General features: G+C 36.8%; 63 protein-coding genes, 1 pseudogene and 1 other annotated feature (2 of these 65 only partly in view). Of the genes and pseudogenes, 25 read left to right on the forward strand and 39 right to left on the reverse strand.

Going from position 1 to position 57,014, the window contains the following annotated elements; translation table 11 throughout:
* Positions 1-721, reverse strand: the 5' portion of a protein-coding gene (locus QUF93_RS24840; protein ID WP_001031515.1) for a M42 family metallopeptidase. It extends 353 nt beyond the left edge of the window; the window shows 721 of its 1,074 coding nt (coding positions 1-721); the start codon lies at positions 719-721; the stop codon falls past the left edge of the window.
* Between the two features lie 148 nt (positions 722-869).
* Between QUF93_RS24840 and QUF93_RS24845 the strand changes: the two genes are divergently transcribed.
* Positions 870-1,181: a PepSY domain-containing protein gene (locus QUF93_RS24845; protein ID WP_000118541.1), complete on the forward strand. Its 312-nt coding sequence runs from the start codon at positions 870-872 to the stop codon at positions 1,179-1,181.
* A 108-nt stretch (positions 1,182-1,289) separates the two neighbouring features.
* On the opposite strand, the gene QUF93_RS24850 is transcribed toward QUF93_RS24845, so the two are convergent.
* Together QUF93_RS24850 and trmB are read right to left on the reverse strand one after the other, a co-directional pair.
* Positions 1,290-2,144 (reverse strand): YtnP family quorum-quenching lactonase, encoded by an 855-nt coding sequence (locus QUF93_RS24850; RefSeq protein WP_289360512.1) that lies wholly within the window; start codon positions 2,142-2,144, stop codon positions 1,290-1,292.
* A 71-nt stretch (positions 2,145-2,215) separates the two neighbouring features.
* Positions 2,216-2,869: a tRNA (guanosine(46)-N7)-methyltransferase TrmB gene (trmB, locus tag QUF93_RS24855; protein ID WP_002123137.1), complete on the reverse strand. Its 654-nt coding sequence runs from the start codon at positions 2,867-2,869 to the stop codon at positions 2,216-2,218.
* Between the two features lie 232 nt (positions 2,870-3,101).
* Here trmB and QUF93_RS24860 point away from each other — a divergent pair, with 232 nt between their 5' ends.
* A complete protein-coding gene (locus QUF93_RS24860) occupies positions 3,102-3,380 on the forward strand; it encodes a YtzH-like family protein (RefSeq protein ID WP_001122237.1) in 279 nt (92 codons plus the stop codon).
* A gap of 3 nt (positions 3,381-3,383) precedes the next feature.
* Here the strand turns inward: QUF93_RS24860 and QUF93_RS24865 are convergent, their stop codons facing one another.
* The 4 genes from QUF93_RS24865 to pepV form a co-directional block, all read right to left on the reverse strand.
* Positions 3,384-4,181 (reverse strand): phosphotransferase family protein, encoded by a 798-nt coding sequence (locus QUF93_RS24865; RefSeq protein WP_002123138.1) that lies wholly within the window; start codon positions 4,179-4,181, stop codon positions 3,384-3,386.
* Positions 4,182-4,426: 245 nt separating this feature from the next.
* A complete protein-coding gene (pulA, locus tag QUF93_RS24870) occupies positions 4,427-6,568 on the reverse strand; it encodes a type I pullulanase (protein WP_289360513.1) in 2,142 nt (713 codons plus the stop codon).
* Positions 6,569-6,705: 137 nt separating this feature from the next.
* Complete coding sequence (gene thpR / locus QUF93_RS24875; RefSeq protein ID WP_289360514.1) at positions 6,706-7,251, reverse strand: RNA 2',3'-cyclic phosphodiesterase; 546 nt, start codon at positions 7,249-7,251, stop codon at positions 6,706-6,708.
* Positions 7,252-7,496: 245 nt separating this feature from the next.
* A complete protein-coding gene (pepV, locus tag QUF93_RS24880; protein WP_289360515.1) occupies positions 7,497-8,903 on the reverse strand; it encodes a dipeptidase PepV in 1,407 nt (468 codons plus the stop codon).
* Between the two features lie 357 nt (positions 8,904-9,260).
* Between pepV and QUF93_RS24885 the strand changes: the two genes are divergently transcribed.
* Positions 9,261-9,482 (forward strand): DeoR family transcriptional regulator, encoded by a 222-nt coding sequence (locus QUF93_RS24885; RefSeq protein ID WP_000805512.1) that lies wholly within the window; start codon positions 9,261-9,263, stop codon positions 9,480-9,482.
* An 83-nt stretch (positions 9,483-9,565) separates the two neighbouring features.
* Here QUF93_RS24885 and QUF93_RS24890 read toward each other — a convergent pair whose 3' ends face one another.
* Complete coding sequence (locus QUF93_RS24890; RefSeq protein WP_002123145.1) at positions 9,566-10,294, reverse strand: pseudouridine synthase; 729 nt, start codon at positions 10,292-10,294, stop codon at positions 9,566-9,568.
* A gap of 41 nt (positions 10,295-10,335) precedes the next feature.
* The gene (locus QUF93_RS24895; protein ID WP_289360516.1) at positions 10,336-11,988 is read right to left on the reverse strand and encodes a putative polysaccharide biosynthesis protein; all 1,653 of its coding nucleotides are present in this window, start codon (positions 11,986-11,988) and stop codon (positions 10,336-10,338) included.
* A gap of 447 nt (positions 11,989-12,435) precedes the next feature.
* On the opposite strand from QUF93_RS24895, the gene QUF93_RS24900 reads away from it, so the two are divergent.
* Both QUF93_RS24900 and QUF93_RS24905 read left to right on the forward strand, forming a co-directional pair.
* Positions 12,436-13,707: a BaiN/RdsA family NAD(P)/FAD-dependent oxidoreductase gene (locus tag QUF93_RS24900; RefSeq protein WP_289360517.1), complete on the forward strand. Its 1,272-nt coding sequence runs from the start codon at positions 12,436-12,438 to the stop codon at positions 13,705-13,707.
* 212 nt (positions 13,708-13,919) lie between these two features.
* On the forward strand, positions 13,920-15,362 hold the full coding sequence (locus QUF93_RS24905; RefSeq protein ID WP_289360518.1) for an MDR family MFS transporter: 1,443 nt from the start codon (positions 13,920-13,922) through the stop codon (positions 15,360-15,362).
* Between the two features lie 40 nt (positions 15,363-15,402).
* On the opposite strand, the gene QUF93_RS24910 is transcribed toward QUF93_RS24905, so the two are convergent.
* Both QUF93_RS24910 and QUF93_RS24915 read right to left on the reverse strand, forming a co-directional pair.
* Positions 15,403-15,726, reverse strand: a complete 324-nt coding sequence (locus QUF93_RS24910; RefSeq protein WP_000098845.1) for an ArsR/SmtB family transcription factor — start codon at positions 15,724-15,726, stop codon at positions 15,403-15,405.
* Complete coding sequence (locus tag QUF93_RS24915) at positions 15,727-16,158, reverse strand: SRPBCC family protein (protein ID WP_289360519.1); 432 nt, start codon at positions 16,156-16,158, stop codon at positions 15,727-15,729.
* 1,088 nt (positions 16,159-17,246) lie between these two features.
* On the opposite strand from QUF93_RS24915, the gene QUF93_RS24920 reads away from it, so the two are divergent.
* Both QUF93_RS24920 and QUF93_RS24925 read left to right on the forward strand, forming a co-directional pair.
* A complete protein-coding gene (locus QUF93_RS24920) occupies positions 17,247-18,377 on the forward strand; it encodes an RNA-guided endonuclease InsQ/TnpB family protein (protein ID WP_289360520.1) in 1,131 nt (376 codons plus the stop codon).
* Positions 18,378-18,530: 153 nt separating this feature from the next.
* Positions 18,531-18,758: a DUF3973 domain-containing protein gene (locus QUF93_RS24925; protein WP_289360521.1), complete on the forward strand. Its 228-nt coding sequence runs from the start codon at positions 18,531-18,533 to the stop codon at positions 18,756-18,758.
* A gap of 33 nt (positions 18,759-18,791) precedes the next feature.
* Here the strand turns inward: QUF93_RS24925 and QUF93_RS24930 are convergent, their stop codons facing one another.
* Complete coding sequence (locus tag QUF93_RS24930) at positions 18,792-18,974, reverse strand: sporulation protein Cse60 (RefSeq protein WP_000621746.1); 183 nt, start codon at positions 18,972-18,974, stop codon at positions 18,792-18,794.
* Position 18,975: 1 nt separating this feature from the next.
* Positions 18,976-19,212, reverse strand: a complete 237-nt coding sequence (locus QUF93_RS24935) for a DUF2553 family protein (protein WP_289360522.1) — start codon at positions 19,210-19,212, stop codon at positions 18,976-18,978.
* A 264-nt stretch (positions 19,213-19,476) separates the two neighbouring features.
* Here QUF93_RS24935 and QUF93_RS24940 point away from each other — a divergent pair, with 264 nt between their 5' ends.
* Positions 19,477-19,971, forward strand: a complete 495-nt coding sequence (locus QUF93_RS24940) for a CarD family transcriptional regulator (protein WP_087946831.1) — start codon at positions 19,477-19,479, stop codon at positions 19,969-19,971.
* A gap of 228 nt (positions 19,972-20,199) precedes the next feature.
* On the opposite strand, the gene QUF93_RS24945 is transcribed toward QUF93_RS24940, so the two are convergent.
* The 5 genes from QUF93_RS24945 to QUF93_RS24965 all read right to left on the reverse strand — a co-directional run bounded on the left by QUF93_RS24945 (position 20,200) and on the right by QUF93_RS24965 (position 23,191).
* On the reverse strand, positions 20,200-20,619 hold the full coding sequence (locus QUF93_RS24945) for a DUF3888 domain-containing protein (RefSeq protein ID WP_289360523.1): 420 nt from the start codon (positions 20,617-20,619) through the stop codon (positions 20,200-20,202).
* A 100-nt stretch (positions 20,620-20,719) separates the two neighbouring features.
* Positions 20,720-20,953, reverse strand: coding sequence for a molybdopterin converting factor subunit 1 (gene moaD / locus QUF93_RS24950; protein WP_002067685.1), 234 nt, complete (start codon positions 20,951-20,953; stop codon positions 20,720-20,722).
* Between the two features lie 2 nt (positions 20,954-20,955).
* Complete coding sequence (gene moaE / locus QUF93_RS24955) at positions 20,956-21,420, reverse strand: molybdopterin synthase catalytic subunit MoaE (RefSeq protein ID WP_289360524.1); 465 nt, start codon at positions 21,418-21,420, stop codon at positions 20,956-20,958.
* Positions 21,417-21,938, reverse strand: a complete 522-nt coding sequence (mobB, locus tag QUF93_RS24960; RefSeq protein WP_289360525.1) for a molybdopterin-guanine dinucleotide biosynthesis protein B — start codon at positions 21,936-21,938, stop codon at positions 21,417-21,419. Before mobB ends, moaE begins: the two co-directional genes overlap by 4 nt.
* A complete protein-coding gene (locus tag QUF93_RS24965; RefSeq protein ID WP_289360526.1) occupies positions 21,902-23,191 on the reverse strand; it encodes a molybdopterin molybdotransferase MoeA in 1,290 nt (429 codons plus the stop codon). Before QUF93_RS24965 ends, mobB begins: the two co-directional genes overlap by 37 nt.
* Positions 23,192-23,274: 83 nt before the next feature.
* On the opposite strand from QUF93_RS24965, the gene moaC reads away from it, so the two are divergent.
* The gene (gene moaC, locus QUF93_RS24970; RefSeq protein WP_002123168.1) at positions 23,275-23,760 is read left to right on the forward strand and encodes a cyclic pyranopterin monophosphate synthase MoaC; all 486 of its coding nucleotides are present in this window, start codon (positions 23,275-23,277) and stop codon (positions 23,758-23,760) included.
* Between the two features lie 42 nt (positions 23,761-23,802).
* Here moaC and QUF93_RS24975 read toward each other — a convergent pair whose 3' ends face one another.
* From QUF93_RS24975 to QUF93_RS24995, 5 genes are all read right to left on the reverse strand, one after another.
* Positions 23,803-24,816 (reverse strand): molybdopterin-synthase adenylyltransferase MoeB, encoded by a 1,014-nt coding sequence (locus tag QUF93_RS24975; RefSeq protein WP_002067678.1) that lies wholly within the window; start codon positions 24,814-24,816, stop codon positions 23,803-23,805.
* A 16-nt stretch (positions 24,817-24,832) separates the two neighbouring features.
* Positions 24,833-25,846 (reverse strand): GTP 3',8-cyclase MoaA, encoded by a 1,014-nt coding sequence (gene moaA / locus QUF93_RS24980; protein ID WP_289360527.1) that lies wholly within the window; start codon positions 25,844-25,846, stop codon positions 24,833-24,835.
* 167 nt (positions 25,847-26,013) lie between these two features.
* Positions 26,014-26,337 carry a hypothetical protein gene (locus QUF93_RS24985; RefSeq protein WP_289360528.1) on the reverse strand — a complete coding sequence of 108 codons (324 nt, stop codon included), beginning with the start codon at positions 26,335-26,337 and terminating at the stop codon, positions 26,014-26,016.
* Between the two features lie 20 nt (positions 26,338-26,357).
* Positions 26,358-26,582 (reverse strand): spore germination protein, encoded by a 225-nt coding sequence (locus QUF93_RS24990; protein ID WP_002123172.1) that lies wholly within the window; start codon positions 26,580-26,582, stop codon positions 26,358-26,360.
* 77 nt (positions 26,583-26,659) lie between these two features.
* A complete protein-coding gene (locus QUF93_RS24995; protein WP_289360529.1) occupies positions 26,660-26,965 on the reverse strand; it encodes a rhodanese-like domain-containing protein in 306 nt (101 codons plus the stop codon).
* 199 nt (positions 26,966-27,164) lie between these two features.
* Between QUF93_RS24995 and QUF93_RS25000 the strand changes: the two genes are divergently transcribed.
* On the forward strand, positions 27,165-27,347 hold the full coding sequence (locus QUF93_RS25000; RefSeq protein WP_002123174.1) for a hypothetical protein: 183 nt from the start codon (positions 27,165-27,167) through the stop codon (positions 27,345-27,347).
* 49 nt (positions 27,348-27,396) lie between these two features.
* On the opposite strand, the gene QUF93_RS25005 is transcribed toward QUF93_RS25000, so the two are convergent.
* Positions 27,397-28,521: a homoserine O-acetyltransferase family protein gene (locus tag QUF93_RS25005; RefSeq protein ID WP_289360530.1), complete on the reverse strand. Its 1,125-nt coding sequence runs from the start codon at positions 28,519-28,521 to the stop codon at positions 27,397-27,399.
* A 152-nt stretch (positions 28,522-28,673) separates the two neighbouring features.
* Here QUF93_RS25005 and QUF93_RS25010 point away from each other — a divergent pair, with 152 nt between their 5' ends.
* The 5 genes from QUF93_RS25010 (at position 28,674) to QUF93_RS25030 (ending at position 33,773) form a co-directional block, all read left to right on the forward strand.
* Positions 28,674-30,797: a spore germination protein gene (locus tag QUF93_RS25010; protein ID WP_289375852.1), complete on the forward strand. Its 2,124-nt coding sequence runs from the start codon at positions 28,674-28,676 to the stop codon at positions 30,795-30,797.
* Positions 30,798-30,813: 16 nt separating this feature from the next.
* Positions 30,814-31,914: a spore germination protein gene (locus QUF93_RS25015; RefSeq protein ID WP_289360532.1), complete on the forward strand. Its 1,101-nt coding sequence runs from the start codon at positions 30,814-30,816 to the stop codon at positions 31,912-31,914.
* Positions 31,884-32,969: a Ger(x)C family spore germination protein gene (locus QUF93_RS25020; protein WP_289360533.1), complete on the forward strand. Its 1,086-nt coding sequence runs from the start codon at positions 31,884-31,886 to the stop codon at positions 32,967-32,969. The genes QUF93_RS25015 and QUF93_RS25020 overlap by 31 nt, the downstream gene beginning before the upstream one ends.
* A gap of 92 nt (positions 32,970-33,061) precedes the next feature.
* Positions 33,062-33,247, forward strand: coding sequence for a hypothetical protein (locus QUF93_RS25025; RefSeq protein ID WP_000038783.1), 186 nt, complete (start codon positions 33,062-33,064; stop codon positions 33,245-33,247).
* 97 nt (positions 33,248-33,344) lie between these two features.
* Positions 33,345-33,773, forward strand: coding sequence for a pyrophosphohydrolase domain-containing protein (locus QUF93_RS25030; RefSeq protein WP_289360534.1), 429 nt, complete (start codon positions 33,345-33,347; stop codon positions 33,771-33,773).
* 164 nt (positions 33,774-33,937) lie between these two features.
* Here QUF93_RS25030 and QUF93_RS25035 read toward each other — a convergent pair whose 3' ends face one another.
* Positions 33,938-34,825 (reverse strand): VrrB protein, encoded by an 888-nt coding sequence (locus QUF93_RS25035; protein ID WP_289360535.1) that lies wholly within the window; start codon positions 34,823-34,825, stop codon positions 33,938-33,940.
* Between the two features lie 165 nt (positions 34,826-34,990).
* On the opposite strand from QUF93_RS25035, the gene QUF93_RS25040 reads away from it, so the two are divergent.
* Positions 34,991-35,419, forward strand: a complete 429-nt coding sequence (locus QUF93_RS25040; protein WP_289360536.1) for a GNAT family N-acetyltransferase — start codon at positions 34,991-34,993, stop codon at positions 35,417-35,419.
* A 27-nt stretch (positions 35,420-35,446) separates the two neighbouring features.
* Here the strand turns inward: QUF93_RS25040 and leuS are convergent, their stop codons facing one another.
* From leuS to QUF93_RS25095, 11 genes and pseudogenes are all read right to left on the reverse strand, one after another.
* Positions 35,447-37,855: a leucine--tRNA ligase gene (gene leuS / locus QUF93_RS25045; RefSeq protein WP_289360537.1), complete on the reverse strand. Its 2,409-nt coding sequence runs from the start codon at positions 37,853-37,855 to the stop codon at positions 35,447-35,449.
* A 65-nt stretch (positions 37,856-37,920) separates the two neighbouring features.
* Positions 37,921-38,140 (reverse strand) — a binding site (T-box leader).
* 51 nt (positions 38,141-38,191) lie between these two features.
* On the reverse strand, positions 38,192-39,385 hold the full coding sequence (locus QUF93_RS25050; protein ID WP_289360538.1) for an MDR family MFS transporter: 1,194 nt from the start codon (positions 39,383-39,385) through the stop codon (positions 38,192-38,194).
* A gap of 294 nt (positions 39,386-39,679) precedes the next feature.
* Positions 39,680-40,903 carry a cation:proton antiporter gene (locus QUF93_RS25055; protein WP_088060192.1) on the reverse strand — a complete coding sequence of 408 codons (1,224 nt, stop codon included), beginning with the start codon at positions 40,901-40,903 and terminating at the stop codon, positions 39,680-39,682.
* A 3-nt stretch (positions 40,904-40,906) separates the two neighbouring features.
* Positions 40,907-41,405, reverse strand: a pseudogene (locus tag QUF93_RS25060) (cation:proton antiporter regulatory subunit).
* Positions 41,406-41,445: 40 nt separating this feature from the next.
* Positions 41,446-42,012, reverse strand: a complete 567-nt coding sequence (locus QUF93_RS25065) for a tyrosine-type recombinase/integrase (protein WP_289360539.1) — start codon at positions 42,010-42,012, stop codon at positions 41,446-41,448.
* A gap of 112 nt (positions 42,013-42,124) precedes the next feature.
* A complete protein-coding gene (locus tag QUF93_RS25070; RefSeq protein WP_289360540.1) occupies positions 42,125-42,313 on the reverse strand; it encodes a hypothetical protein in 189 nt (62 codons plus the stop codon).
* 155 nt (positions 42,314-42,468) lie between these two features.
* Entirely contained in the window at positions 42,469-44,328 is a 1,860-nt protein-coding gene (locus QUF93_RS25075) for an FtsX-like permease family protein (protein ID WP_289375853.1), read from the reverse strand.
* Positions 44,329-44,344: 16 nt separating this feature from the next.
* Positions 44,345-45,106 carry an ABC transporter ATP-binding protein gene (locus tag QUF93_RS25080; protein ID WP_048374437.1) on the reverse strand — a complete coding sequence of 254 codons (762 nt, stop codon included), beginning with the start codon at positions 45,104-45,106 and terminating at the stop codon, positions 44,345-44,347.
* 306 nt (positions 45,107-45,412) lie between these two features.
* Positions 45,413-46,435, reverse strand: a complete 1,023-nt coding sequence (locus tag QUF93_RS25085) for a DUF418 domain-containing protein (protein WP_289360542.1) — start codon at positions 46,433-46,435, stop codon at positions 45,413-45,415.
* Between the two features lie 262 nt (positions 46,436-46,697).
* A complete protein-coding gene (locus QUF93_RS25090) occupies positions 46,698-46,847 on the reverse strand; it encodes a hypothetical protein (RefSeq protein ID WP_001129345.1) in 150 nt (49 codons plus the stop codon).
* Between the two features lie 15 nt (positions 46,848-46,862).
* Complete coding sequence (locus QUF93_RS25095) at positions 46,863-47,126, reverse strand: YtzC family protein (RefSeq protein ID WP_000840869.1); 264 nt, start codon at positions 47,124-47,126, stop codon at positions 46,863-46,865.
* Between the two features lie 111 nt (positions 47,127-47,237).
* Between QUF93_RS25095 and mnmL the strand changes: the two genes are divergently transcribed.
* The 6 genes from mnmL (at position 47,238) to QUF93_RS25125 (ending at position 52,606) form a co-directional block, all read left to right on the forward strand.
* Positions 47,238-48,197, forward strand: coding sequence for a tRNA modification radical SAM protein MnmL/YtqA (mnmL, locus tag QUF93_RS25100; RefSeq protein ID WP_289360543.1), 960 nt, complete (start codon positions 47,238-47,240; stop codon positions 48,195-48,197).
* Positions 48,194-48,766 (forward strand): tRNA 5-(aminomethyl)-2-thiouridylate-methyltransferase MnmM, encoded by a 573-nt coding sequence (gene mnmM / locus QUF93_RS25105; RefSeq protein WP_289360544.1) that lies wholly within the window; start codon positions 48,194-48,196, stop codon positions 48,764-48,766. The genes mnmL and mnmM overlap by 4 nt, the downstream gene beginning before the upstream one ends.
* Before the next feature lie 185 nt (positions 48,767-48,951).
* Entirely contained in the window at positions 48,952-49,785 is an 834-nt protein-coding gene (locus QUF93_RS25110) for an ABC transporter ATP-binding protein (RefSeq protein WP_289360545.1), read from the forward strand.
* An 18-nt stretch (positions 49,786-49,803) separates the two neighbouring features.
* Positions 49,804-50,484 carry an ABC transporter permease gene (locus QUF93_RS25115; protein WP_289360546.1) on the forward strand — a complete coding sequence of 227 codons (681 nt, stop codon included), beginning with the start codon at positions 49,804-49,806 and terminating at the stop codon, positions 50,482-50,484.
* 24 nt (positions 50,485-50,508) lie between these two features.
* Positions 50,509-51,183: an aspartate/glutamate racemase family protein gene (locus QUF93_RS25120; protein WP_289360547.1), complete on the forward strand. Its 675-nt coding sequence runs from the start codon at positions 50,509-50,511 to the stop codon at positions 51,181-51,183.
* 121 nt (positions 51,184-51,304) lie between these two features.
* A complete protein-coding gene (locus QUF93_RS25125; protein WP_289360548.1) occupies positions 51,305-52,606 on the forward strand; it encodes a PepSY-associated TM helix domain-containing protein in 1,302 nt (433 codons plus the stop codon).
* 37 nt (positions 52,607-52,643) lie between these two features.
* On the opposite strand, the gene QUF93_RS25130 is transcribed toward QUF93_RS25125, so the two are convergent.
* From QUF93_RS25130 to QUF93_RS25140, 3 genes are read right to left on the reverse strand one after another with little or no spacing between them, the layout of a single operon-like run.
* The gene (locus tag QUF93_RS25130) at positions 52,644-52,877 is read right to left on the reverse strand and encodes a hypothetical protein (RefSeq protein ID WP_289361014.1); all 234 of its coding nucleotides are present in this window, start codon (positions 52,875-52,877) and stop codon (positions 52,644-52,646) included.
* A gap of 41 nt (positions 52,878-52,918) precedes the next feature.
* Positions 52,919-53,983 carry a tetraprenyl-beta-curcumene synthase gene (locus QUF93_RS25135; protein ID WP_289360549.1) on the reverse strand — a complete coding sequence of 355 codons (1,065 nt, stop codon included), beginning with the start codon at positions 53,981-53,983 and terminating at the stop codon, positions 52,919-52,921.
* Positions 53,984-54,020: 37 nt separating this feature from the next.
* Complete coding sequence (locus tag QUF93_RS25140) at positions 54,021-54,824, reverse strand: alpha/beta hydrolase (RefSeq protein ID WP_289360550.1); 804 nt, start codon at positions 54,822-54,824, stop codon at positions 54,021-54,023.
* Between the two features lie 74 nt (positions 54,825-54,898).
* On the opposite strand from QUF93_RS25140, the gene QUF93_RS25145 reads away from it, so the two are divergent.
* The 3 genes from QUF93_RS25145 to QUF93_RS25155 all read left to right on the forward strand — a co-directional run.
* Positions 54,899-55,411 carry a gamma carbonic anhydrase gene (locus QUF93_RS25145; RefSeq protein ID WP_128282953.1) on the forward strand — a complete coding sequence of 171 codons (513 nt, stop codon included), beginning with the start codon at positions 54,899-54,901 and terminating at the stop codon, positions 55,409-55,411.
* Positions 55,412-55,556: 145 nt separating this feature from the next.
* Positions 55,557-56,090, forward strand: a complete 534-nt coding sequence (locus QUF93_RS25150; protein ID WP_289360551.1) for a phosphatase PAP2 family protein — start codon at positions 55,557-55,559, stop codon at positions 56,088-56,090.
* 12 nt (positions 56,091-56,102) lie between these two features.
* On the forward strand, positions 56,103-57,014 hold the 5' portion of the coding sequence (locus tag QUF93_RS25155; protein WP_289360552.1) for a glycosyltransferase family 4 protein. The gene runs 231 nt beyond the window's last position; the window shows 912 of its 1,143 coding nt (coding positions 1-912); its start codon is at positions 56,103-56,105; the stop codon falls past the right edge of the window.

The following is a 57,014-nucleotide window of genomic DNA, read 5'->3' on the forward strand; positions in this document are numbered from 1 at the left end:
CGTTTGCTGGACTTGCATCAAGCGCGTAGAAAATGTCTGGTTGAATCATATTTGCAGCAGTTTGTGCCCCGCGAAGACCTACTTCTTCTTGTACAGTCGCACCAGAGTATAATGTGTTTGGTAATGTTTCATCTTTTAATTCTTTTAGCAATTCGATAGCAAGGCCACATCCATAGCGGTTGTCCCAAGCTTTCGCCATAATTTTCTTTTCATTTGCCATCGGTGTAAACGGGCAGATTGGAACGATTTGTTGTCCTGGTTTCACACCAATTTCAATCGCATCTTCATAACTATCTGCACCTATGTCAATTAACATATTTTTTATATCCATCGGTTTTGCACGCTGCGCATCACTTAATAAATGAGGAGGAATAGAACCAACAACCCCAATAACAGGACCATTCTTCGTCATAACTTGTACACGCTGAGCCAATAGTACTTGGCTCCACCAGCCACCTAACGTTTGAAAACGAAGCATCCCATTTTTCGTAATTTGCGTAACCATGAAACCTACTTCATCCATATGACCTGCTACAAGAACACGTGGGCCAGTTTCGTCCCCTTTTTTCAGACCAAATACGCTACCTAAACCGTCTTGTACAATTTCATCAGCATATTTGCTTAATTCTTGCTTCATAAAACGGCGTACATCATGTTCGAAACCTGATGCACCTTGTAATTCTGTTAACGTACGAAATAATTGTAATGTCTCTTTATTCACGAAGTCCCCTTCTTTCAAACCTTAGTAGAATACCTCTTTTATTGTAACGAAATTTTCGAAATGTTTCTAGTTTCTTCTTTTTTAGCTGTATTTGCTTTATAATTATTATTGGTACACTATTTTTATTTTACAGAATTGAGGTGAATATATGAGCTGGAAAGGTTTAGTAGCAGGTCTTGGCGTTGGGTTCGCAGCTGGTTATCTTGTTGCAAACAAAGTACAAGAACAATCCCATATTTCTTCAGAAAAAGCATTGAAAATGGTGAAACAAGCATTAAGTCATAAAGGTGAAATTACTGGCTCTTGGGTACATATGGTTCCAGAGACATTTGAAAAATATGATGTCGCATACGAAGTTTATCGCGGCGGTCTTACAACGATGTTAGATGATATACAAGAACGATTTGAATTTTTAGTTGATGCTAAAACAGGTACTGTTTTAGAGGTTATAGCAGCATAAAAAGAGGTTTCCCATTAGGTGAACCTCTTTTTTTGAGAATTGCCGACAAAAGCCGACAATAATAAGAGGAGGCTGTTCCAACAGACAACTTTGGACAACCTCCTCTTATTATGCTTCTACACTCGCTTTTCTCTCTAACTTTTCCACTATATGTCCTTCCTCATCCCATTTCACCGCACGGTAAAATGCATCATGATAAAACGTAAACCAAGCATCTTTTTCAGCACCATATTTCATCCACTTTTGCTTATTTTCAATCGATGTCATCGGATAATCATCGTATGCCATTACCCATAGTACATTTTGATGTGCATGCGTCGGCAATAGGTCTGCTAAATGAAGCATCGTTTCCCCTTGGCTTTCCAAAGCAATAACTGCATGTCCATCACTATGACCGCCTGTATGCGCCATTTTTATTTCATCTGTAATTTCTATTTCTTGCTGAAACGTAACAACTTGATCTACAATCGGCTCCCAATTTTCCTTCCAATATGTATTGCGTGATCTAATATTTGGGTTCCTCATTTCATTCCATTCTGTTTCACTAACATAAACTTTTGCATTCGGAAACTCTGGTACAAGGTGATCCCCTTCCCATTTCGTTAAACCAGATGCATGATCAAAATGAAGGTGCGTCATTAAGACATAGTGAATATCTTCAGGTTTTAATCCTAGTTTTTCTAATGATTCATAAACCGAGGATTCTTCTGTTACCCCTTGATTTCGCTTCATCTTCTCATTTAATTTACCGTTTCCTATTCCGGAATCAATGAGCATATTACCGTCTTTCGTTTGTAAAAGTAACGGATCTGTTCGTAAATAAATATGATTTGTATCATTATGTTTATATTTGCGTGACCAAAGTACTTTTGGCACAACGCCAAACATCGCGCCTCCATCTAAATGTGTATTCCCACCTTTTAGCCACGTCACTTTTATATTTCCAATTTGTAACTGTTCCATATCCCATCCCCCTTTTCTATTTGATTTTAACATAATATTCCGATTATTTTTCATGTTAAAAAACCTACGCATTACTGCATAGGCTCCGTACGATATTTTGCTTCAACTCGGTAAATACGATGACCTTTACTAGAGAATTTCTCTTCGTATTCTGTCATAATGTTTCCTTCATAATCACTATTATGAAGATCTAGGCTAAGGTAAGTTAATAACATACCATACTCAGCCATACTCATAAGAGAATATTCAAATAAGCCTTGGTTATCAGTTTTGAAATGAATTTCTCCGCCATCTACTAACACTTCTTCATAATTGCGTAAAAATGTTTTATATGTTAAACGACGCTTCGTATGACGATTCTTCGGCCATGGATCTGAGAAGTTTAAATAAACGCGGTCAATTTCACCTTTCGCAAAGAAAACTGTTAAATCTTCAGCATCTTTATTAATTAACTTTAAGTTCGGTACTTCTTCTTCAATTAATTTATCAAGTGCATCTACAACAACACTTGTGAATTTTTCAATTCCAATATAATTAATATGTGGATTCGCTTTTGCCATATCATACATAAAACGGCCACGTCCTGTACCTACTTCAATATGAATTGGCTGTTCATTCCCAAATACTTCTTTCCAGTTGCCAGCGCGCTCCTCTGGGTTTCCGATTACGATATGTGAATATTCATTAATTCGATCCATTGCATAAGGCTTATGTCTTAAACGCATAGATGTCTCCCTCTCTTTACAAAACTATTTTAAAGGAAAAATTCCTTCTTTCTGTTTTAATCAATCTATCAAACAAAAAACCAAGTACGTACGAGCACTCGGTCCGTTTCTTTCAAGTATAAGATGTACCATTTTGATAAAAACTACATAAAGCATTAAACATTCCATGACGAAACAGTTTTTTCTCTTACATTTCCAGAGAGAGAAAAACACTCGAAAGGATGATCCGTTCATGCCAATTAATCAACAGCATCAATTAGAAGTGTTAAAAGATATTTTAGTCAATCATCAAAGTGATTGCTGCGGGACAGTTTCTGAATGCGAGCAATTAGAGCGCCTCATTCAGTCGTTACTCGCAAACGATAGTATAAGTAGTGACGCTAAAACAATGCTAAACGATGTATATTCTTATAGTCAATCGGGTAAATCTTCCTCTAATTTGGACAACCATATTTCCAATAATCAAGAACAACTTACTCAGTGGATTGCTGGAATGGACAATTTTTCTTAAATATTATTCTGAAGCAAGTAGTTGCTGTAAATATTGGTGCCAATATTTAGCTTCTGCTTGCTGCTTTTTTGTTGTGTGCCATTGAATAGATAAAATCGTTTGTGCTATAACATACCATCTCATACGCCTAAGCAATGATTCATCTAGTTCAATTTCATAATATCCGAGCCACTCACTCCATTCATGGCGCGGAACATACCAATATAATAACATACCAAGATCTAGAGCTGGATCAGCAATAACTGCTCCATCCCAATCAATTAAAAACAATTCATCTTCATCCGACAATATCCAATTGTTATGGTTTACATCACAATGGCATACAACGAATTCATTGTACTCAATATCTTTTAATGACTCAGTTAAATATTGAAGACCTTGCTGAATTGTTTCATCAACTCTTATATCTCCTCTTAAAACGAGCTGTAATTGTTGTAATAACTCTTGCGCATGAAGTGGCTGCTTTCCTAGCCTTTGAATCATCTGCACAAGTGCTTTAGAGGAGTGTATTTTCTTCAAAAGTTTCGCAACACGTTCTAGTTTCATATCCTCTGGCTCTAACTTCTGTCCCGGAAGCCATTTTTGAGCAGAAATTACATCACCGTTCGTTACCCTTCTTGTCCAAAGTAATTTTGGAACAATTCCTTCTGCTGACAATACCGCTAAAAAGGGCGATGTATTCCGCTTTAAAAATAACTTTTGTTGTCCGTTTTGCGCAATATATGCATCGCCCGTTACTCCACCAGCCGGTATAAGACTCCACTCTTTTCCTAATAATTGTTCCAACCATTCCATATTCATTACCCGTTAACAAATCCTTATCTTTTATAGTTATGAAAAGAAAAACCGCAACATTTCTACACATGTTGTGGATTCATATATTTTACTGTATTTGAATGAAAAAACTTGGCATAAGCCGAAAACAGGATAAATCACCTGTTCTTCTAGTTTATTTTACAAAATCACTCATAGAATGACAACTTATCAAAGTCGTCACCTTTATCAATTCTACATTTATTACATTCTCATCGTCAAGTAGCGATTTGTCACATTATCGTCAATATATACGTGCTAGTTGGAGCCATTCGAAGTTCCTTTCCTCTAAATGAAGAAATTGGCTGTGTTTTTGCTTGCTTTTCGTTTACTAATACATGCCACGTTTCTTCTTTTGGGAGCTGAACTATTTCATTTTGCAAACCGCTATTGAATAGCACCACAATCTCTTTCCATGGTCCAAAAGATTCTACATTTCGCAAATGGTATGCAAGTGCTTCTTTTGATGTTTGCAAAAAAGTCATATGCTTTTTTATAAGGTCCGCGCTTTTTAATCGGAATGCCCCATGCTCCTTCCGAATCGCAATTAAACCTTTTATATAGTTAACTGTCTCCATCTCTTTTTCTTTTTGATCCCAATCTAATCGATTGATTTCATCATTTGCATTATAACTATTTTCATTTCCTTGCTTCGTACGATAAAACTCTTGCCCCGCATGTAAGAAAGGAATCCCTTGTGAAAGAATAACCATTGCAGTTGCTAAACGATGACGCCTTTTTAAAATTTCTTCTGATTCTGGATTACTTTGCACTAGTTTATCCCACATCGTCATATTGTCATGACATTCTACATAGTTGATGCTTTGTACTGGCTCTAGGAACAATCCTGTTTCTTTCATACTTAAAAGGCTACCAGCTACTATATACTGCAAATGATTACAGTCTACATGCCCACCAAATGCAAAGCCACGTTTATTTATATTAAAAGTACTTCCTTTTATTCCATCACGAAATTGATCGTTAAACTGTGCGATACATGGCATTTTATTCGCATTATTTAACGTCGCTTTCTCTTCAAGAGGAAGCGGTGTTTGTAAATCCCACCCTTCACCTAATAACAGCGCATCCTGCTTTATTTTTCGGACTTCTTTTTCTAACGCATTCATCGTTTCAACATCTAAAATTCCCATTAAATCAAATCGGAATCCATCAACATTGTATTCAGTAAGCCAATATAAAACAGATTCTATAATAAATTTCCTCATCATTTTCCGTTCAGATGCTATATCATTTCCAACTCCCGTCCCATTAGAAGGCATACCATCTTCCCCATGACGAAAATAATATCCTGGGACAAGCTTCTCAAATGATGATAATTCTCTTTCATAAACATGATTATATACAACATCTATAATCACTCGAATGCCGTGATCATGAAATGTTTCAATTAGTTTTTTACACTCTACTATCCTGTTATACGGATCAGAAAGGTTTGTAACATAAAATCCTGTTGGTATATTGTAATATAACGGATTATAACCCCAATTATATGCGGAAGCAGGATTCACTTCATCTATACCACCAAAACAATGTAAAGGTAATAGTTCAACATGTGTAACGCCTAAATCTTTTATATGAGACAATCCTGTTAATGTCCCATTTTGTCCTACTGTCCCCTCTTCACTTAGCCCTTTATATGTTCCTTTCTTATTCACTCCACTGTTCGGATGAATAGTAGCGTCACGAATATGCAGTTCATACAATATAGCATCTGTCATTGACTGTAATGGTGATAGTTCTACTCGTTTTGTCACATTCGTTTTTTCCAAATCGATAACAACGCCGTGTTTTCCATTTATCGTCGCAGACTTTGCATAAGGGTCAACCGCTTCGTTCCATATTAAATTAATACAAACAAGGAATGTATATCGTGCTCCATCATGATCACCTTGTAATGTATGAGTCCACACTCCGTTTTCTTCTCTATACATTTCATAATCAATATATTCTTTATCACTTTTATAAATCCGTACTTTCGCAAGCCTTGCAGTCGGAGCCCATACTTTAAATATTGTTTCTTCTTTTTTATACACAGCACCTAAGTCGGTACCTTCGTAATAATATTTTTCATCGAAAATTACTGTTCGAATCACAGCGCCTATTTGTAAATCTGTCTCTTCATTCCGTTCATCCCGTACTGTATAATACTTCCCCACATCTAGCGGCTCTTCTATAAAACATTCATACTTCGTTGCATCTGGAAGAGCAATAGTATGAACAATCGGTAACTCTTTCACATTGCTTCCTTCTTGTAAACGAAATGTCCGGCTTGTTCCATACGCATGCGGGAGCAAAATTGTAATTTTATTCATTTCATCTAAATAGGCATCAAATGGACGTTTTACTTTCAACATAAAAAATCACCATCATTCTCAAAATTAAAATGAAACGAGCTGCAAATGATAAGGCTTTTCTTATCAGCGAAGCTCTATACAGTAACACATTATTCCCTATAGTATATTCACCTGTATAAAAAACGTTTTCATACATTCTATTTTTGTAATTTTATTTCGGCAACTGGTCTATACTTTGGCGTTTCCTTAACGTGAGATTCATACAAAGTAATCGTATCTGCTTGAAATGATGTTACAGGTAAATCTTTTACATTTGTCAGATCAAATGCTTTTTCTCCTACCCATTTTCGCGCAACAGTAATATGTGGATGATAAGGACGTGTCTCTAGAGAGAAGCCATTTTCTTCACAAATTGTATGCACTTGTTTTTGTAAAGTAAACAAATCTTGATTATCACTTATCCCCGACCAAAATATACGCGGCTGGTCCACCTGTCCGAACGTAGAAAACCCTTGTAACGTGAACGATAGTTCCTTTTTTTCTGTAAGTGTTTGTAATCCATTCTTTATTCCTTCTAATTGTTCCTCTGTCGCACTTCCTAAAAAGGAAAGGGTAATATGATAGTCTTCTTCATGTACCCACGAGCGGAATGGTAATTCATCCTTCATTTCCTCTTTGTAATTAGAAAGAATTTCTTTTATATGACATGGTAAAGTTACTGCGACAAAATAATGCGGCACCATCTACATCGTCCCCTTTATGTTATTGTTGCTTTTCTTTCTTATCTCATTCAGCTAAAAAGAAGCGAACCATCCAAAAAGTCTAACCTTTGAATAAATTTATTTTCTTCTTAGTTAAGATCGCAATAGTAAATGGAATTATATCGACGCAAAATCAAATATATCGACTTAACAATAAAATACGACAATAAAAGCAACCTATTCCTAACAGAAAACCGTCCCAAAAAACCTTTTAGGACGGCCTCTCATTATTTCGCTAATTCATGAATTGCTTGCGCATAAATCGCTGTTGCTTTTAATAAATCTTCAATTTCAATGTATTCGTCTTTTTGATGAGCAAGTTCTTCTTTTCCTGGGAATAACGGACCAAATGCAACGCCAGCCTTTAATGAACGAGCATAAGTACCACCGCCGATTGCTAACAATTCAGCTTTTTCACCTGTTTGTTCTTCATATACGCGTTGCAAAGTACGAATTAACGTATGATCTTTATCAACATGATGCGGGCGAGAGTTAGAATAATCCGCTACTTCAAATCCATGAGTACCGACATATTCTTTTAACTTTGCAATCGTTTCTTCAAAATTAGTCGTAACTGGATATCGCACATTTAATCCTAAATTACCACCGTTTTCTTGCGAATAAGACAGGCGACCAACATTCACTGTTAAAGGACCGCTAATATCGTCTTTATAAGAAATACCAGCTTTTTCTCCAATAATGTCACCTGTAAATGTTTCTGTTACAAACGATGCAAATGAAGCCCCTTTTCCATCAAGAGAAACCGTCGTTAAGACGTTTGCCAATAATAAACCTGCATTTTCTCCCTTTTCTGGAGTAGATCCGTGAGCTGAAATCCCTTTGATTTGCAACGTCACCGTATTTCCTTCTACAATTGCTTTGCCTATTTTTTTAGCAGTTTGTAAATACTCTTCATATGCTACCGTAAGTGCATTTACATCTTCTCCTGCAATAACTGCTTCTGCAAAATCAGGAACCATATTTAAACGACGACCTGACTCAAATGAAATAAGCTTAAATGCGCCTTCTTTCTCTTCGCTACCATTTTGCACAACTTGTATGTCAGAAATTCCTTTTTCCGCATTAATAATTGGAAAATCTGCATCCGGCGCAAAACCGATTGTTGGCATTTCTTCATTTTTAAAATAATGATCTACACACTTCCAATTACTTTCCTCATCTGTTCCTAAAATCATACGAACACGTTTGGAAAGAGGTAAGCCTAATTCTTTGACGATCTTCATCGCATAATAAGCTGCCATCGTCGGCCCTTTATCATCAATTGCACCGCGTGCAAAAATCTTCCCATCGCGAATATCCGCACTATACGCAGGAGTTGTCCAGCCATCTCCTTCTGGTACAACATCAACGTGACAAAGAATACCTACTAATTCTTCTCCTTGCCCCATTTCAAGATGACCTGCATACCCTTCTAAATTTTTAGAAGCGAAACCTTCTGCTTCTCCTTTATGTAACATGAAAGATAAGGCTTTTTCTACACCTTCACCGAATGGTGCGCCCTCTTTCGCAGATTCTTCTTCCCATACACTTTTAATTTGTAAAAATTGTTGTGTATCACGAATTAAATCATCTTTTCGTTTTGTAACTTCTTCTGTCCAATTAATTGTTGACATCACGCATCCATCCTTCACTATATTGTCTCTTTCATCATAGCAAACGAAAATCTCTAATGCCATACATGAAAACTTAATAACGAACAATTGTAATATTTCAGATATTTCTTATTAGTTTTTCTTTTATTTTCTCAAAAAAATTTGCAGGAATTTGGCGTTTTACGTAGAAATTTATGAGTTAGTTGACTGACCAAATATAAAATGTCAACTACCAATATTTTTCTATATGAATATTTGTTAAACTTTTGTAAAATTTAAGTAGATTAAAGCATGAATTTTATCATGTAGAGTACAATGGTAGTAACGACCTTCTTTCCTGAATGGGGTCAAAAAAACTAGTAGAGGAGTGGTTTTCTCTTGAAACCTACAACTACTCGTATGCTAACACGCATTAAATCAATTTATATGTACATCAATGAAAACGGAACGGTAACGACGAAAGACCTTGTAGATGAGTTCGGGATCACACCGCGAACGATACAACGTGATCTAAATGTGTTGCAGTTTAATGAACTCGTGTATAGCCCCTGCCGCGGTAAGTGGACAACAACAGGAAAGAAAGTGAGAATGACCTCATAACAAAAAAATAATTGTATGTAAATAAATACATACCCCTTTCTAACTCATTAGAAAGGGGTCTTTTCTATGCTTTGAAATTGGCGTTACTTTTCGTTATCTACTTGATACGTCTTTAACATTTCAACTTCTTCATCTGTTAATTCACGATATTGCCCAAGTTCTAACTCTTCATCTAGCACTAAAGGTCCCATCTCTGTTCTCTTTAAATACACTACTTTTTTCCCTACAGCTTCAAACATACGCTTCACTTGATGGAATTTTCCTTCTGTAATAACAAGCTCAATTTCGGAAATATCATCACTTTTTAAAATTGTAAGTTCGCCTGGCTTCGTTTCATAGCCATCTTCTAAAATAACACCTTTAGCGAATTCTATTACATCCTCTTCCGTTACAACGCCTGAAATGTGTGCATAATATTTTTTCGGCACATGCTTTTTCGGAGATAATAGTTGATGCGTTAACTTCCCATCATTTGTGATTAATAAGAAACCTTCTGTATCAATATCGAGCCTTCCAACAGGGAATGGATCGAAAATCGCATCTTCTAATTCTAATAAATCTATCACTGTTTCGTGGTTATCATCTTCTGTCGCTGAAATAACACCTTGTGGTTTATGCATCATTAAATAAACAAATTCTTTATATTCCACAACTTCACCGTGAATCATAACCTCTTGCTCTTCTACGTTCACATGAAACTTCGCATCTTTCACTGGCGTTCCATCAATCTTCACAACGCCGTCTTTCAATAATTTCTTTACTTCTTTTCTACTTCCGTGTCCCATATTCGCTAATAATTTATCTAATCTCATGTTCTTCACCTTCTTTATTTATCATAGAAAAGGGGACGTATTTACGCCCCTTTTGATTTCAACTTTATTTTGAATCTATTACCAAGTTTACGCTGGATTTTCTCTAAGGCCTCTCCGCCAAATACTCTTTCTAGTACTCCTGTGCGAATCGCTAATACTACGTAAACAAGACCACCAATACCTGCACAAATCGCAACTGTAATAAGAGCACCAATACGGCCATCAGGCGAAATCATGAAGGATAGAGCCCATTGTGACAGTTTTACAGCAATAACCATTACAAGTGTTAATACTGCAATTTGGAATGTTCTCTTATATACAACACCAAATGAATAGTTTGCATGTTTTTTGATTTGTCTATTCGTATACCATACTGAAGCTAAGAAGCCGACTGCCGTCGCCAGGATTGCTCCTATTGTACCGAAATAACGAATAAAGATTACGTTACATACAAATTTCAAAATAACACCCATCACAAGTGCAATAACAGCATGTTTCTGCTGGTTAATCCCTTGTAAGATAGCTGCTGTTACTGTGAATAAAGCGAATAACAATGCAACTGGCGCATACCACATTAATACTTGTCCACCTAGTGGATCTGAATCGTAGAAAGCAGTGTAAATTGGATATGCAAGTGTAGAAATACCGATAACTGCTGGCAATGTTAAAAACATATTCGCCTGGAATGTTTGTGTAATTTGTAATTTTAAATAACGATATTGTTTTTCAGTAAACGATTTTGTGATCGCTGGCACAAGCGTTAAACTAAACGCTGTTGCAAGTGATACGGGAATCATAATTAATTTATGCGTCCACATTGTGAAAATACCAAGCGCTCGCTCTGCGATATCTCCTTGACCAATCGCCTGCATAATTGAGTTGAATGTCAATGTATCAATTTGTTGATATAAAGGAATAGTTAACCCAATTACAACGTAAGGAATTGCATATGCAAATAATTCTTTAAATAATTGAACGGTACTTACTGTCGATTCTGGTACAGTTTGTTCAATTAAATATTGATCCAAATATTTTTTACGTTTTAACCAGTACCAAATTAATACACCAAGCGCTCCAACTGCTGAAACGAACGCAGCAAATGTAGCTACCCCAACCGCTGTTGCAACTGTACCGCCAAGTACTTTAATAACGATAAAACTACCTGTTAATAAAAAGGCGATACGAATAATTTGTTCAATAATTTGCGAAACAGTAGTTGGTCCCATCGATTGGTGACCTTGGAAATAACCACGAATTAAACTCGCTGCCGGTACAACAATAAGTGCAAAACTTACAAGACGAATAATCGTCGTAACTTCTTCTATCTTATTTTGTAAACTTTGTTTACCAAGCATTGCTTCTGCAAATAATGGCGCCGTCATATACAGTACTAGGAACGAAAGAACCCCTGATACTATCATCATAACCATTCCCGAGCGGAACATTCTCCGGCTCGTTTTATAATCACCAAGCGCATTATATTTTGAAACGAATTTCGAAACAGCAAGCGGCACACCTGCCGTTGCAATACTTAAAAAGATCGTATATGGAATGTATCCATATGTATAGAGCGTTCCGCCTTCTGTGCCTACCAATGCATGAAATGGAAAGACGTAAATCATGCCTAAGAACTTTACTAAAAATGTCCCTAACGTAACGATAAGCGTTCCGCGCAGAAATTTCGAATCGGACATACAAAAATCCTCCTACATCTAGATAAAGTGAAACTTTAATCAGTGGGGGTTTGTTCATCCCCCACTGATTATTAGCCCGCACCAATCGGGCGTTTACGGGCAGTTAATCTCCCACCTAACTTCTTTGCTCCAACCTAAATTTGAGGTGGGGTTTTACTGCCCACAAATAGCGGGATAAAGTGAAACTATTACTAGCAGGAGACTCCTCTCCTACTACTTATTAGCCCGCACCATTCGAGCTTTTACGGGCCAGTGACCTCCCTCTTTACTTCTCTTAAGTCTTAAGGTTTTAGTCTTCTTGCCCACAAATAACAGGATAGTGCTGAACTCTAACTTTTGTATTGTACCACAATTCTCCCATTAAGCAGTACTTCACTCTATTTTTCTTTTAAGGGAAAACATGCTATTCTTTTAGGCAGGAAATGTAGAAAATGAGGTCGATATATTATGCATTATGATGTTATTGTCATCGGCGGCGGTCCTTCAGGGCTAATGGCTGCAATCGGTGCTGCAGAAGAAGGCGCAAGCGTCTTACTTCTTGATAAAGGAAATAAGCTTGGACGTAAACTTGCGATTTCTGGTGGCGGTCGTTGTAACGTAACGAATCGTCTACCACTTGATGAAATCGTTAAACATATACCAGGAAACGGGCGCTTCTTATACAGTGCTTTTTCTATTTTTAATAATGAAGATATTATTACATTCTTCGAAAATCTAGGTGTTAAATTAAAAGAAGAGGACCATGGTCGCATGTTCCCTGTATCAAATAAAGCGCAATCTGTTGTAGATGCACTTTTAACACGATTAAAAGACTTAGGTGTGAAAATACGTACGAATACACCTGTTGAAACGATTGAATATGAAAATGGTCAAACGAAAGCAGTTGTATTACAAACAGGCGAAGTGTTAGAAACGAATCACGTCGTTATCGCTGTTGGCGGAAAATCAGTTCCTCAAACTGGTTCTACTGGAGACGGATACGCTTGGGCTGAAAAAGCTGGTCATACAATTACAGAGCTTTTCCCAACAGAAGTACCAATCCTTTCAAACGAACCATTTATTCGTGACCGCTCATTACAAGGCCTTGCTTTACGTGATATAAACTTAAGCGTATTAAACCCGAAAGGAAAAGTTGTCATTTCTCATAAAATGGACATGCTCTTCACTCACTTCGGCTTATCAGGCCCTGCTGCTCTTCGTTGTAGCCAATTCGTTGTAAAAACGTTGAAAAAATTTAAAACGAATACAGTGCACATGAGTATCGATGCATTGCCAGAAGAAAATAGTGAACAACTATTCCAGCGCATGCTGAAACAAATGAAAGAAGATCCGAAAAAAGGAATCAAAAACGTTTTAAAAGGTTATGTTCCTGAACGTTACTTCCTATTCTTATTAGAAAAAAATGAAATTGATGGCAGCGAACAAGCTGGACAAGTTTCTCATGAGAAAATTCGTGCACTTGTGAAAGATTTTAAAGAATTTACTGTGAATGTAAATGGTACGCAGTCACTTGAAAAAGCATTCGTTACTGGTGGCGGTGTATCTGTTAAAGAAATTAACCCGAAAGAAATGTCTTCTAAATTCACGAATGGCTTATATTTCTGCGGAGAAGTTCTTGATATTCATGGTTATACTGGTGGCTATAACATTACATCTGCCCTCGTTACTGGTAGAATTGCCGGAACAACAGCTGGACAAAATGCGAAAACGCAATATTAAAAAAGAAACAGGGATTCCTGTTTCTTTTTTTAATATGTTGAAATAGCAAAGCAGTACACGAAATTATACTGGCGATACTTTAAATATATCGACCGTTTCTTCAAAAATATCCCTTCCCCCTAACTTCCCATTGCTTTTTTGTTGCTTTATATACCTTAGTACCTTTATATTTTATATTGTTGAATATTTGAAAAAGGGTAAGGGGAAAACAAATGAGAAAAAAAGTCATGATGTCTTTAATGCTAATGACGTTTCTTTCTGCGGTAGAAGGAACGATTGTTAGTACAGCAATCCCTCGTATAACGAGTGATTTGTCAGGCGTCGAACTTGTTAGTTGGGTATATGCAATTTATATGCTTGCAACAGCTGTTTCGACTCCAATATACGGAAAACTAGCTGATTTATTCGGCCGTAAAAAAGTTCTGCTCATCGGAGCAACAATCTTCTTAATCGGTTCTGCACTTTGCGGAGTCGTTACATCAATGGAACAATTAATCTTCTTCCGCGCTCTTCAAGGTATAGGAGCTGGTGCTGTTATACCGATCACAATGACGATTATTGGAGACTTATATAGCGAAGCGAAAGACCGCGCGAAAGCACAGGGCTGGATGAGTGCCGTTTGGGGTGTATCTGGTGTTATCGGGCCGTTAGTAGGCGGATTTTTAGTTGATTCTCTTTCTTGGCGCTATATTTTCTTCTTAAACGTTCCTTTTGGAATTATCGCTTGCCTAATGTTTGCCACTTCTTATAAGGAATCTGTTAAGTCCGCCACTAAGCAACATATCGACTACCTTGGTGCAACAGTCTTCTCATTAAGTACAATTGCTCTACTATACGCATTATTAACAGGTAGCAGTAAGCAAAACTGGGGAGATATTTCAATTATCGGCCTATTAATCTTTGCCGCTGTTTCATTCATTATTTTCTTATACATCGAGAAAAAATCTCCGGAACCATTAATTCCGCTAGCACTTTTCTCTAACCGTACATTATCTACAATAAACATACTAACACTTATTGCTGGTGCAATGATTATTAGTATTACAGTGTATCTTCCAATTTGGAGCCAAGGTGTTTTAGGAAAAAATGCGACAGAAGCTGGACTCATTTTAATGCCGATTCCTGTTATGTGGACATTCGGTGCTATGTTCTCCGGTAACTTAGTCGGCAAGTTAAAAACGAAACAAATTATTTTACTTGGCGCTAGTATTTTATCAGTTGCTACATTCTTATTATTTACATTATCGACGGATTCACCATCATTCCTTATTTATGTTGCAGTCGGATTATTCGGCTTAGGAATGGGGCTTGTTACACCAATTTACATGGTAACAATTCAAGCAGCTGTACCGGCTCATACACGCGGGACAGCAGTAGGTTTAAACACATTTATTAATACATTTAGTCAAACGTTAGGTGCTGCAATTTTCGGCACGGTCTTCAACACGATGATTCATGCACGTGGCATTAAAAATCTTGATCTTGTTTCTTCTGGCGGACACGGCGGAGCTACAGCAAACGTAGCAACCGAGTCTCAATCCGCATTAGCTGCAAGTGTACACGTCATTTATATGAGTACTTTCGTATTAGCAGTATTAACTTTAATTATCGCTTGGATCCTATTAAAGCCAGCTAAACAAACAAGTGAACAATAAAAAGAGGATGACCATTTTGGTCATCCTCTTTTCATAAAATCTACTCTTCATTCTCCACAATATGTTTAAGCATGGACAATTTATTGTCCCAAAATCGTTCATAATACGAGAGCCACTGCTGTAATTCTTCTAACGGCTCTGGCTGCAAACGATATATCTTCTCTCTTCCACTCTTTCTTCCACTTACTAAATTCGCTTCTGAAAGAATATGAAGATGCTTTACAACTGCAGTACGACTCATCGGAAAATGATCCGTTATTTTTGAAATTGGTAACTCTTTATCACTTAATAACCGTAATACTTCTCGGCGGGTTGGATCAGCAATTGCTTGAAACACATCATATTTCGCTGCTGATGAGGACATTTAACCTTCGACAACCTTTTTCAGTTTTTCATTTACAATCGCTACCCATCCGCCATTCATTCTATCGCGAATAATAGAGCTCTTCGCATTCGCTTTCGGAAGGATTTCATCAGGATGTTTCCAGCCGCCGTGAATTAACGTAAATTCTGTTTTATTATCTCCTAAGTCTTTCAAATGAAATGAAACAACCCAACCATCTGTATCCCATGAGAAAGATACATGGTTTGGCTCATCAATTTCTAACACTTTACATGGTGATGGGCCAAATGGTGATTGCACATGAAATTCATGTCCTACCTCTAATTTGAAATCGTTCGGCATAAACCATGACGCAATTCCCTCTGCAGTTGATACTACACTCCATACTTTTTGAATAGACGCGTTAAAAACGATTGTTTGTTTAATATCATTTAATGTATTTTGTTGGTTCATTTTATATCTCCTTTATTCGGCATTTAAATATAACACCTTTTAGTTTCACATTAACAATATAACACCTTTTGGTTACATGTCAAGAAAGGCTCTTTTTCACTGTTGAGAAATTCTCAACATTTTTTCAACAGGACAAACACCCTCTCAGCATTCCTTCATAATATACTCACAAAGGCAATGAAAAATAGAAAATTCCCTCAACATGAAACTCCATCATTCATATTGAGAGAAGCGCCTAACTTATCTCATCTGTACTTCGTCTCTCCTCCTTCCCTCAGGGACAATACGCGAGATATGTAAAATCAGAAGGAGTATGCCCACCATTTTGGGTAGGTAGTTATTTCTCTTCTCCTCAACATTTCCTTAGGAGCGACATGACTACCCACTCACTTTTTTTAACAAAATAAAAAGGGTAAATAACTGTTACGATTTATTTAACCAATTATAACCAAAGTTAATTAAATATATCAGTAAGCCCTGCTAGTCAAGTGATTGGCTAGTAGTGAGGGTTAACTGCGGGCAATCACTAAAGCTGATTGAACTACAACGTGGCTAGAAATAGCGAGCGTGAATGTCGCGAAAGCAGAAAAAATCAATCAGATCGTGCAAGGTTAAATCCTAAACACTAGAACAATGGGTCTTCCGCCTCGAATCATCTAAGTCAAAATGGATAAGATGAACGTTCAACGACTATCTCGTATAACTGACGAGAGTACATCACAAGCCTATGGTGATGGAAAAATCCTCTATCTCTAAAGAGATAAACATATAGTCTGCGCTCATGTGAAAACATGAGAAGTTCATAAGAGAACTGGCTAAGGAATTGCGCCCTTAGTTGAACAAGATAAATTTTATTGAATCTATCAAACTTTATTGAAAATATCGAACATACGTGCTATGTTAGGTTCAATGAGGTGAGAATAATAATGAAATTTTCACGAGTTAGTCAAGTATCAGAATTAACAGGTTTGCATCCGAGTAGTCTCAGGAGAATGCTGGTGGAACACGCTACTATTCAGAAGAACCAATCTTTCATTATCTGAAAGGTGAGTGCCCGAATAATCGCACAGTAAAGGAGTTTAATTCTGATGATATTGGCGAAGAAAGTCAGACTGATTCCAACGCCTGAACAAGAAAAAGTGCTTAGAAACCATGCTGGTGCTGCAAGATTCGCTTATAACTATTGTAAAAGAATGAGTGATAGATACTATAAGCTATTTGGAAAATCTGTTTCACAGTTAGCTTTACAGAAGCGATTTACAAAGATCAAGAAGCGAAAGAGATATGAGTGGTTAAATGACATCAACGCACAAGTTCCCAAACAGGCTTCAAAAGATTTTGATAAGGCGAGGAAAAATTCGTTCAAAAAGTACAAAAATGGTTATCACACTTCTTATAAATCCAAAAAAGATTTAATCCAAGGATTTTATGCCAATTATGAAAGACTGATTATAGGAAAGAAAGTAGTTCATATTCAGTCTATCGGAGAAGTGAAAACAAGCCAACAACTACCAAGAAACAAAAAACCATCCAATCCAAGAGTTACCTTTGATGGTCGTCACTGGTGGATTAGTGTAGGATTCCAAAAAGACTTTGAATCACAAGAACTAACCAATGAGTCGATTGGTGTGGATGTTGGTTTAAAAGAGCTGTTTGTAGCTTCTAATGGTACGAAAGAACGAAATATAAACAAAGATGCCAAGGTTAAAAAACTTTTGAAAAGGAAAAAGTCAGCACAAAGAGATATGTCTAGGCGATTTAAAAAAGGTGTAAAAATTCAGTCTGCTGGATATGAAAAAGCTAAAACTGAGCACCTGCGGTTATCTAGGAAAATTACGAATATCCGAAATAACCATATCCATCAAGCAACAGCTAAATTGGTGAAAACCAAACCAATGAGGATCGTTGTGGAAGACTTACCTATCTCAAACCTGTTAAAAAACAAAAAACTATCGAAAGCATTTTCATTTCAAAAATTAAACTTCTTCTTTCAATGTTTATCATACAAGTGCGAAAAGTATGGCATTGAGTATGTAAAAGCTGATAAATGGTTCGCCTCAAGCAAGATTTGCTCATGTTGCGGAGTTAAATACGACCATTCAGTTCAACCAGAAGGACAGTGGAGTTTAAAAATACGTGAGTGGCGTTGTGTTCCATGCAATAGCCATCACGATAGGGATGTAAATGCTTCGATAAATTTATCAAGATGGGTAAAATAAATGCTTGATAATAGGAGGTAACGATACTGCCTCGTGTGGAGTGTTATACCCCTCGTCCCTTCGGGGTTGCGAGAACACGAAGAAGCACTAACTTGTGTAAATTTGATTGAATTGTATAGATTTAGTTAAGTTTATCGTATCGGGATGAAAGCTATGTTCTATTGCATTAACTGTTCTGAAATTCACCATGAAAAACACCCAAATGATAAAGTATTCAAAAACGGTTTTTATATTGATCCATTTTTAGGTGATCGTTATCACCTCGGTATGTGCACCGATGCTCAGAATCATGAAACAGGAGAAGTTCTTTTAACGGACAAGAAAACAGGCGCAACACAATCTATTATGAATATTTTACCGACACACGTTGTCCCAACATAAAGCATAAAAAAGAGCTGGCTCCCCAGCTCTTTTTTATGCTTTATAAACAATCATTGCTGAAAAACAATAAATTTGATTTTCATCATCGTTAATTGAAACACCAACTTGATACTTTATATCTACAAAATTTCCATCATCAATTTTTTTCAAAAATACATTTACAGCATCTTCTAAGTCTTTTTCATGACTTTCATCAAACACTTTCACACGAATCATGTTAACACCATCCTAGATCGCAGCCCTCCGCCGCTTGTTTATTGCCACGGTGCGTATCTATGATGCGATAAAACTTTCCATTTTCATATATATATCCGTCTTCTAACACATATTGTTTATCTTCAGTATAGACATAAAACTTACCTATCATAAACTTACTCGTATATAATTCCAAATAATCTTGCCTAAATTTAGCTACAACTTTATTTGTAATATCAATTCTAATTGTGCGCCCCACCTTCTCTCCCTCCTTTGCAAAGAACGGATTTAGGTATATTGTATTAGCGATTTTATATTTTATGCTTAAAAATACGCGGATATGCCCTCTTTCTGCGCCTGTACTATTTTTCTAAAAAAGTCACCTACATTTATTCAACATATAAGCACAAAAAAAACATAAAAAAAGACCTTCTACATATTGACTCGAACACATTCAATATGGTATTATATAAAATTTGACATTTTTATAAACTTATGTTATCATTAAAAGTGGTTACCACATATGGAGGTGGATGATTTGTTTCAAATTGGTGATAAAATCGTTTATCCAATGCACGGTGCAGGGATCATCGAAGCAATTGAAGAGAAAGAAATATTAGGTACTTCGCGTCAATATTGTGTTATACGCATCATCAGTAAAGATATGCAAGTAATGCTTCCGATGGATCAATTACAAAAATCAGGTATTCGTTATATCGTAGATAAAGGTACGTTAGATGTTATACTTCTTGAATTTCATCATGGGGAATCAGACCCATCACTCTCATGGAAACAAAGATATACAATGAATATGGAAAAAATGAAGAACGGCAATCTTCAAGATAGTGCAGAAGTTGTTCGTGATTTACTTCGTCGCAATAAAGAAAGAGCATTAAATGCGAGCGAAAAACAAATGCTAGATAATGCGCGCAAAATGGTTATTAGCGAAGTTGCACTCGTACAGAATGTTTCAGAACATCAAGCAACAGAATTTCTTCAAGATACAATCAATCATTAATTTTTAAAATAGCCGACCGCTATTTTTTTTGCGTAAAAAGGCCAAAGAGATAAATCTCTTTGGCCTTTTTTCTATTGAAAAACTAGACAGTTTCTTTAATAGATACTTATAGTTAAATCTCTCTTCCAATCTCTCACGTCTATGCCATATCAATATATTTTCACATTATCCACGTCCATCGTTCATCCCCTCTACTAAAAATCATACAAATTTCTTTTTTTAAGGCCACTACTCTAAATCATCTAAATGAGCTTTCATTTTCTCTTTCACTCGCGCGCAAACCTTTTTTGTAATAGCACCAGAAACATTTTTTTCTCGCTCTACTTTTTTTATTTTTATGTGATCCAAATCATCTTCTAAAGTAAGTGTAATACGATCATTCGGCGGATTATGTGCCCCTTGAAATGTAAGAAATTGTATCGTAACTTCAAATTTAGGAATAAACTCATCTTTCTTCCCTATGCGCTTTATGTTTGTAACGGATTCACATTCATGTTGATCTTCTGTCACTTGCCTTATAACCGAGTAATATCGATTCAGTAACGCACTTTCTAAAAGCTGTTCCGTCGATTCTTTTGCCAAATAATCGCTTGGAGAAAAGAAAAAAACAGAACATATCATTAAAATCATTACACATATCTTTTTCATAACTTCCTCCTTTTCCTATAAGATAGTGTTCTCCAAAATGCCATAAAAAAACGACTTTCCTTATGTAAGAAAGTCGTTTTTTTATAGCACAAATCCAATATTAACCACCGCTCACTGGTGGTATTAGTGCAACTACATCACCAGAATGTATCGTATCATCTTCATTTGCGTACTCTTCATTAATCGCAACCATAATTGGTGCTGACACTGGTACATTATATTCTTTCGCAACAATATCTTTTAACTCTGCAACCGTAATATTTTCTTTCTCTATTTGTAATTCACTCGTTCCTGCTTCTTCTTGCAAGTTCGCAAATAACAATACTCGAATCATATTTATAACTCCCTCCCAGGCTCTCCTGCTGGATATGGTGTTTTTTCTAATTGATCACCAATCCATGAGTCACCATCTTCCCAAAACTCCTTTTTCCAAATCGGAACAATTTGCTTAATACGCTCCATAATATATTCATTCGCTTCATAAGCCTCTTTGCGATGAGGCGTTGATACAGCAACAACAACCGCTATATCAGAAATTTGCAGCGTGCCGATGCGATGCGTAATCGCAACATGTGTAACGGGCCATTTCTCCTTCACTTCTGACCCAATTTTCTGTAGCATCTTTTCTGCCATCGTCTTATAAGCTACATACTCTAAGTATAGTGTACGACGCCCTTTCGTAAACTCCCTAACTGTTCCAATAAATGTCGTGACAGCACCGCATTCACGGCGAACTACTTTCTTTGCCACCTCTTCAATCGAGATTTCTGTATCAATTACTTCATAATACGTATTTATCATTTTGCACCCCTAACCGTTTGTAAAAACCAGTCTATATACAATTTTTCTTCTGTTATATGAAATACTTTATATTCTTCTCGTACATTTGACGGAGCATCATACCACGTAATAACCGCCGCTATATTTTCTACTTTACGTAAAAGTTCAGCGTCTTCCGCAGAACGAAGTAACACTATTTTGGGATATTTCTCAGCTTTATAGCCCTCTATTAAAATCGTATCCACTTCAAAAAATTCGTACAAGCGGATAATTTCTTGCAAGGACCACTCATCTCGCAAAGAGGACAGAGATAGTAATCCAGCGCCTTCTACACTACTTACTACAGCACCAGCTTTTCGGTGTCTTTCACTATCTTTTTGTGCTACTTCTGGAAAGCCACCGTGACCATGATGTTTAATTGTAGCAACCTTCATTTCTCTTTCAGCTAATGCATGTACCATTTTCTCTACAAGCGTTGTTTTCCCGCTATTTTGATACCCTACTATTTGTAAGATTGAAGAGGCTTTGCCCACGGCCAATCACTTCCCTCAGAGCATTCTAACAATAATACAGACACTTTCATTCCTGCTTCAAATCCTCTCGTTCCTCCAGGCAGCACGATAAAAGCATTTGCATCCGCAAGTGAAGAGACTGCACTCGATTTATCTAAACCAACCGGCGTCGCTTGTAATGCCCCATTAACAATGCTCGCTTTCGCTCTTACAAAACGAGTAAACGGATTTGGTTTCGGAAAATCTTTTTGCAAAATAGCGTCTGCCCTATATATGTGAGGCTCCTTCGCATGCAAATACGTTTTCATAATTGGATGCACAAATAATTCGAAACCTACATAACAAGCTGACGGATTACCTGATAAACCGAAGAGTAGCTTTCCATCAACTTCAGCTACTGTCGTTACACTCCCCGGCCTCATCGCTATTTTATTAAAGAGTACATTCGCCTGTAACCTTTCATAAATAGCTGGTAAATAGTCGTAATCCCCTACGGAAACACCGCCCGTTGTAATTAAAATATCAACCTCATCCATCGCTGATTTAACGGCTGTAAAACATGCATCTAACTCATCGGCAAGTTGTCCATAGTAACGCACTTTTCCGCCAGCTTTCATAATTTGAGCGGCAATCATATAAGAGTTACTATTTCTAATTTTCCCTGGCTCTAACGCCTCATGTACTTTTAGTAATTCGCTTCCTGTCGTTACAATACCGACAACAGGCTGCTTTATAACTTTCACAGTGCTATATCCAAACGTCGCTAATAGTGCGGCAACACCTGGATTGATTACAACACCTTTCTTAACGAGGACTTGATTTTGTTTTATATCTTCCCCTTTAAATGATACATTGTCACCGTTTTGGAAAGAACGTTTTAACTTCATATATGTACTTTTGTTCTTCTCGAATCCTTCCGTCAACTCTAGCATTACGACTGCATTGCAACCTTTTGGAATAGCTGCTCCTGTCATAATACGAACCGCCTGAAAAGCTCCTACTTCTTCTGTAAAAACAGATCCTGCCCCGATCTCTCCTATTACTTCAAATTCAACCGGCTGCTCTTGACTCGCTTCCTTCGTATCTTCTGCTCGAATTGCGAAACCATCGTAAGGAGAACGATCAAAGTGAGGAACGTCGTGATCTGAGACAACATCCTCCCCAAGAATCCTCCCGTAACTTTCTGTAATAGAAACTTCTTCTGCTTCACCATGCTTAGCGTATTTCATAACCCGCTCTACTGCCTCAGCAACTTGAATCGGGATTCGTTTTTCTACCATTGTTTCTCACCTCATATTTGCAAAATATCTAATCTCGATTACACTTTATATATTAAATAGCAATTACTTCAAGGAGGAATTCCATGTCTTCATTCACACATTTCAACGATCAAGGGCGCGCTAAAATGGTTGATATAAGTGACAAAAAAATAACCGTTCGAACAGCAATAGCATGCTCTAGCATTCTCGTTACGAAAGAAATTTTTGATAAAATCTCTCACAATGAAATTGGTAAAGGTGACGTATTAGCCGTCGCACAAATTGCAGGTATTATGGCTGCAAAACGTACTTCTGATATTATCCCAATGTGCCATCCTTTATTATTAAAAGGTGTTGACGTCTCTTTCGATTGGAAACAGTCAGAAGAACAATATCGACTACTTATTGAAGTAAAAGTTAAAACAGAAGGTAGTACCGGCGTTGAGATGGAAGCTTTAACAGCTGCTTCCGCTACCGCTCTTACTGTATATGACATGTGTAAAGCCGTTGATAAAGGAATGATTATTGGCGAAACGTACTTACTTGAAAAAACGGGCGGAAAAAATGGAGATTATATGAGAAAGTCTTAATCCTACCTTTTCCATTTGAACCTAAAGGATTCCCCTTTAGGTTCAACCTATATATCTTGCATACAGTCGTTTCGCAACATTCATATCATTCGTACCATGAATAAATGCCCTGCCATCTGTAAATAAAACAAAACGATATTCTTCCACTGGAAATGATAATAAATACGGTGTTGCTTTTACATCCACACTTTTTTGTAAGCGCTTTTTAATTTCTTCTAAATTAAAACCCTGACGCACACCTGGACGGATTTGAACTGTATTTCGCCCACATAATACTTCTGTTTTCGTTTGTGCTTCAAATGTTAAACTCGGATATGTACGTAGTTTTCCACAAGATAAGCATGTATCCTTTTTCTGCCTATTCACTTTAAATGCCATCTGTTGATTATTCCAAAGATCAAATGATAGCATCGTTTCACGAAGTGCCTCAAAATCTTCTACTAATATTTTTAAAGCTTCCGTTATTTGATGTGCAACTACTAACTGCACTGCTGGCTGTATAATACCGGCCGTATCACATGTCGCTCCGCTCGCCGGATGTTCCATTAAACATCGAAAACACGGCGTTTTTCCTGGCAAGATTGTATAAGTTACTCCGTAACTTCCAACACATCCTCCGTATATCCATGGAACGTTATACATCTGAGATATATCATTAATAAGAAGGCGCGTTTCAAAATTATCTGTCGCATCCAATATTAAATCTACACCTTTAATTAACTCTTCCATTTCTTGCACCGTTACATCAGTCACAACTGGTACAATTTCTACTTCGGAATTAATTGCCTTTAAATGTTCTGCTGCCGCTATCGCTTTCGGCTTATAATGCTTTGCATCTTCTTCTGTATATAATTGTTGCCTTTGTAAATTACTCCATTCTACATAATCACGATCAGCAATTGTTATTTTTCCAACACCTGCTCTAACAATTGCTTCTGCATTCGCTGCTCCGAGCGCACCAGCACCGATGACGAGCACGTGCTTCCCTCTTATTTTCCGTTGTCCTTCTTCCCCAACACCAGAAAATAACATTTGTCTTGAATATCGCTCTTGCATACGACATCCCCCTTTCTTATCCTCCTATATAAGACATTTCAATTTTCGGACGATTTTTCGCACTTTCTTCTGTCCGTTCATCTGAATATCGATCTTTTCTATTCTCCCATATATCTTGTATAGCTTTTAACAACTCATTATCCGAAAGGTTTTCCCCGAGAAGTTTCCTTAAATCCATTCCTTCTGTCGCAAACAAGCAAGTATAAAACTTTCCATCTGCTGAAATTCTTGCTCTCGTACAAGAAGAACAAAATGACTCGGAAACAGAGGTAATAAAACCAACCTCTACATTTGTTCCAACGTATCGATATCGCTTCGCAACCTCACCAAAATAATGAGCTTCAGCTGGCTCAATTGGATATACCTCTTGAATCATATCAATTAATTCTCGTTTCGTAATAACTTGATCAAAATTCCATCCATTCGTACTACCAACATCCATAAACTCAATAAATCTAAGTGAAATCCCTTGTTCTTTAAAATACGCAGCAACCGGAAGTACTTGATGATCGTTCATCCCTTTTTTCACAACCATATTTACCTTCACTTCAAGGCCTGCTTCTTTCGCTGCTATAATTCCTTTTAACACTGGCTTCGTATTCATATTTCGGCCATTAATTGCGCGGAACACATTATCATCTATCGCATCCAAACTAACATTTACTCGGTGTAACCCAGCTTCTTTTAACGCCTTCGCTTGCTTCGTTAAATGAATCGCATTTGTCGTTAATCCTATATCTACTAAACCGTCAATTTTCACGAGACGTTCGATAAGTTTTGTTAAATCCTTACGGAGCAATGGCTCACCGCCAGTAAGTCTAATTTTCCGTACACCGATGCTAACAAATACTTTTGCTAATCGCTCGATTTCATCAAATGTCAGTAAAAACTCCTCTTTCAAAAAAGCATAATCAGGACCAAACACTTCCGCTGGCATACAATACGTACACCGCAAATTACAACGATCAATGACAGAGATGCGCAAATCTTGAAGTGGGCGTCCGAAAAAATCTTTAACCTTCTCCTGCATCGCCACTCTCCCTTTCTGCCAAATTTATCCCTTTCTTCATTCTATTATAATATATTTTTGAAACGTGATGTTTTTGCTCAAACAAATAAAAAATTCATCTTTCATTTGAATTGTATTTTCCAAAACCGTCTCCAATACTTCTTTTAAATAAAGACTCCCCTAATTCCTTAGGGAAGTCCAGCTGTTGAATCTATATTATCTGTATTAGGAACACTTTGTGCTATACCTGATATATTTGCACCTTGCCCTGTATTTGTTCCTGTTAGATTACTAGCAGGAGTACCTCTCGTATACGTTGTCGTCACACTATCTCCCGGCTGTAAACAAAGCTTCGTCTCAGTCCCTATCACTGTAACAACATCAATCCAAGTGCACCCCATTGAACCACTATACGATTTCGTAGCAGTAAATGATGTATCACTCAAATTGTCACCTGTAAATATATTCCCAGTATTATTAACAATAATAAACTCTTTTATATGCGCAGGCATACTTACACTCTACCTTTCCTTTACGCTCCTAATGTACGTGTACTCGTCGCTAATGGTGGTAAAAACACTGATGTTCTAATTGTAGGTTCAGGCATCCGTTTCCCATTTAAAAAAACAGCAGCACTCGATCCTCCAGCACCCGCATATATTTTCGCTACCGCTAAAGGTGAGATATCATAACAGTCGCCAACATTAACAGCTCCTGTATTATTAATAATTTTTACTTTACGCAAGTTAATCCCCATTTACCCCTCCCCCTTTTGTATACTGTATGCAAAAGAAAAAAACTTGAAACAGACTCGTTTCAAGTTTTTACAGCTGCTTATTTAGTTTCGCCTTCATATTGAAGCATACCGCCAACCATATTCACTGTTTTAAATCCTTGATCATTTAAATAATGGCATACATTTTCACTACGCATTCCCGAACGGCAAATAAAGATATATTCATTCTCTTTCTCAAAGAAATCTACTTTATTTGGAATATCGCCCATTTTAATATGTACAGCTTCCGGAATTTTCCCTGCCGCTACTTCTTCATCTTCCCTTACGTCTACTAAAAATAACGTTTCCCCATTTTCTAATCGCTCTTGCACTTCTTCTGTAGTAATTGTGTTAACTTCTGTCATTTGTCATTCCTCCTTATATACAATAAAACCTTTAGTTTCTTCTTCAAACAACCATTTCTAATCAATTTTAGCATGCGAAAGAAAGAACGCAAAGAATGGAGAATTTATTTCTCAATTTTCCCGCAAAACTTATTCTTTACAAACATAACTAGTGCATTGTATCCTCAATATACTTGTTTTATGAAAGGAGTCGATTAAAATGACACTTTTTCTTTTCATTATGGGCATCATTTTCTTAATCGCTGCAATTATTGCACTTAGTATGAAAAATAATAAAAAGATAAAATCGCCACAAGAAATGTCATTCTTATTTCTATTGCTTAGTATAGCGTTCTTCGGTATAGCAATCGCTACATATATTTTCCGCCTGCAAATCATATAAAAGAAGGTGCCTACTACACACATTGCACCTTTTTCACATTATTTATTTCCTACACGAAACTAGATACTTTCCGATTTAAAAATTCATAAATTTTCTTTTCAAATAAATGAATATCAAATGCTCCCGCCATATGTCCATTTATACTTTCTATCTCATACACTTCCGCATACTTCCCTTGTTTTTGCAAAATGTCTACCATTTTATAATTGTAACGAGATGGCTGAAGTAAATCTTGTTTACACGGAATCATGAGTACATTCGCTTCTATCCGAGAAAGAGCCTCTGCTAAAGAAGAAAATCCGTGCGCAATATCATGTAATAAGACTGCTTTCGCAGTATACATCCATGAGTTTGCATCTACTACATCTATACTTTTACATGTCACTTGATTTATCTCTTTCTCAAATGATGTTAATGCAGAAAATTGTTGATAAGATGCCATTTCTATACTGTTCCGCGGAAATGCCGTTTCATAAAAATGTTCATCAAACGCATTCATAAACATCATTCTATTTGCTAAATGAAGCCCCTTCATTGGCTGCACTTCTCCATATTTACCGCCTTTCCAATTTGGATCCAACTGAATTGCTTCAATCGCATTTTGCGCTACATTTACGGACGTTATAATTGGATTTTGCGGGTTCGTAATAACGCCAATCATCCGCTCTACCATGTGAGGATAGTGAACAGACCATTGCTGTGCAATCATTCCACCCGCCGACGGTCCCATTACAGCGTGTAATCTTGAGATTCCCATATCTTTTATTAACTCATATTGCATACGAGCTACATCAAGAAATGTAAAAACCGGAAAATCCATAGCATATTCTTCTCCAGTTTCTGTATTAATTGATTTTGGTCCCGTTGTAATCACATACGGGTTCTTCACCTGCACATTACAAAGATTATCAGTACATATAACAAAATACTTATTTGTATCAATTGCTTTTCCAGGCCCAATTAATCCATCCCACCAACCAGCTTCCTCGTCATACTCTGTATATTTTCCTGCCGCATGACTTGTTGCACTAAAATAATGGCAAACCAAAATCGCATTTGATCTTTCTCTATTTAAAGCGCCATACTTCTCATACCCCATTTGAACAGGAATTTCCCTACCATTTTCAAACGTAAACTCGTTTAAAACAAACTTCTCTTTTTTTACAATTTGCACAGACTCTCCCTCTTCCCGTTATAGTATGAACTCTTTACTAAAGGATTTTTTCTATGCAAACCAATCTCCTTCTTCTTTTCATAAATAAATGAATAATATACAAAATTAGCCACAAAATAGCACTATATTACAAAATTAAAGAGGGCATACATATGATTTGGAATTGGTTACGTAAGAAAAAAAAATCAAATACAACAGAAACAAACGAAACAGATAACCGAGAGCAGCAACCTAATAATCAAGATGATGATAACAAAGAACAGACTAGAAGTATGAAACATAATAAAAATAGCAATGAAGAGCAACAAAAAGAGGACCAAAAAGATTCTTCTCAGGATAAAAAGCAAAATTCTAAACAAGACAACTCTTCTCAAGATAAACAACAAAACTCTAAACAAGACGATTCTTCTCAAAACAAACAACAAAACGCTCAGCAAGACGATTCTTCTCAAGATAAACAACAAAACGCTCAGCAAGACGACTCATCTCAAGACAAACAGCAACATTCTAAGCAAGGTGGTTCTTCTCAAAATAAACAGCAAATCGCTAAGCAGGATGATTCTTCTCAAGACAAACAGCAAAACTCTAAACAGGACGATTCTTCTCAAGATAAGCAACAAAATTCTAAACAAGACGACTCGTCTCAAGATAAGCAGCAAAACTCTAAACAGAACGATTCTTCTCAAGATAAGCAACAAAACTCTCAGCAAGACGACTCGTCTCAAGATAAACAGCAAAGCGTTAAACAAGACGATTCTTCTCAAGACAAACAACAAAGCTCTGGAAGTAATAGCATTTATGATTTTACAAAACCAGAAAAAGACCATATTCATTCTCTACAAGAGTTAATAGAGAAGCTAAAACAGTCTAGTGATTTTGTTAATTACCATACATCTGACGATGAAACGATGCCTTATTGGATTTCTTACTATCGTCCTTCACTTGATGGTGAGAAGTTACAAAAATATTTAATGCCAACACTTTTAGAACACCCTAACACTTCATTCGAAGTATTAAAAGAACATATTCCCATGAGCGGCGTTACAATTACAAACGATTTACAAAAGATTGAGGACATGGTTTTAAAAGGGCATGCAATTATTCAACTAAATCAGCAAGATCAAAAGTGTATGCTTGCGAATATTGCGATTGATAATTATCGTGCACCAACTCCCCCTTTAAATGAATCGACTGTTATTGGTCCTCAAGAAGGTTTTGTAGAAGATATTGATACAAACATTAATTTAGTACGAAAACGCCTTCCTGTTTTAGATCTCCAAACAAAAGAGATGATTATCGGAGAGTTCTCAAAAACAAAAGTCGTTATGATGTATTTAAATAACCTAGCTGAGAAAGAGAATGTAGATTTTCTAGAGGAATCATTACGAGCTCTTGAATATGATCAAATTAATGATAGTGCTTATATACAAGAATTGATGGGGGAAAAGTCAATTTTCCCTCTCTATATCAATACAGAACGCACTGATAGAGTTACAAAAGCACTTATTGATGGGAAAATCGCTATTTTTGTTGATGGTTCTCCAAGTGTTTTACTAACACCTGTATCATATTTCGATTTTTTCATTTCACCAGAAGACTATAACGTCTCTTGGCTATACGCTACATTTTCAAGAATTTTACGGCTAATCGCTGTTTTATTCTCAATTTGCGCGACACCACTATATGTTGCCACTTTAAACTATCACTATGAATTAATTCCTAGTGATTTATTGGAAACGTTAATTTTATCAAGGGCACAAGTACCGTTTCCACCTTTAATTGAAGCGCTCTTTTTAGAACTTGCCATCGATTTATTAAGAGAAGCTGGCGCGAGATTACCGATGAAGGTCGGTCAAACACTCGGTATTGTAGGCGGTATCGTAATCGGACAAGCATCTGTACAAGCTGGTTTAACGAGTAATATTTTATTGATTATCGTTGCCTTATCAGCACTGGCTTCCTTTATTACACCTATTTACAAAATGGGTAATGCCGTTCGCTTGCTGCGTTTTCCATTTCTCATGTTTGCAGAAATAGGTGGTCTATTTGGTATCTCTCTTGGATTTATCTTGCTATTTACCCATCTTTTTAGACTAACTTCTTTACGTAAACCGTACGCACTTTTTTATCCAACTAGACAACAATCAATGAAAGATTCCTGGATTCGTTTTCCATTAACAATGATTGATACACGCGATGTGCAAGCAAGACCACAACATGTAAAAAAAGCTGCAAAAGGAATTTCTACAAAACATACGTCAGATTTTGATGATTAAGAAATGAGGTGCATCGATGAGTAAAGTTAAAGAAGAATATCAAATATCCCCCATCTTTGTTTTCTTCTTAATTCACAGTGCACAATTTGGCGCCGGAGTTCTCGGGTTTGCTCGAATTATTGCAAAGGCTGCTGGATACGACGGCTGGATGGGAGTTCTAATCACAGGAATCTGTATCCATATTCTAATATGGATGATGTATTTTTTATTAAAAGAAACAAATGGGAATTTAATTGATTTACAACGCCAAACATTTGGAAAATGGTTAGGAAACGGGATCAACCTCATTTTTATGGCGTATTTTTTAATTATTAGTATTTCTGTCATTCGAACATACGTCGAAATTATTCAAGTTTGGATGTTTCCTACCGCTTCCACTTGGATGTTAACACTCTTTTTATGCCTAGTCAGTTACTATATTATTTCTTCCGGATTTCGTGTCATTACTGGTATTTGCGTCATCTCAGTTGGCGGTACACTTGGTTATTTATTTCTTAGCCTTTTCGTTTTGAAATACTCACATTGGGATAATTTACTTCCTATGTTTACACACTCTTTTTCAGATATTTTAAAAGCCGCTCATCTTTCAATCTATAGTATGACCGGATTTGAGATTTATCTTATGGTATATCCATTTGTAAAACAACCTAAAAAATCGCATAAATTCGCTCAATACGGGGCACTCTTTTCAAACCTTCTATTTTTATTTAGTACCCTTTTAGCCTTTACATTTTTTAGTGAGAAGCAATTGTTAAAAACGATATGGTCACAACTTTCTATAACCCAAGTAATTCAATTACCATTCATAGAAAGGCTAGAATATATTGCTATTTCAGCTTATGCACTCGTTATTGTTACGAGTTCAATTCTTCCTTTATGGGCAGCAACAAGAGGAATCCATGAAATATTTCGTGTAAAACAAAGAGGTGTACTACTTGCCTTATTGCTTATCATCCTCATTGTTTCACAACTTTTAACAAACAGACACGACATTAATAATTTTACTAGTAATGCATCAAAAGTTAGTTTTTGGCTTATTTATGTATACATCCCAATCCTATTTATCATTGTGTGGGTGAAAAGAAAATGGAAAAAATCAAAAGCAAAAGCAAATTAATACTTATTTCTTGCATAACACTCTTCAGTCTTACTGGATGTTTACAAAAAAACATCATCGATGATATACAGCTTATTCAAGGAACCGTATTTGATGTAGCAAAGGATAATAAAGTAAAAGTGACATTCGTTTGTCCCATTCAGAAAAAAGGAAATAAAGTTCAAGTTTTTGAAGGAACGGCAAATGCGGTAAAACAAGTAAAAGCAGACACATCTTTAGAATCTTCTCAACCATTTGCTAGCGGACAAATGCGGGTTTCGCTATTTACTATAAAACTTGCAAAGAAAGGAATGTCCACTTCATTTGACACATTAATTCGAGATGTGAATATAGGGAACGCTTTATATGTTGCTTTATTAGAGGGAAGTGGTACTGAACTTTTAAAAGGAAAATATACGACTTCGTCCAACGTTGCAATTTATATAAAGAAATTGCTAGAACATAACATGGAAACCGGTCCTTTACCAAGGGATAACCTGCATGTAGGAGCATTCCGTTATTATCAAGAAGGGCAAGACTACTATATTCCGATTCTAAAGAAACATGCCGATAAAATAAAAATCATCGGAATCGGTCTTTTTAAAAAGGATAAATATATCGGTAAAATTGCGCAAAAAGATATGTTCATATTTAAAGGACTGTTAGAAAAACATAAATTAGATTCACATGAATTTAAAGCAGATTCTGGGTACGTAATGATTAATAATATTCGTTCTGTTCCAACTTACGATATCAAAATAAAAAACGGGAAACCTTCTTTTTTCATTCACGTTAAGCTTGATGCACGTATTCAAGAATTATCGAAACAAATTAACTTAGAAAATGCTAAGAACACAAAAAAAATTGAAAAAGCCGTCCAAAAACAATTAGATGTACAGGCTGCTAAATTAATTAAGCAGTTTAAATCTTTAGGCGTGGATCCTCTTGGGCTAGGAGCAAAATATAAACAACATTATCGTCCATTTAAATTAGAAGAGTGGAAAAAAATGTACAAAGATGTCCCTGTTAAAGTAAAATATACCGTGAATATTACAAATTCTGGTGTAATTGAATAAGTTAACGATTGAACTCCCCTCTCTGGCATGGTACAACGGAGAGGGGAGTTTTTATTTTTAAATAGAGAAAAGGGATATTTACGGGGGAGCTTATGTCTAAAAAATTAGTAAAGCCTATTTTAAACGGTATTTTATTTCTCGGCGTCTTTTTATTTGCTCATACATACTTAAAAAATGTTTCCTTCACACGTTATTTACTTGTCGTTATACCAATGCTACTTGTTGGTATGTTTGGCATCGATCTTATTTTATCCATTTTAATAAAAAAAGAAGAATAACAAGCGAACATCTTATTTCTATAAGATGTTCTTTTCATTTCATAATCACCTTATGTTACAATAAAATTCGGCAGAAAACGAGAAAGGATGAAACAACATGACAAACGAAAAAGGTTTAGATAAAGGATACGAACTTGTTGCAAAAATGCACGAAGTATTCGGACATCCTGTAACAAATACTCCAACAAAATTAACAGAAGAGCGCGCAAAAATTCGTGCTAGCTTTATGCAAGAAGAGCTAGAAGAATTTCTAGAAGCAACGACTGTTGAAGATCAATATGATGCACTTATTGACCTTATTTACTTTGCATTCGGAACGTTTGCAGAAATGGGCGTACGTCCAGATAAAGGATTTGAAATTGTAAACAACGCTAATATGGCAAAATTATTCCCTGATGGGAAACCTCGCTTCCGTGAAGGCGACGGCAAAATTCTAAAACCAGAAGGCTGGCAAGCACCAGAACCACAACTTCGTGCGGAAATTGAACGCCAACGCCAAGAGGCATTAGCAAACGCAGGAAAATAATATAAGAGCAGCTGCTAAGAATATTCTTAGCAGCTTTTTTGTACTATCATTCACAGTTCGTGAATTTCGTATTTTACTACTCAACATCACACTTCGAAATACAAATATTTTTTTCTCAAAATAAAAAATCCCCTTGCGCACAAGAGAATTTTTCATGTAATTCATTAATGTCCCACATGTCCAGCATGACCCGCTGCTCCAGCTGTAATTCCAGCTGTTCCCGCTGCAGTTCCAGCTCCTCCACCGTACCAAATTTGTTGTTGTCCTTGTTGATGTTGCTGCCCTTGGTGATGGTGCTGCCCTTGGTGGTGCTGCTGCCCTTGGTGATGCTGCTGCCCTTGGTGATGCTGCTGTCCTTGATGATGGTGTTGTCCTTGGTGATGGTGTTGACCTTGGTGATGGTGTTGACCTTGATGATGGTGTTGTCCTTGGTGATGGTGTTGACCTTGGTGATGGTGTTGACCTTGGTGTGTTTGAAAAAGAACAGCCTGCGGATGAATTTGGTGATGACCGTGGTGATGTACTTGTTGTTGATGATGACCATGGTGCTGATGGTGATCGTGGTGTTGATGATGGCCATGGTGGTGATGGTGACCGTGGTGGTGATGATGGCCATGGTGGTGATGGTGGCCGTGGTGTTGATGATGACCGTGGTGCACATGATGACCGTGAACACCTTGTGGGAAACCACCGATTCCACCAGCTACAACACCGACGCCAGGTACAGGAAATCCTGTTTGTACGCCTCCCACGAAAGATGGAAATGTAGTTGGCATACCTACAGGTACTCCTCCTTGTGCTCCTCCTCCGAAAGATGGAAATGTAGTTGGCATACCTACAGGCACTCCGCCTTGTGCTCCTCCTACTAATGTCGGAATTCCTGTTTGTACTCCAGCTACTGATGTTGGAAACCCTCCAGGTTCTCCTCCCATCCAACTTGGGCTTCCGCCATATCCGTGTTGTCCATCTCCTCCCATGAACATCATTTGTCCATAACTATCCGATCCGCCCCCGAAGAAGCCATGCGGTGCATTATTGTCCATCCCTTTCATTCCTTTCACCTCTTCTTCTCAATTTAGCCTACCTTTTTTATCATATTTTCTATAGAAGAATAGGTGTTTGTCTATATGGGAATTCCGCACTTATTTCTTATTTCTTCGTTCTTCATTCATGATAAAATCAATTAACTGAATATTTTTTTCTAGGAGGTATTTCTATTGAAGAACGTAACAAAGGCTTCTATCGATGATTTAGATTCAATCTTACATATAGATATTGATGTACTCGGAGACGATAGTAGACGAGATTATATTAAACAAGCTATCGAAGATGAAAGATGCATAATTGTACAAGAAAATAATTCTATTTCTGGTTTTCTAACATACGATACAAACTTCTTTGGCTGTACGTTCCTCTCATTAATCATTATTTCGCCAATGAAAAGAAGACAAGGTCATGCAAGCTCATTACTCTCATATATGTTAGAGCATTCTCCTACTCAAAAAATCTTTTCTTCAACGAACGAATCAAATAGAAGTATGCAAAAAGTGTTTAGCGCAAACGGATTTATACGCAGCGGAATAATTGAAAACTTAGATGAAGGTGATCCAGAGATTATTTTCTACATAAAAAAGCTCAGAGCATAAACGCTCTGAGCTTTTATTTAGCATTAATTAGTTTGCAACAACGTTAACAAGTTTTCCAGGAACAACAATTACTTTACGAACTGTTTTTCCTTCAATTTGTTCTTGAATTGCTTCAAGTGCAAGTTGTTCCATTTCTTCTTTTGATGCGTCTTTACTCATTGTTAGTTTTGCGCGAACTTTGCCCATAATTTGAACAACGATTTCAACTTCATCTTCTACAAGTTTAGACTCATCAAATGTTGGCCAGCTTGCATATGTGATTGTTTCAGTATATCCAAGTTTGCTCCATAGTTCTTCCCCGATGTGAGGTGCAACTGGTGCAATCATTTTTACGAAACCTTCTACATATTCTTTCGGAAGTGTTTCAGCTTTGTACGCATCGTTGATGAATACCATCATTTGAGAAATCGCTGTGTTGAAGCGAAGTTCTGCATAGTCTTCTGTTACTTTCTTCACTGTTTGGTGGTAAGCTTTTTCAAGCTCTTTGTTTGGTGCATCAGTAATTTTCTCACTTAATTCACCGTTATCTTGAACGAATAGACGCCATACGCGGTCTAGGAAACGACGAGCTCCGTCAAGACCATTTTCAGACCAAGCGATTGAAGCATCTAATGGTCCCATGAACATTTCGTATAGACGAAGTGTATCTGCACCATGGCTCGCTACGATATCATCAGGGTTTACAACGTTACCTTTTGATTTACTCATTTTCTCGTTGTTTTCACCTAGAATCATACCTTGGTTAAATAATTGTTGGAACGGCTCTTTCGTTGGAACTACACCGATATCATATAATACTTTATGCCAGAAACGAGCATATAGTAAGTGAAGTACAGCGTGCTCTGCTCCGCCGATATAAATATCAACTGGAAGCCATTGTTTTACTTTTTCAGGATCTACAAGTGCTTCGCTGTTGTTTGGATCGATGTAGCGTAGATAGTACCAGCAGCTACCTGCCCATTGTGGCATTGTGTTTGTCTCACGACGACCTTTTTTACCAGTTTCAGGATCAACAACATTTACCCACTCTTCAATGTTAGCTAGTGGTGATTCACCTGTACCTGAAGGACGAATGTTTTCTGTTTTCGGAAGAACTAATGGTAATTCTTCTTCTTTCACAGCTGTCATTGTGCCATCTTCCCAATGGATTACTGGAATTGGCTCACCCCAGTAGCGTTGGCGGCTAAATAACCAGTCACGGAGACGGTATGTTACTTTTTGATTGCCTGCACTTGTTACTTCAAGCCATTCAATCATTTTTGCGATTGCTTCTTCTTTATTTAATCCATCAAGGAATGCTGAGTTTACGTGTGCACCATCACCTGTGTACACTTCTTTCGTAATATCTCCGCCCTCAACAACTTCCTTCATTGGAAGATTGAATACTGATGCGAATTCATAGTCACGCTCATCGTGAGCTGGAACTGCCATTACAGCACCTGTTCCGTAAGTTGCAAGAACGTAATCAGCGATCCAGATTGGTAATTTCTCACCATTTACTGGGTTAACTGCGTAAGCACCAGTGAATACACCAGTTTTTTCTTTCGCAAGTTCTGTACGCTCTAGGTCACTCTTCATTTTCACAGAATTAATGTAAGCCTCTACAGCTTCTTTTTGTTCTGCTGTTGTAATTTCTGCAACAAGCGCATGCTCTGGAGCAAGTACACAGTATGTTGCGCCAAATAATGTATCAGGACGCGTTGTGAAAACTGTGAATTTCTCGTCTGTACCATCGATATTGAAGTGTACTTCTGCACCTTCAGAACGTCCGATCCAGTTACGCTGCATATCTTTTAAGCTTTCTGGCCAATCAAGTTCATCTAGATCTGCTAATAGACGATCTCCGTAAGCTGTAATTTTTAACATCCACTGTCTCATCGGACGACGTTCAACTGGATGCCCACCGCGCTCACTCTTACCGTCAATTATTTCTTCATTTGCAAGTACTGTACCAAGTGCTGGACACCAGTTTACAGGTACTTCATCAACGTAAGCTAAACCTTTTTCAAATAGTTTTAGGAAGATCCATTGTGTCCACTTGTAGTAGTTTGGATCTGTTGTATTTACTTCACGATCCCAATCGTAAGAGAAACCTAATGCTTTAATTTGATTACGGAACGTATTAATATTAAGCTCTGTAAATTCTGCCGGGCTGTTTCCAGTATCAAGTGCATATTGCTCTGCTGGAAGACCGAACGCATCCCATCCCATTGGATGAAGAACGTTGTATCCTTGCATACGCTTCATACGAGATAAAATATCTGTCGCTGTATAACCTTCTGGATGACCTACGTGTAAGCCCGCACCTGATGGATATGGGAACATATCTAGTGCATAAAATTTTGGTTTTTCTGTCTCATCTGGCGTACGGAATGTTTTATTCTCTTCCCAATACCCTTGCCACTTCTTCTCAATTTCTTGATGATTAAAGCTCATGAGATAACCTCCTTGAAATTCTATTTATTTTCACCGCCTAAAATACAAAAAACCTCTCATCCCTAGAAAGGGACGAGAGGTTATAGATTCCCGCGGTACCACCCTAAATTAATGTATTATATACATTCGCTTAGATCCGTAACGTGGATTAACGGCAATTGCTACTAAATGTTTTCGCAACTGCAACTCAAAGGCGAGTTCATAACGAAACGTGGATTGACTTGCACCGACCGTCAACTCTCTAAACCAGCTTCTATTACTACTACTCCTTCTCACTGTTATTACAAATATGTGTTAATTAAATACATTCTAAAACATGTTACTTGTTCCGTCAAACTAAACTGCAATTTTTTCTTCAACTGTTTCTTCTACTTTTACTCGTTTATCGTAAATACTCGCTGCCATAAGCGCTACTACAAGCATTACCATGATTGCTATGAACAATACTTCCATATTGTATAAATCAACAATTGCTCCGCCAACGACAGGTCCGAACATTTTCCCTACAGTCGCTGCGCTATTTACAACACCTTGATAAAATCCTAGCTTATCTTTTGGCGCAAGTATATTAGCAATGGTCGGAACTGCCGGCCATACGAATAACTCACCAATTGTTAATGTCACCATCGCAACAAGAAACATTGTAAATTGCTGTGCTTGGCTTAACACAATGAATGAAGCTGCAAAAATAATGATTCCAATCATAATTTGTTGCTTTAAAGAACGCTTCATCCAACGAATTAGCATGCTAACGAGTGGCTGCGCACAAACAATCATCGCTCCGTTTATCGTCCATAATAAACTATAGTGACGGAGGCTAATATTTAATTCCTGCATATGTGTTGCAATCGCCCCTTGCCACTGTACGTATGTAACCCAGCATAAAGCATATGCTACACATACGATAAGAAGTGCTTTAAATCCTGGTGTAAGTGACCAACCTTTTTTCGTTTCGATTTCTTTTTGTACACCTTGTTCCTTTTTGTCTTCCATACCGCGGAAGCCAATAAAAGCAATTAAAAAGAATATAAAGTATAAAATAAAGTTCGCTAAGAAAATATAATCGAAACGATATGAAGCGACTAAACCACCGCACGCTGTTCCAATAGCAATACCGACATTTTGTCCAACGTACATTGCATTAAATGCTCGTCTTCCGCCTTCCGGCCAAACCGTACCAACCATCGCATACATCGATGGAAAGACCATTCCAGAACCGAAGCCGATTAATGCTAGCCATACGACATATAACGGCCAACCGTGGAAGAACACAAGACCTAAAATCGATACGAGTGTAATGACAATCCCTACTAAAATTGATTTATAACCGCCCCATTTATCAAATAAAACACCGCCGAGCAAGTTTCCGATTACACCAGTAAGCGAGTTGATCATTAATACCATTCCAGCCACTGATAATGATTTCCCTAAACTATCATGTAAGTAAATTGTATTAAAAGGCCATAAAAAAGAAGCACCCGTGACATTAATAATCATCCCAGCTACTAATAGCCATACTTTCCTTGGCATAGTCTCCCCTCCTATTCTCTTTTTTTCGTTCATATATATAACAGTAAAATTGTAGTCGTTTTTAAATAGGAAGGCAACTGATTAATAGTTGATGAAATTCAGATAATAGCACAAAGACGATTAGAATGTATTCTAATCGTCTTTCTAACATATTAATCTATAAAGTGAAACTTTAATCAGTGGGGGTTTTGTCCATCTCCCACCTAACTTCCTCGCATTCTCCGAATTTTGAGGTGGGAATCTTACTGCCCGCAAATAGCGGGATAAATAATAGAATCGTTCCCTCACGAAAGGTTATCCAACTTCCTTTTTACGTTTTGCGCTTTCTTTAGAGCTCCATTTAAATATTTTGTCTAGTAGAGAGTATATTCTCCCAGATTCTTTCGTTAATAACGGACCTAACGATGCTAATATTAAAACATATAGAGCTGAGAACGGTTTAATCGTTGCCATTAAGCCGCCCGCAATTCCAATATTCGCGACGATAATGGAAAATTCCCCGCGCGACACAAGTGTTAAACCGATATTCGTAGAAGCCTTATGCGATAACCCAGCTTTACGTCCCGCAACCATTCCAGCGGTAAAATTACCGATAAGAGTAATGAAAACTGCTCCTAATGCCAACCACACTGCTCCTCCAAGCGAAAATGGATCTATACTTAAACCAAAGCTGAAAAAGAATATAGCTCCAAAGAAATCACGAAACGGAACAACGAGCTGCTCAATTCGATCACTATGCTCTGTTTCTGAAAAGACGAGCCCTAATAATAATGCTCCAATCGCCTCCGCAACATGAATCGTTTCTGAAAATCCTGCTACAAAGAACAAAATAGCGAATATTACGATAATAAAAATTTCATTGGACGAAATATCTAATATTTTATTTAAAAACCGTGTAGCTTTTCTAGCAACTACAAAGAATAGTAACATATACCCTACTGCGATTAAAATAGATGTAAGAGCACCTACAAATGACGTTGCCCCTCCGAGTACTAATCCTGAAACGACTGATAAATATACTGCTAAAAAGATATCATCAAACATAATGATTCCTAAAATTAGCTCCGTCTCTTTATTACCAGATCTTCTTAAATCAACAATTACTTTCGCAACAATTGCACTCGATGAAATTGTTATGATTCCAGCAATAATTAATGTTTCTAGTAAGGGAAAGCCCATTATATATCCATAAAGTAAACCTAATATGAAATTAAGCGATATATGAACACTACCCCCAAAAGCAATCGACTTTCCTGATTTAATTAATTTTTTTATTGAGAATTCTAAGCCTAAGTAGAATAGGAGGAATATGACGCCAACACGGCCGAGGAAGGAAATAACTTCTCCGCTTTCAATAAATCGTAAATCGATAAGCCCTAAATCTGGGGCATGAGGCCCCACTAGCATACCGAGTATAATGAGAAACGGAATAATCGAAAACTTTAACTTTGCAGCGAGGATAGCTGCAAAAGCTACTAATACTAACGCAGTTCCAACTTCAAAGACTAAAGTATCCATCGATTATGAGTCACCTCCCGCTGAAAGCAACTCATTAATAATTCTCTTCACTTCATGTCTTTCACCCGATAATACGAGCATATCGCCAGCTTCAATGATAGAATCTGGACCTGGATTGAAAAATTTCTTCATATTCTTTTTCAAAATAGCAATGATTGTTACGTTATATGTTTTTCTAACGTGTAAGCTACCAATTGTTTTTTGTACCACTGGTGCGTTATTTTCTACTTTAAACCATTCCAATTGATAATCCTTCAAAAGCCATCTCAATCGTGTCTAAAGCTTGTGGTCTATATACCATCCCGCCTAATATAGCAGCAATTTGTCTTGCTTCAGAATCGCGAAGAGAAATGCTTGAAATACTCTCATCATGATCAGCATCGAAGTGATACATTTCCCTTCTTCCATCATCATGAATAACAATAACCATTTTTTCATTACCTTTTGTTATCACTTCAAATTTACATCCAATGCCCGGCAATTCACTCTCTCTAATATTCATACTCCCGCCTCCTAAAATTTTTAGTTACGGCTCTTTCCTTTTACAAATCCACATCAATCTCAGTTTTAAACTTTTCATCTTTTGATATCCCTAAGTACTTTAACGTTTCTGACGGAGTCGCATGATGAAAATGTTTTTGCAACAGTGCAATTGCTATTCCTCTTTTATATGCATGAAATCCAAATGTTTTTCGCATTGAGTTCGTTCCAATCTTTCCAAGAACTCCAACTGCTTCCGCAGCGTTATGAATTACACGATAAGCTTGTTGACGCGTAATTGAATTTGTCGTTTTATTAGATTGAAATACGTAGTTTTCTCTTTTAACGTCAATAGATTGTACGTACTCTAAAAGTGCTTCTTTTACTTTTGTATTTAAATAAATATCTTGTTTAAACTTTTCATCTTTCACAGGAAGAGAATAAAACTCTTTAGCAGTTCCATCTTCATTTAATACATCTTCAAATTTAATACTCAGTAGTTCAGTAATTTTTAAACCTGTGTTAATTCCAATAACAAATAAAAGATAATCTCGCTGTGAATGCTCTTTTAAATATTTTTTCATAGCCTCAATTTGGCTTATATTTTTTAATGCCTCTACAACTTCCATACATGTATTCTCCTCATCTTATGAACGGTAATTTTCTCATCATGTTGTCCATTTTACCTTATCATGCTATGAGATTTCCATGTATTATCTATTACCTTTTAATTTTTTTACGCTATACAATTGGAGCGATATACTTTAATACACCTAAAAATTCTGGATATTTATGATTTGGAAACTTACTATTGTAAAAATACGTTGCGGCTAGAAAAATAACGAGGGATAAAGATGAAAATAGTAAAACTTCTTTTGACCTTAGCGCTATGCCTATAACTTCAAATAAAGATCCATCTTCTTTCTGCAAGTTGGATTCCTCCTTTCTTTTCCCGCCTCTTTACACTTCTAGTTTATGTTACTTAATTATATTATAGAGTATAATTAAGTAACATATCAATAATTTTGTTATTTTTCTGAAAATAAATAAAAATACCGAGCACCCTCTGCTCGGTATTTTTATTCTTAGTCCTCTTTCGGAAGAACAATTCCCTTATACAATTGAACTGTAATGAAGTAATAAATCGCATAAATGACTACGAAGATAACAATCGGTAACCAAATACGGAAATACGGATCAACTAAAATGAAACCGAAAATATTCATACCAACTAATACGTGAGCAATACCCACAATTGCCGGGAATAGGAATACTAAGAATAACTCTTTATAAATAGATTTTGTTAATAATTCACGGCGCACACCGATTTTACGAAGCATTTGATAACGCGTAATATCTTTTGATGCACCAGACAGAATTTTAAACATTAAGCAACTTGCCATCATCGCTAAGAAAGCAATTCCAAGGAAGAAGCCCATAAACACTGTTCCACTCGCAACACCGTAGAACATATCGTAAGCTTGATATTTACTGTTCATTCTTTCAGCTGTTACATTTTTATATTTATCTAGCTGCAACTCGTCAAGTTTTTTCCATTCTTTTGTGTATGTTAAAAAGTCATCTGTTTTTCCGATAAATGCTATACCTTCTTTACCATTTATCCCATCGTACATTTTTTGATCCACAATTTTAATTGCATGATCTTCGTATATATAATATGGATGGATTGTACTAAAAGCATCAACCCATTCTTCTGGAAGTTCTTTAGCGTTCGCATCTTTGTTATTCATTTCTCTAGAAACTGCGCCTACTGGTAGTTCCTGTGAAGCTTTTTTCGTATTCACTAAATCTTTCATCGACTTCATATTTGTCATATCTTTTACTAAAGGACGATTGTTCTCTAAATCTTCTTTTACATAATAGACGTATTTATCATCAATTTTGTAACGATATTCATTTTTCTCTTTAAATGTAATACCGTCTAAAATTTTCTTTTCTTCCGCTGTTGGGTTATGAACTACTGAATCATATATTACTAAACCATCTACCATTTTTATAACGTTATTTTTAAACGCCATACCACCTGAAATTGCACCCGCTCCAAGAGCAACTAACATCGCTACTGTCGCAAGCACTTTCGTTAAACTATTAATTCGGAAGTTTAATTGTGCAAAAGTAAAAGCGTTAAGCCCTTTTTCGCTTCGTTTTTTATTACTTTTTAACTTTTTAATAATAACTGGAAGAAGCGATCCAAATAGCATGTAAGTACCAGTTGTTGTTGTAACTAATGCAATAAGAATTCCCATTTCTCTTAGTTTTTCCATGTAAATCATTGATGCATAGCCAATACCTAATAAAATAACCGCAAGGAATGCAACTACACCTGTCATTTTCCCTTTTACTGCAACACGCTCTGTTTGTGCATCTGCATGTACAAGTTGTAATACAGAAATACGAGATAATTTAATACTATTCATAATTGCTGATAATACAAATAGTGCAAAGAAGAAGATGCAAGTAACAGCCATAGATGGCAGATACAATGCTTTATAACCTTCACCAGCAAATTCGAGTTGTTTGATTAATAACTGGCCGATACCTTCTGCAAGTCCTACTCCAACTGCAATTCCGATTACAAGAGACGCAGCACCTAATACAATTGTTTCAATAAACATAAGTAATGTAACTTTATGCTTTTTTGCTCCTAACATCATATACATACCAAACTCTTTTTGACGAAGAGATAATAAGAAAGAGTTCGCATATAAAATATAGAAGAACGTTATAATAGCTAGTAAAAATGAACCTGCTTGGAATACGAATCCAATTGATTGAATAACTGAGTTAGATTCGATAAACGCTTTATTCAGCGCTAACGTTTGAAACATATAAAAAATTGAGATAGACATGACAAGACCGACAAGTAAGACGATATAATCTTTCAACTTACTTTTTAGCCCTGACATGGAGAGTTTGAATAACATACTTAAACCTCCTTCCTTATGCTTTTTGTGTACCTAAATCTGCAAGTACATCTAAAATTTCCTTATAAAACTCTTCACGCGTACCACCACGGTGAATTTCTTTATATAGCTCACCATCTTGAATGAATAAAATACGCTGACAGTAACTTGCACTGTACGGATCGTGAGTAACCATCATAATAGATACGCCTTGTTCTTCATTTAAGTTTGTCATCGCATCAAGTAAACTTGCTGCATTTTTAGAATCAAGCGCTCCGGTTGGCTCGTCCCCTAAAATAATTGCTGGTTCATGTACTAACGCACGCGCTGCTGCTGAACGTTGTTTCTGTCCACCAGATACTTCAGATGGATACTTTTGAAGTATTTCTGAAATCCCTAACATATCCGCTACTTTTTCTACTTTTGGTCCAATATTTCGTGACGGAACACCTTGAAGAGATAGTGGAAGTGCAATGTTTTCGTAAATAGATAAGTTCTCTAATAAGTTAAAGTCTTGGAAAATGAATCCTAATTTTTGTGAACGAAAATCCGAAAGCTCTCCTTGCTTCATTTTCGTAATATCCGTACCCGCAATCTCAACAACGCCGCCTGTTGCTTTATCTAACGTTGAAATTACATTTAATAATGTCGTTTTACCGGAACCAGATGGTCCCATAATTCCAACAAACTCACCCTCTTGAATTGAGAATGATACACCTTTTAACGCGTGTGATTGGTTCTCACCTTTTTTACCGTACACTTTTTGAACGTTTTTCACGTCTACAACTGGTTTCGTCATATATATCCTCCTACGCTTGTTTTTCCATTACCTATTTTGCGCTTTTTGGAGGGGAACTGCTATTTGTTAACATTACATTTACCTTACACTTTTGTAATATAAAAAGGCTAAGCATGTAAGGTTGGCTTTTTTCCTTTTACTATTAGTGACACATTAAATCGGTAAATGAAATTATATCGGCGGTTTTTCAAATATATCGACCGTAACTCCAAATATATCAGCGTTTTTCAAGTTATATCGATTTACCGATAAAATCTGCCAATAAAAAATGGGCTATTCCACAAGCGGAACAGCCCATTTCTGTCTTTATTTCTTTAAAGGTGTTACCGTCCAATACGTAACAACTCGCCAAATCCATTCTAGTGGACCCATCTTAAAGATTTTCATCCAAATCACACTAAACACAATTTGAATTGCGTAAATTGCAATACATACATATAACGTCTGCATGTACGTTAAGTTTCCAGCAAAGTTAAATGCACTTCCTGCAATTAAAATCATTGCAGTTTGTCCAATATAATTCGTTAAAGCCATACGACCATAATATTTTAGTGGTGCTAGTACTGTTTGAACTAATTTTAATTGAAGTAATAAAATTAATGCTCCAACATAGAAAGCTGAAATGATTGGTCCAACTGTAACACCAATTTTTAAAAATTGGCTTCCAGCATCCATTGTCCCATCCTCATTCATAAGTATCATATTTACAAATGGATTGGCAGGCACGTGTCCATTTTGATACCACAATCCAATTACACTTAAAACAAACATAACTCCTGTAAAAATAGCGACTTTCTTTATGTTTTGTGAAAGATTTTCAAATACACGATATTGTCCTGCAGCAAGCCCTAATAAAATTAAACCTAGCGGTAATAGTTCTTTAACTCCCATCACACTAAAAACAATTGTCAAAATAAGACCCAGTACTAAATTCACTTGTTTTTTTGCTTTATAAAACGGTAAAACGATTAATCCGCAAATTGCATATAACGTTAACGCTTCTCCAGGCTGAAACATGTAATGAATCAAACCAAAAATAAATAGTGCAACTACGCGGCGTAAAAATAAAACATATCCATTTTTCCCTTTTGCAATCGCTCTAGAGATAAAGATATAGAATCCCACTCCAAATAAAAATGAGAAGATTGAGAAGAAACGACCTTCTACAAATAAGTATAGAAACCTTTGATAACTTGCATCCACTGTATTAGGATCTGGAATTTTAATATTAAGTAGTGCGAGAATATTTACTAAAATAATCCCCAGTAGTGCGAAGCCACGAATGTAATCTAACTCATCAATTCGTTTGTTTGTAACATTGTTCCCCATAAAGCAACTCCTTGTATAAAGTGAAACTATAATCAGTGGGGGGTGTTCATCCCCCACTGATTATTAGTTGAACCAATCGGGCATTTACGGGCAGTTGATCTCCAACCGAATTTTGAGATGAGAGTTTTACTGCCCGTTAATGCGGGATAAACTTTAATCCTCCCTTACTCTACTGGAGAAGTAGGCTTATAACTATCGGTAAACCTTACAGAAACCTCACATTATTGTAATATAATAAAACCAGGTCATATTGCGACCTGGTTTACTCTGATTGCTTCGATCTTTGAGGTTGTCCCTTTTTACTATTACGCTGTTTCACTTGAACAACTGGATCAAGCTCATTCGAAAATTCAGCGTTATGTCCATTTTGTGTTTTTTGCTCTGGATTATTTTGATCTGAACGTTTCGCCATTACATTCACTCCTTATTAGTGCGGTGTAATAATCATTTGATGTTGCAATTGGCGAATTGCCATACGTGCTCTATTTAACTGCTCACGTTGCTCATCATTCGCATGTTGTTGCATCGTTTGTAAATCGTTATATGCTTGTTCTAATTGCAACTGCGCATCCGAATACTCCATCGTATTGTAATGCTCTTGTCTCATACCTTGGTCTAATTGTTCTTTCGCATATTCCACCGCTTGTTCCGCTTGTGTAATATACGATTCAAGTGATTGACGCTCTGCCATAATTGTCCCTCCTTGCTTCAATTCCCCTTTAGTGTGTCCCTTCCTTATGAACCTTATGAGTATGTTATAATGAATTTTGTGTTATTTTGACTCGTCTTAGGAGGGAAAGTAATGAAGGTTCAAAATCCTTTTCCATATACAAACGACAATAAACGTTATCATACATGGAATTACCACTTACGAAATGAATTTGGTGAAAAAATCTTTAAAGTTTCATTAGATGCTGGCTTCGATTGCCCGAACCGTGACGGTACAGTTGCTTACGGCGGCTGCACGTTTTGTAGTGCTGCTGGATCTGGTGACTTCGCTGGCGATCGCCGCGATGATGTTATAACGCAATACCATGAAATGAAAGAAAAAATGCACTCAAAGTGGAAAGACGGAAAATGTATCGCTTATTTCCAAGCCTACACAAATACACATGCTCCACTTGAAGTGTTAAAAGAAAAATTCGAACCGCTTCTAGCAGAAAAAGACGTTGTCGGTCTTTCTATCGCAACTCGTCCAGATTGCTTACCGGATGATGTCGTTGAATATTTAGCGGACTTAAATAAACGCACGTACCTTTGGGTTGAACTCGGACTACAAACTGTCCATGAACGTACTGCAAATCTTATTAATCGTGCTCATGATTATCCGTCTTACGTTGAAGGTGTAAATAAATTACGCAAGCACGGCATTAGAGTTTGCTCTCATATTATTAACGGTCTTCCACTTGAAAATTACGACATGATGATGGAAACAGCTCGTGAAGTAGCAAAGCTTGATGTACAAGGAATTAAAATTCATTTACTTCATTTATTAAAAGGAACGCCAATGGTGAAGCAATATGAAAAAGGACAACTAGAATTCCTTTCTCTTGAGGATTACGTAAGTCTCGTTGTTGACCAACTTGAGATTATTCCAGAAGACGTAATTGTGCACCGTATCACAGGTGACGGTCCACCTGATTTAATGATCGGCCCAATGTGGAGCTTAAATAAATGGGAAGTATTAAATTCCATCGATGCAGAATTTGTACGCCGCGGAAGCTGGCAAGGAAAATATGCAAATGAGGAGAAACAAAAATGAAATTAGAACGTGTATTACCGTTTGCTCGCTCGCTGCTGCAAACGGCAGTAAAAGAAGGCGATTACGCTGTAGATGCAACACTTGGAAATGGACATGACACTTGCTTCCTAGCTGAAATCGTTGGAGATAACGGAAAAGTATTTGGATTTGATATTCAAAAAGAAGCAATTGAAAGTTCTACTATCCGCCTAAAAGAAAAAGAGCTTTTCGAACGTACTGTTTTAGTTCACGATAGTCACGATACACTCTTATCCGTATTACCAGAAAATGCAAAAGGAAAAGTAACAGGCGCAATCTTCAACTTAGGTTACCTTCCAGGCGGAGACAAACATATCGTTACAAAACCGAACTCAACAATCTCAGCGATCGAACAACTATTAGAAGTAATGGCACCTGAAGGTATCATCGTCCTTGTCATTTATCACGGGCATCCAGAAGGACAAGTAGAACGCGACGCTGTGCTCAAATTTGCAGAAGAACTAGACCAAAAACAAGCTCACGTTTTGCGATACGGCTTCATTAACCAGCAAAATAACCCGCCATTTATTGTGGCGATTGAGAAACGATAAAGTGAAACTTTAATCAGTGGGGTTTTCTGCCTGGTAAATAGCGGGATAATTATATCAACGATTTTTCAAATATATCGATAATTCGACAAAACATACCAAAAAAAGACGTGCACTCACTGCACGTCTTTTTCTTATTCTCCTATATAATGGATATATACACTATTTGAAGAAAGAAGGATAGAACTTTGCTAGTAGAACTAAGGGGAATTCAAAAGAAGTACGGCAAATCACTCATACTAGACAACATTGATTTATCCATTCCAGAAGGAGAAGCACTCGCCATTATTGGCGGGAACGGGACTGGAAAAAGTACTCTACTCAAAATAATTGCAGGCTTTATTTCACCTACGACAGGGACAATTCGAAGGAAAGAACATATAGAAATCGGTTATGTACCTGAACATTTTCCTGAAGAGATTCGTTTTACATTAGAAGATTATTTATATCATCTCGGCTGCATTCACGGCTTATCAACAAAATACTTACATAATAAAATTCCGATGCTCCTTGAGTCGTTTCACTTACATCATGCAAGGCATTCCGTTGTACGAAACTTTTCAAAAGGTATGAAACAAAAAACAGGCATTATGCAAGCGTTACTTACGGACGTACATTTATTAATTTTAGACGAACCGCTTTCTGGGCTCGATCCTACCTCTCAGCAAGAATTAGAACATATTTTACTCTCATTAAAACAACAAGGTATATCTATACTCTTCACATGTCATGAAAAACAACTATTAGAAAACTTCGCCGATAGAATTATGACGTTAGCAAATCATACAATCACAGCAGATACCTTTGTACAAAAATCAACAGAACAAGTCTATATTGAGGCAATCGTTCACGACACATTTTCAGTGATAGAACTACGGAAACAATTAGGTTTTATACACGTTATACACAATTCAAATCAAAACCTTATTCAATTACAAATCGAAAAGGAATATACAAACAAAATGCTTCAGTTTTTATTACATAAAAAAGCATCTATCACACTGCTACAACCTAACTTTTAAATCGAAAGAAGGTTTATTATGTTTGCGCTTATTCGTTACCATTTTCTCGACTATACAAAATCGTATAAATACGTCCCTCCTATTGCGATGTACTGCATGAGCTTACTTTTTGTATATACATATAAACCGACTCCTATTGTACCGACATACTTAGAAACAGCACTCGCACTTTATTTATTATCTGCCTGGATTACGGTCACGATTTTTCATACGGAAGACCCTGTACAAGAACAAATCACTATTTCACATACAAATAATATTTCGGCATTATACGTTGGTAAATATATTACGGCTCTTCTCATTTGTACTGTGTTATCTTTTATATCCGTAATCTACCCAATTATTTTGCAAATGTTTAATGAAAAAATGACAGTTTCTTTATTTCTAGTCGGATTTCTCGCTCACATGTCTTTCTCTATACTAGGAATTTCAATCGCAACATTATTTACTAGAAATATGATTCAAAAAGCAGGCACTGCTTGGCTTAGCCTTACATTTATATTGCTTATAACGATCGCATCTATCCGGTTTAAAAAAGAGTTACTATGGTTTTTACCACCTATCGAAAGCTTTCTAATGCTTGGACAATACAAATATAATATCCTTACTCATACTCTATGGCTCACAGCTTGGGCTATCGTATATTCATTTTTATTATTTACCCTATTTCTTTTTATCGTTCGCAAAAAACGTTTTTAATTACCTATTAAAGGAGACGAAGCAATGATCGGAATACTAGCAGGAATGGGGCCAAAATCAACTGGACCATTCGTCGATACAGTTGTAGCAAGGTGCCAAACAATATACGGAGCAAAGCATGATATGGACTTTCCTCATATGATGATTTATTCGTGCCCAACACCGTTTTACATGGATCGCCCTATTGATCACGAGGCGATGAAAAAAGCGATTATTGAAGGGGCACAAAAACTCGAAAGTACTGGCGTAGACTTTATCGCTATGCCTTGTAATACAGCGCATCTTTATTTTGAAGAATTACAGCGTTCTCTTTCTGTTCCGCTTTTAAATATAGTCGATGAAACGTTACAAGCAATTCCTGAAACTGTAAAAAGAGTCGCTCTTCTCGCAACAGAAGCAACTGTTCAAGCTGGGATTTACCAAGACGGCATTGCAAAGCGTAATATAGAATACATTCATCATGAAAAATGGCAAGAAATGATTAATCAAATTATTACTTGTATTAAATCTGGAGAAATTAAAGAAGCTCGCAAATTGTGGAATGCGCTCATTTTACAGTTGGAAGATGAAGTAGATACCGCTATTATCGCATGTACCGATCTGAATGTTGTGGCGAGTGAGGATTTTGTTGATTCCTCCCAATGTCTTGCGAAAGCGGTTGTTGAAATGTATTTATCAAATAAGAAGAAACATTTATAAATGTTGAAACCCCTAAAAACTTTTAACATTTTTCACAATTACTTCAAAATATCCACACTTAATCTCGCTATATTAAAATGAGGAATCTATTCATATAGGGAAGGTTAGGGGAACTGAAAGTATGAAAGTAAATCGTTCGCTTCATTACATTTTTTGGCGTTGGCATTTTTACGCTGGTCTTTTTATTACGCCGCTTCTTATTACTTTGTCACTGAGCGGAATTGGGTATTTATTTCGAGAAGAAGTTGAAGATTTCATCTATAAAGATTTATATTTTGGGAAGAGCGCCCAAACAGAATCTATTTCGATGTCTGATTCGCTTTTCTTAACAGAGACAAACTATCCGCATTATAGTGTGACGAAAATTAGTGAGTTTAATGGGGATTATAATACGAGGCTTACAATCGCAAATGAATATACAGGAAAGCAAAAATATGTGTATTTAGATAGCAATAACCAAATTGTTGGCGATCAAAATGCAGATGAAACTTTTGCGAATATAATGAGGGAATTACATAGTTCTCTTTTAGTTGGTGGCACTGTTGTCAACTATATTGTAGAACTTGCTGCGTGCTGGACAATCTTTTTAATTGTAACTGGGTTGTATATGAGTATACGCCAGTTCAAAAACACATCAGCGTCCAATAAACGAGAAAAGGCAAAACGACGTCATTCTATTATCGGTATTATATTTACAATTCCTCTCGTTTTGTTAGTCGCATCTGGATTGCCGTGGTCAGGGTTTATGGGTAACCAAATTTATAAAATCGCATCGTCGAATGAATCGCTCGGGTATCCGAAATTGTATATGGCACCGCCTGAATCGAAGGTAAAAGAATTGCCGTGGGCAACAAGAAAGGAAGCTCCTCCTGAATCAAATTCAAATGAGCCAAAAGCAATTTCAGTTGATACATTACAAAAAGGAATTGAAATACAGAAGCCATATGTGATCTCACTACCGGCTGATCCGAAAGGTGTATTCACTGTTTCGAAATCGAGCGGTTCTGGTATTACGGGTATGCATGTCGCACCAAATGAAGAAATAACAGCTTACTTTGATCAATATAGCGGTGAACTCATTTCAAAAACGGACTATCGTGATTATGGATTATTTGCACAATGGTTCACTTACGGTATCCCGCTTCATGAAGGTCATTTATTCGGATGGCCAAATAAAATATTATGCTTACTAACGACATTATCTTTATTACTTCTCATTTATTACGGAATAAAAATGTGGTTAGCAAGAAAGCCGAAAAGAAAATTAGCAGCACCTCCAAAACAAAGAGATAAGAAAAGTATATGTGTTTTCTTTATCATGATGGTTATACTAGGCGCTGTCATGCCTTTATTCGGACTATCTGTGTTAGTTATTTTTGCGATTGAACTTCTTATATATGTATTTTCAAAAATACGGTCATAATGAAAAAGCATTTGTACTCCCGTGTACAAATGCTTTTTTATTTACTATTTTCTTTTTTTCTACCACTTATTAAAAAGACAATATCTACTATAATAATTAATGCAATGATAACTTGAGCCACATAATCCATCATTGTCGGACTGCCAGCTTTATTCATCATCATATACATTCCTGTTACAAATGAAATGGAAAGTAGCACGAGTAATGTTACTTCAATATTGTCATATAGCTTTTGAAACAATCGCTTCATTTCCATCACCTCCTTTACCATATTATAACAAAAAAACCACTCTACATGAGTGGTTTTCTTCATCACTGCGCCATTTTCTTCCGGTACATCTTCCCGTTCCAGTAGAAGAATCGTGAAGTGAGCCCTCCGTATTTTACAATGCGCCGTGCCATTTTGTGCATATTCTTTTGTGCTGATACTTTTTGGTCTGATAAATAAATACCAAGTAATCCTCGGCTTATGAGACGATGAAACTTCGCATGAGGCAAATCACCAATGCTCTTCTCTGCTTCTTCTACAAAATGTTTCATACGATCTAATATAGCTTGCTCGTTTTCATAATAACTACAGAAATTCAAATCTCCGCCTATACGATCTTCTTCTTGATCAATGAAATAATCAAGTAAAATGTGAAGTCCTTGTACGTAAGGAAAATACCCTTGTCTAATTTTCTCAATATCCTCATCATGTAATTCATCATGAAATGCATATGCTACAAGGCAAAAGATTCCAAGTGTAGAACCTGCACATGCTGAAAACTCAAACCAGCTCATCTGCGGTAAATTTTCTTTATGTGCTTCAAACCATGATTTTAAGCGTGGTTCTCTTTCTTCTAACTTCACATGTTTATGAATTTGTAAATCACAATAATAACAAGCAAGTTCATGAAGAACAGGAGCAATTTTGTCATAGTGCTTCGTTTTCTTTAAAACATCTTGGCATGTTTCAACGAGTTCATCTAAATAACCACCATCATCTTGATCATCACGGTAACGATAATAATTACCGCCCCCTTCAACTTCAGGGCTTAATGCCATTATCATCGACTCATGAAGAGCGGCAAAATCTTTTGGATCAAGTGATGTACTGCGGTCACATAAATTATCTAAATAATCGCTAATCGTTTGATACGCTACAATAAAACGAATACATTCCTCTCGGTTCTCATTTGCTAGCAGCGCTAAAATGCCACCACCCTCGCAATGAAACGTTTTATTCTCAATACTTGCGATTGCCTGACTATGAAGCTCATCATTCGGAATATGGTAGGCACGCTCTTTCCACATCGCTAGCTCATGGTGTACAACCGGAAACACATCACGGTATACTTTCGCCATGAGCGTTATGGGATTACTCGGTACGTTCACTTCTTCCTTCATCTCCTCTATTCAATGTACAAATAATTTACTTATTTGTTTCTATTATGTTATGGATGCGTATTTCAGTAAATGCCTGAATATAATTCAAAATTTCATCACGCTCATATTCATTTAATAACTCATGATAACAATTCGGCCATTCTTTATATGCCTTATCACTTATTTTAGCATTATCAAACCACATGCGGACACGTGTTTTATCTACAAGTTTATCCTCACATGCTTGCATTAGCAAGAGTGGAACATCTGGAAAATCGTCTATTTTCTTATGAGCAATTTCAATAGACTTAATCAATTCACTATACCAACGTACTGATACTTTGCGCAAGAACAATGAATCATTCTCCATCGCATCTCTCACTTCATGATTACGAGTTGACATTTCTACCGTTAGATTCGTGGCGAATTGCAATTTTGGAGCAACGACATTTAATATTTTTGAAGCAGCAAGAAGCGGAGCAGAAGGTGTAGCTAATACACCTAAACATGGCGAGCTTAGTACAATTCCATCTATGTCCTCTCTCTTCGTTTCTTGCATCATACGAATGACGATAAGGCCGCCCATACTATGACCGAATAGAAAAATAGGTAATCGGTACTTTCTTGCTTCTTTCACCCATAACTTTATTTCCTCTATGTATTCATCAAATGAATCAATATGTCCTCTATTTCTCGAAGTAGTTCCATGTGACGGCAGATCTCCCATCACGACGTGGTAGCCGATATGATTCCACATTTCCGCGATTGCTTCGTAACGTCCATGATACTCCATAGCACCGTGCACAATAACGACTACAGCTTTCGCTTCCTCTGCTTCATAATTCCACATACGGACCTCCTCCATTTCACTCTTTTTCATAATTTGATAAACTAAAACTAGTCTCTAGGAAAGGAAGGCTTTACATGATATATCCTTATAAAGAAAAAAACCCGAAAATTGCGATTAGTGCTTTTATCGCTGACTACGTTACCATTACAGGTGATGTGACAATTGGCGAGGAATCAAGTATTTGGTTTAATACAGTCATCCGTGGCGATGTATCACCAACGATAATTGGTGACCGCGTAAATGTACAAGATCAATGTACGCTTCACCAAAGCCCACAGTATCCTCTTATTTTAGAAGATGATGTTACAGTTGGGCATCAAGTTATTTTACATAGCTGTCACATTAAGAAAGATGCTTTAGTTGGAATGGGCTCTATTATATTAGACGGCGCTGAAATTGGTGAAGGAGCTTTCATCGGTGCTGGAAGCCTCGTTTCACAAGGTAAGAAAATTCCACCTAATACGTTAGCATTCGGTCGCCCCGCGAAGGTCATTCGTGAATTAACAGAAGAGGACCGTAAAGACATGGAGCGAATCCGCACACAATACGTTGAAAAAGGTCAGTACTATAAATCATTACAAAAGTAATTTTAACGCTGCCATAAGACTGGCAGCTTTTCTTATGAAAAAACTAACTTTTTCTTTACAAAACATTATTACTCCCTCAACAAAATCTTATTAAAATAAAAGCTAATATCTCCATATATATGTAAATGAGGGAGGAAAAAATCTCATGAAGGTCAGTGGATTATATAAAATAGAATGTTACATTTTCAAAGGAATTAACCGCTACTTTGATCAAAAAACATTAAATATCTTTTTCAGCAATATTACTCATATAGGTGGTGCTACTTTCTCCATTACACTTACACTTTTCTTTTTAATTTTTGCAAAAGGGACTTTGCACCAAGCTGCAATTGCAACTGCTATTTCTTTAACGATTAGCCATATTCCTGTGCAAATATTAAAAAGATGGTACCCGCGAAAACGTCCTTATTTAACAATTCAAGATGCGAAATATCCGGTCCATCCATTAAAAGACCACTCTTTCCCGTCTGGTCATACAACGGCTGTTTTCTCTGTCTTCATTCCATTTATTTGCTATAATCCAAGCTTACTTGTTTTTCTATTACCGTTAGCATTATGCGTCGGTATTTCTCGTATTTATTTAGGACTTCATTATCCGTCAGATGTATTCGTCGGTATGTGCCTCGGCACTTGCTCTGGCATTATCTCTTTTTATCAATTCATCCCACTTTTCACATAAAGGAGCGATATGATGAGAGTCGCCATATTTACCGATACTTTTACACCACAAGTGAACGGGGTTGCGAAAACGTTAGAGCGGTTAACAAGATATTTCCAAAAAGAAAATATCTCCTATTCAGTTTTCGCCCCTCAGCATACGGCTGAAGACAATTTCGTAGCGAATGTGAACAAAATGAGAAGTATCCCGTTAACAATATTATATCCAGAATGTCGCTTTTCTTTTCCTACTCCGCGCATTAAACGGGAACTTCTTGCCTTTAAACCTGATATCATTCACATTGCCACGCCTTTCAACATGGGACTTTGTGGATTGTATTATGCAAAAAAGTTGAACATCCCTGTTGTCGGTTCTTATCATACTGATTTCGATGCCTATTTACGCTATTACAAAATCGAATTCCTCTCCAATATGCTTTGGAACTATTTAAAATGGTTTCATAGTCATATGCAAAAAAATTTCGTTCCATCCTCTGAAACATTACATCAATTAAAAAATAAAGGATTTCAGGCCCTCTCTATTTGGGGACGGGGTGTAGATTGCACACTCTTTCATCCATCTTACAATACAGACCTATTCCGAAAAAAATATAATATTACAGCGAAGTATGTCCTTTCCTATGTTGGACGGATTGCTCCTGAAAAAGATATCGACACTCTTCAAACACTTATTCAAACAACGAACAAAGAACGTGACGATATTCATTGGCTCATCGCTGGAGATGGTCCTCTTGCGAAGAACCTGTATGAAAATGTTCCAAAAACAAATGTAACTTTTACTGGATATTTACAAGGTGAAGATTTAGCTGAAGCCTACGCTTCCTCTGATCTAATGGTATTTCCATCTACTACTGAAACATTTGGGAACGTCGTACTTGAATCACTTGCATGTGGTACACCTGTCATTGGTGCGAATAGTGGCGGG

Source organism: Bacillus hominis (assembly GCF_030348325.1).
Taxonomy (GTDB): domain Bacteria; phylum Bacillota; class Bacilli; order Bacillales; family Bacillaceae_G; genus Bacillus_A; species Bacillus_A hominis.

Excerpts from the sequence above, each read along its gene's own strand:
- QUF93_RS24845 (WP_000118541.1), top strand. The coding sequence starts at position 870 with ATGAGCTGGAAAGGTTTAGTAGCAGGTCTTGGCGTTGGGTTCGCAGCT.
- QUF93_RS24850 (WP_289360512.1), bottom strand. The coding sequence starts at position 2,144 with ATGGAACAGTTACAAATTGGAAATATAAAAGTGACGTGGCTAAAAGGT.
- trmB (WP_002123137.1), bottom strand. The coding sequence starts at position 2,869 with ATGCGTTTAAGACATAAGCCTTATGCAATGGATCGAATTAATGAATAT.
- QUF93_RS24860 (WP_001122237.1), top strand. The coding sequence starts at position 3,102 with ATGCCAATTAATCAACAGCATCAATTAGAAGTGTTAAAAGATATTTTA.
- QUF93_RS24865 (WP_002123138.1), bottom strand. The coding sequence starts at position 4,181 with ATGAATATGGAATGGTTGGAACAATTATTAGGAAAAGAGTGGAGTCTT.
- pulA (WP_289360513.1), bottom strand. The coding sequence starts at position 6,568 with ATGTTGAAAGTAAAACGTCCATTTGATGCCTATTTAGATGAAATGAAT.
- thpR (WP_289360514.1), bottom strand. The coding sequence starts at position 7,251 with ATGGTGCCGCATTATTTTGTCGCAGTAACTTTACCATGTCATATAAAA.
- pepV (WP_289360515.1), bottom strand. The coding sequence starts at position 8,903 with ATGTCAACAATTAATTGGACAGAAGAAGTTACAAAACGAAAAGATGAT.
- QUF93_RS24890 (WP_002123145.1), bottom strand. The coding sequence starts at position 10,294 with ATGAGATTAGATAAATTATTAGCGAATATGGGACACGGAAGTAGAAAA.
- QUF93_RS24895 (WP_289360516.1), bottom strand. The coding sequence starts at position 11,988 with ATGTCCGATTCGAAATTTCTGCGCGGAACGCTTATCGTTACGTTAGGG.
- QUF93_RS24900 (WP_289360517.1), top strand. The coding sequence starts at position 12,436 with ATGCATTATGATGTTATTGTCATCGGCGGCGGTCCTTCAGGGCTAATG.
- QUF93_RS24905 (WP_289360518.1), top strand. The coding sequence starts at position 13,920 with ATGAGAAAAAAAGTCATGATGTCTTTAATGCTAATGACGTTTCTTTCT.
- QUF93_RS24910 (WP_000098845.1), bottom strand. The coding sequence starts at position 15,726 with ATGTCCTCATCAGCAGCGAAATATGATGTGTTTCAAGCAATTGCTGAT.
- QUF93_RS24915 (WP_289360519.1), bottom strand. The coding sequence starts at position 16,158 with ATGAACCAACAAAATACATTAAATGATATTAAACAAACAATCGTTTTT.
- QUF93_RS24920 (WP_289360520.1), top strand. The coding sequence starts at position 17,247 with ATGATATTGGCGAAGAAAGTCAGACTGATTCCAACGCCTGAACAAGAA.
- QUF93_RS24925 (WP_289360521.1), top strand. The coding sequence starts at position 18,531 with ATGTTCTATTGCATTAACTGTTCTGAAATTCACCATGAAAAACACCCA.
- QUF93_RS24930 (WP_000621746.1), bottom strand. The coding sequence starts at position 18,974 with ATGATTCGTGTGAAAGTGTTTGATGAAAGTCATGAAAAAGACTTAGAA.
- QUF93_RS24940 (WP_087946831.1), top strand. The coding sequence starts at position 19,477 with ATGGAGGTGGATGATTTGTTTCAAATTGGTGATAAAATCGTTTATCCA.
- QUF93_RS24945 (WP_289360523.1), bottom strand. The coding sequence starts at position 20,619 with ATGAAAAAGATATGTGTAATGATTTTAATGATATGTTCTGTTTTTTTC.
- moaD (WP_002067685.1), bottom strand. The coding sequence starts at position 20,953 with ATGATTCGAGTATTGTTATTTGCGAACTTGCAAGAAGAAGCAGGAACG.
- moaE (WP_289360524.1), bottom strand. The coding sequence starts at position 21,420 with ATGATAAATACGTATTATGAAGTAATTGATACAGAAATCTCGATTGAA.
- QUF93_RS24965 (WP_289360526.1), bottom strand. The coding sequence starts at position 23,191 with ATGGTAGAAAAACGAATCCCGATTCAAGTTGCTGAGGCAGTAGAGCGG.
- moaC (WP_002123168.1), top strand. The coding sequence starts at position 23,275 with ATGTCTTCATTCACACATTTCAACGATCAAGGGCGCGCTAAAATGGTT.
- QUF93_RS24975 (WP_002067678.1), bottom strand. The coding sequence starts at position 24,816 with ATGCAAGAGCGATATTCAAGACAAATGTTATTTTCTGGTGTTGGGGAA.
- moaA (WP_289360527.1), bottom strand. The coding sequence starts at position 25,846 with ATGCAGGAGAAGGTTAAAGATTTTTTCGGACGCCCACTTCAAGATTTG.
- QUF93_RS24985 (WP_289360528.1), bottom strand. The coding sequence starts at position 26,337 with ATGCCTGCGCATATAAAAGAGTTTATTATTGTTAATAATACTGGGAAT.
- QUF93_RS24990 (WP_002123172.1), bottom strand. The coding sequence starts at position 26,582 with ATGGGGATTAACTTGCGTAAAGTAAAAATTATTAATAATACAGGAGCT.
- QUF93_RS24995 (WP_289360529.1), bottom strand. The coding sequence starts at position 26,965 with ATGACAGAAGTTAACACAATTACTACAGAAGAAGTGCAAGAGCGATTA.
- QUF93_RS25000 (WP_002123174.1), top strand. The coding sequence starts at position 27,165 with ATGACACTTTTTCTTTTCATTATGGGCATCATTTTCTTAATCGCTGCA.
- QUF93_RS25010 (WP_289375852.1), top strand. The coding sequence starts at position 28,674 with ATGATTTGGAATTGGTTACGTAAGAAAAAAAAATCAAATACAACAGAA.
- QUF93_RS25015 (WP_289360532.1), top strand. The coding sequence starts at position 30,814 with ATGAGTAAAGTTAAAGAAGAATATCAAATATCCCCCATCTTTGTTTTC.
- QUF93_RS25020 (WP_289360533.1), top strand. The coding sequence starts at position 31,884 with ATGGAAAAAATCAAAAGCAAAAGCAAATTAATACTTATTTCTTGCATA.
- QUF93_RS25025 (WP_000038783.1), top strand. The coding sequence starts at position 33,062 with ATGTCTAAAAAATTAGTAAAGCCTATTTTAAACGGTATTTTATTTCTC.
- QUF93_RS25030 (WP_289360534.1), top strand. The coding sequence starts at position 33,345 with ATGACAAACGAAAAAGGTTTAGATAAAGGATACGAACTTGTTGCAAAA.
- QUF93_RS25035 (WP_289360535.1), bottom strand. The coding sequence starts at position 34,825 with ATGAAAGGGATGGACAATAATGCACCGCATGGCTTCTTCGGGGGCGGA.
- leuS (WP_289360537.1), bottom strand. The coding sequence starts at position 37,855 with ATGAGCTTTAATCATCAAGAAATTGAGAAGAAGTGGCAAGGGTATTGG.
- QUF93_RS25050 (WP_289360538.1), bottom strand. The coding sequence starts at position 39,385 with ATGCCAAGGAAAGTATGGCTATTAGTAGCTGGGATGATTATTAATGTC.
- QUF93_RS25055 (WP_088060192.1), bottom strand. The coding sequence starts at position 40,903 with ATGGATACTTTAGTCTTTGAAGTTGGAACTGCGTTAGTATTAGTAGCT.
- QUF93_RS25065 (WP_289360539.1), bottom strand. The coding sequence starts at position 42,012 with ATGGAAGTTGTAGAGGCATTAAAAAATATAAGCCAAATTGAGGCTATG.
- QUF93_RS25075 (WP_289375853.1), bottom strand. The coding sequence starts at position 44,328 with ATGTTATTCAAACTCTCCATGTCAGGGCTAAAAAGTAAGTTGAAAGAT.
- QUF93_RS25080 (WP_048374437.1), bottom strand. The coding sequence starts at position 45,106 with ATGACGAAACCAGTTGTAGACGTGAAAAACGTTCAAAAAGTGTACGGT.
- QUF93_RS25085 (WP_289360542.1), bottom strand. The coding sequence starts at position 46,435 with ATGGGGAACAATGTTACAAACAAACGAATTGATGAGTTAGATTACATT.
- QUF93_RS25090 (WP_001129345.1), bottom strand. The coding sequence starts at position 46,847 with ATGGCGAAACGTTCAGATCAAAATAATCCAGAGCAAAAAACACAAAAT.
- QUF93_RS25095 (WP_000840869.1), bottom strand. The coding sequence starts at position 47,126 with ATGGCAGAGCGTCAATCACTTGAATCGTATATTACACAAGCGGAACAA.
- mnmL (WP_289360543.1), top strand. The coding sequence starts at position 47,238 with ATGAAGGTTCAAAATCCTTTTCCATATACAAACGACAATAAACGTTAT.
- mnmM (WP_289360544.1), top strand. The coding sequence starts at position 48,194 with ATGAAATTAGAACGTGTATTACCGTTTGCTCGCTCGCTGCTGCAAACG.
- QUF93_RS25115 (WP_289360546.1), top strand. The coding sequence starts at position 49,804 with ATGTTTGCGCTTATTCGTTACCATTTTCTCGACTATACAAAATCGTAT.
- QUF93_RS25120 (WP_289360547.1), top strand. The coding sequence starts at position 50,509 with ATGATCGGAATACTAGCAGGAATGGGGCCAAAATCAACTGGACCATTC.
- QUF93_RS25125 (WP_289360548.1), top strand. The coding sequence starts at position 51,305 with ATGAAAGTAAATCGTTCGCTTCATTACATTTTTTGGCGTTGGCATTTT.
- QUF93_RS25130 (WP_289361014.1), bottom strand. The coding sequence starts at position 52,877 with ATGGTAAAGGAGGTGATGGAAATGAAGCGATTGTTTCAAAAGCTATAT.
- QUF93_RS25140 (WP_289360550.1), bottom strand. The coding sequence starts at position 54,824 with ATGTGGAATTATGAAGCAGAGGAAGCGAAAGCTGTAGTCGTTATTGTG.
- QUF93_RS25145 (WP_128282953.1), top strand. The coding sequence starts at position 54,899 with ATGATATATCCTTATAAAGAAAAAAACCCGAAAATTGCGATTAGTGCT.
- QUF93_RS25150 (WP_289360551.1), top strand. The coding sequence starts at position 55,557 with ATGAAGGTCAGTGGATTATATAAAATAGAATGTTACATTTTCAAAGGA.